This is a genomic window from Methylophilus sp. E2MeOHC9, assembly GCF_058744375.1.
Genome location: NZ_CP196024.1, coordinates 631,497 through 689,167 on the forward strand (window position 1 = coordinate 631,497; position 57,671 = coordinate 689,167).

Below are 57,671 nucleotides of genomic sequence, written 5' to 3' on the forward strand. Positions count from 1 at the left end.
ATGGCTCAGGTTTGACGCCAGGCACTTTTTGTTGCCTGACTGGTTTGCCGGGCGCTTTCAATACCGGCTTGCCAGACGCAGCTTCTAACTGCGCGTTTAATAAGGTGGGTGGCGGTTCATCTTCTACAAACCAACTGCGCCAGGCGACTTCTTTCAGTACAAACACATGCACCAGCAAGGAGATGAACAGCGCCAACCCTAATGACCAGGAAACGTGTTGCCGTATCCACTTGTACAGGCCTTGTATGTTAATCACGTGTTTTCCCGATGTGGAGAATACCCGTTACTGACCAGTGATACTGGTGATCACTTGCTCCATGCGTTTGCCGTCGTCCATGACTACCAGCTTCACCGGAAGATACCCTTTGTCTTTGGCGAGATACAGCGTTTTCTCACCGTCGCTATCTGCCAGTTTGATCACATTAAACGTACCCGCTTCCGTTTGTAACGGCGTACTTTCTTCAGTGACCACAAAGGTATGCGGTGCAAGTTTTTTACCGTTAGTCACCGCTAGTTTTACCTGTTTGCCTTTGGGTGGTTGCCACATCCAGCAATACATCACACTCAACAGGTCTTGCGTGCCTTTAGCCAGCTTCTCGCTTTGTTGCTCGCCTTTCACCTGCATTTTCAGTACTTTTTTTCCCCAGTCAAAGTCATTGATCAAAGCTTTGTCTGCATGCTTGGATTGACGGGATTCAAAGTGCGCAGGACGTAAAGCATTCTCAGCCACATCGCCTTGACTTGAAAGTGTGCGCTCACCCATCAACTTGTAAATCCCTTTGCCTTCGGCCAGTGAATCAATCTGGTATTTATTGCCAGTCACTGTCAGTTGGTCTTTCACGCTGGCGATAGGCACACCCTGTTGCAGCAAATCATATTTCAAGATGAGCTGCTTGGGTGCTGCCGACAATCCGGTGGCAGCCAGTAACAGGGCTACCGCCAGACCATGGACGACCATACGATGAAAGGAAAATGGATGCATTACACCACCACAGTCGGCGCTTCACCGGCTTGTTGCGCACGGATCTGGCCAATGCGGTAAACGGTTTCGCCAGCAGAGGCCAATACACTCTCGGCCTGCTCCGCATGTTCGGCGGCCACAATAATCGCCATACCGATACCGCAGTTAAAGGTGCGGTACATTTCCTGCGGCGCGATATTGCCTTGTGCTTGCAACCATTGGAACAACGGTGGCAATGTCCAGCTGGATTTTTGTACTTCGGCAGTCAGGCCTGCCGGCAATACACGCGGAATATTCTCGGTGATGCCGCCGCCGGTAATATGTGCCATGCCTTTTACTGGCAGTGTTTCCAGCAGTTTGAGTACGGACTTCACATATAACTTGGTTGGTGCCATCACCACATCTTTAAATTTACGGCCATGGAAGTCAGATTCCATATCGATGCCTGAAGTTTCAATCAGCTTGCGGATCAATGAATAACCATTGGAATGCGCGCCACTGGAGGCCAGCCCCAGCACCACATCGCCCGCCTGGATGGTCGTGCCATCAATGATATTGGCTTTATCCACACAGCCGACCGCAAAACCGGCCAGGTCATATTCACCGGCTGGGTACATGCCAGGCATCTCAGCGGTTTCACCGCCCACCAGCGCACAGCCGGATTCTTCACAGCCTTGTGCAATACCCTTGATCACAGCAGCCGCAGTGCCTACTTCAAGTTTGCCACAGGCAAAATAATCCAGGAAAAACAGCGGCTCGGCGCCTTGCACCAGGATATCGTTCACGCTCATGGCGACCAGGTCAATGCCTACGGTATCGTGCTTGTTGAGCTGGAAAGCCAGTTTGAGCTTGGTGCCTACGCCATCGGTGCCCGAAACCAGCACGGGTTCCTTGAATTTTTTCGGCATGGCGAACAATGAACCAAAACCGCCAATGCCGCCCATGACCTCAGGACGCATGGTGCGTTTTGCAAATGGCTTGATCTGTTCGACCAGCGCATCACCAGCTTCCATATCTACACCGGCGTCGCGATAGGTGACAGAAGTTTTATCAGAAGAAGTCGTCAAAGTGCTCTCGTTTCTTTCTATGCTATGAATATTTAATTCAATATAAATTCATGGATATTGCAACAAAGCGCGTGACATCCACGAAATTCAGTATAATTTTAGGAATAACCATTATTTTAACGCATCTTGCCAGTTCGACCTATGCCGGATTGAAGGGATACATTACAGGCGCCCATGTCAGATCACGAGTATCAAAAGTCCAGTGTGACTCAGTTTGTCAGCGACAATCGCTGGTGGATCGTGGCAGCGCTTTTCATCTACCTGTTTTACTTGCTGGAGCCTGTGCTAACGCCTTTTCTGGCAGCCATGGTCATTGCTTACATGCTGGATCCGCTGGTAGACCGGCTGAGTGAAGCCGGATACCGCCACTGGAAAATCGGCCGCACTCTGGCGACGTTGTTAGTGATGGCTGGCGTGATCCTGGCGCTGATAGGTTTGATGTTGATCATCATCCCGCTACTGCAACAACAATCCATGCTCATCGTGCAACGCTTGCCCGCCCTGGTGGATCATTTTCACCAGCAGGTGGAGCCCTGGTTGCAACAGCGTTTTGGCATCCGTTTCAATGTAAACCCTGCCTATATACAAAAACTGGTGACTGAGCACTGGCAAACAGCGAGCAGCTTTGTTGGCAGCGTATTACTGAGTGCAGGTCAAAAAGGCCTGAACCTGATAGGCATGCTCGCCAACATTCTCTTGTTACCCGTGGTGCTGTTTTATTTTTTGCGCGACTGGGACGATATGATGACCGAAATCGGTGAATTGATTCCACGTGACCTGATAGGCCGTGTTAAAAAAATCGCCAAAGATATCGACAGTGTCGTCGCCGAATTCCTGCGCGGGCAGCTATCCGTCATGCTGTCACTGTGTGTGTTTTATAGTGTGGGTTTATGGCTGGTGGGCCTGGATATGGCACTCTCTATCGGCATGATCGCCGGTTTGCTTAGCTTTGTACCTTATCTTGGTTTTGCCCTGGCATTTATTTTAGCCATCATGCTGGCTTTATTACAATTTGCATCATTGCCAGAAGTGGTGCCAGTGTTGCTGGTGTTTGGTGTCGGCCAGTTTGTGGAAAGTTTTTTCCTGACGCCTATCCTTGTAGGTGACCGTATTGGCCTGCATCCTGTATTGGTGATTTTAGCCTTGATGGCAGGCGGGCAGCTATTTGGGTTTACCGGCGTGTTGCTGGCCTTGCCGGTCAGCGCTGCCATTGCCGTAGGTTTGCGTTATGTGAAAAAAAGTTATATGCGTAGCGAGACCTACTTGCACAGCCAGACATCAGTGATCCAACTAACGGATGACTGATCCCCAAACAAACTAAAGTCTTTGCTGTGAAACAATTACTGCTTAATATCCAGCCACCTGCTGCACCAGGGTTTGACAATTTCATCATCGGTCAAAACGACGAAGCCTTGAACAGCTTGAAGACTGTCCTGGCAGGGCAGGCGCCCACACAATTCATGTTTTTGTGGGGTGCGCCAGGCAGTGGCAAAACCCATCTGCTACTGGCAGCCCAAGCCATGGGCGCGCATATTGCCGACGATGTACACACCCTGGATGCAGAGTCGCAAATCATCCTGTTTGATACCTTTAACCATATTAAAGCCGAAGGCGGTGTGCTGGTCACTGCCGGCAATCATGCACCCACCCAAATGGGATTACGCGATGATCTGGCTACCCGCCTGGCCTGGGGCCTGGTCTACCAACTGCAGCCGCTGAGTGACAGCGAAAAAGCCGATGCCTTACGCGCCCATGCGCAAGACCGTGGCATGAAGCTGCCCGATGAAGTGATCGCTTACTGCCTGAAATATTTACGCCGCGATTTACCTACGCTGGTTTCGGTGCTGGATGCACTGGATGAATGGTCGCTCATCACCAAGAAGCCGGTCACTGTGCCACTGCTGAAAAAAATGCTGCAACTGGAGCTGGCAAACTGATCTGAATCAACCCTTATTCGCCATCAAAGCTGAACGAGTTTTTTCCATTTTTCTTGGATACATACATCGCCTTATCCGCTGCGTGTAATAGTTGTTTCACCTGCTTGCCGTGCCGCGGATATTCGGCAATGCCGATACTGACACCGATATTCAGCGCCATGGTCCTGACGATCACGGGCCGTGAAAATAACTTGATGAGGCGTTGCGCCAATTGCACCAGCTCCATACGGTGCAAATAACTACCCACCACCAGCACAAATTCATCGCCGCCTTGCCGGGCCAGGAAATCCGTTTGCCTGAGTACTTTTTGAAACATTTCAGCCACTTCTACCAACAGGGCATCGCCAATTTCATGACCATATTCATCATTGATCTGTTTGAAACCATCCAGGTCCATAAAGAAGATAGCGAATGGTTTTGAGACATGCTTGGCTCGCTGATACACCGTTTCCAGATGCTCATCTACACTGCGCCGGTTGGGTAATCCGGTGAGCAAATCATGATCGACCTCATGGCTCAACTGCTCTGTCACAGCCTGGGTTTTCAGCACCTCATCTAGCAAGTCAGTGGTACTGCGATATGAAAATAGCAGCACGCCAATAATCAGCATGCATAACAAAATGGCGCCGATGACAGCCTCAACCACACGCTGCCTGATCTCCTGCTCATAGCCGCCCCTGAGATGTTCCAGCTTGCCATCCATCTCGCCTAAACGGTCGTTGATCAGTTTCATCAACTCACGGCCCTTATCTTTGCTTAAGGTCAGATGTGAGGCGTAAGAGCCGGCACGCATTTGTACCTGGATACTTTTATCGATGGCATCGAATTTTTGATGGATTAACTGTTTGACCCTTTCCAGCTCCGGACGAATTTCGCCTACCTTGGCTGCTCGTTTTTCCAGGCTGGCAAGTACTCTGTGCGTATCTGCCCGTCCCTGTTCCATGGTGTCGAGAAATAGCGTATGCCCGGTGAGTAAATAACCGCGCTGGCCGCTTTCAGCATTGGTGATGGCTTTACCCAGGGCGGCGACATCATAACGCTGGCGGTCTACCGAGTCTTTTTGCTCCGAAAAAGACACAAGCTGATACATGGCGATAAACAGCCATATCATTGATCCGCACAAAATGGTTGCGGCAATGATTAACGGAATAAGTACTCGTCGCCTGTAATTAAACATACACTGTATAACGACCAACTCCGATACTAATTAAATAGAACCGATGTGAAAATCTACCATAGGTTAAGGCCGAATGTAATAAAATACGCTTTTGATAGATAACCACTATCCGCGAGCCCGCTATGCTACGAATCACAGAAATCAAACTCCCCCTTATAGAAGCCGAGTCGCTGATCCATCAGGATGACCAGATCAAGGCGGCCCTGCTTAAACGCCTTGAAATCCCGGAAGTTGACCTGATACGGTTTGAGATTTTCAAACGCGGCGTAGATGCGCGTAAAACCCATGCGATCTTGTTTGTGTATAACATTGATGTCGAAGTCAGGAACGAAGCGAAAATCCTTGCCCGCTTTAAAAAAGACCCGCATATCAAACCGGCGCCGGACACCAGTTATAAATTTGTCGCCACCAATACAGAGGATTTAAATCACAGGCCCATCGTGGTCGGCTTTGGCCCGGCAGGCATCTTTGCGGCATTGATACTGGCGCAAGCCGGGTTTAAACCTATCGTACTTGAGCGCGGTAAAGAAGTCCGCCAGCGCACACAGGATACCTGGGGCTTGTGGCGTAAACGTAAACTGGACCCGGAATCCAACGTACAGTTTGGTGAAGGCGGCGCAGGTACCTTCTCTGACGGCAAACTTTACAGCCAGATCAAAGACCCGAAACACTACGGTCGTAAGGTGCTACAGGAGTTTGTCAAAGCCGGGGCGCCCGAAGAAATCTTATACGTCAGCCATCCGCACATAGGCACCTTCAAACTGGTCAGCATGGTAGAAGAAATGCGTAGCACCATTACCAGCCTGGGCGGTGAAATCCGCTTTGGCCACCGTGTCACCGAGATCGATATCCAGGACCAACAAGTACAAGGCGTGACCTTGCAAACAGGCGAATACCTGCCTACCCGCCACCTGGTGCTGGCAGTAGGCCACAGTGCGCGTGATACCTTCGAGATGGTGTACAACAAAGGCATTTATGTCGAAGCGAAACCGTTTTCGATAGGCTTCCGTATCGAGCATCCGCAGAGCCTGGTTGACCGTGCGCGTTACGGCAAAAGCTATAGCGATGACATTCTGCAAAAGCTGGGCGCAGCCGATTACAAACTGGTGCATCACGCGCAAAATGGCCGCAGTGTGTACAGTTTTTGCATGTGCCCGGGCGGCACGGTGGTGGCGGCGACCTCCGAACCTAACCGCGTGGTCACCAATGGCATGAGCCAGTACAGCCGCAACGAGCGCAACGCCAATGCGGGCATCGTGGTCGGCATTACGCCTGAGGTGGATTACCCGGACCACCCATTGGCTGGCATTGAATTACAACGTCAGCTGGAAAGCCATGCCTTTGTGCTGGGCGGCAGCGATTACTCGGCACCAGGTCAACTGATAGGCGATTTTTTAGCTAATCGCCCTTCGACTGAGTTTGGTGAAGTCACGCCTTCTTACACGCCTGGCTTGCATTTAACCAACCTAGCGTCTGCCTTGCCAGAATTTGCGATTAACGCTATCCGCGAAGCGATTCCGGCGTTTGCTAAACAGATCCCTAATTTTGATTTAGCCGATGGCATTTTAACCGGCGTGGAAACCCGCACCTCCAGCCCGATACGCATCAAGCGTGATGATGATACTTTGCAAAGCATCAATACCAAGGGTTTATTCCCTTGCGGCGAAGGCGCCGGCTATGCGGGCGGCATTCTGTCAGCCGCTGTTGATGGTATTAAAGTGGCGGAAGCGGTTTCATTGTCACTGATCAAGCAATAGTGGATACCCGGATATAAAAAAACCTGCCGAGGCAGGTTTTTTTATTGCTACAACATCTTACTGACGGATCAGGTAATCAAACGCACCCAGTGCAGCATTCGACCCTTCGCCCATGGCAATCACGATCTGCTTGTAAGGGATAGTGGTCACATCCCCCGCGGCAAATACGCCAGGCAGCGAAGTCGCATTATGGTTGTTGATTTCAATTTCACCATATTTGCTCAGGTCTACCGTGCCTTTCAGCCAATCCGTGTTCGGCACCAGGCCAATCTGGATAAATACACCTTCCAGCGCCACATGCTTGCTTTCACCACTCACGCGGTCGGTATAAGTCAGGCCATTGACACGTGTGCCGTCACCGGTGATTTCACTGGTTTGTGCACTGGTTAAAATCGTGACGTTTTGCAGCGTGCGTAATTTACGTTGCAAAACGGCATCGGCTTTCAGCTCGGTATCAAATTGCAGCAATGTGACATGCCCAACCACACCGGCCAGGTCAATCGCCGCTTCGACGCCTGAGTTACCACCACCGACCACCGCCACGTGCTTGCCTTTGAACAACGGGCCATCACAGTGCGGGCAGTAGGCCACACCTTTGTTTTTGTACTCGGCTTCACCAGGCACATTCAGGTTTTTCCAGCGTGCGCCGGTTGCCAAGATCACTGACTTGCTGCGCAAAATAGCACCACTCTCGAGTTTCACTTCTATCAGGCCGCCGTGTTTATGGCCGGCTTGTTTCGGCTCACTCAACCCTACCGCACGTTGCAGAGGCATAATATCGACGTCATACGTTTTCACATGCTCTTCCAGCGCTGCCACCAGTTTTGGCCCTTCCGTTTCTTTGACAGAAATAAAGTTTTCAATCGCCAGTGTGTCATTGACCTGGCCACCAAAACGGTCCGCGACAATCCCAGTGCGTATGCCTTTACGTGCTGCATAAATCGCAGCTGAAGCACCGGCCGGGCCACCGCCAACCACCAGCACATCAAATGACTCTTTGGCGTTGAGTTTTTCAGCTTCTTTCGCTACCGCACCGGTATCAACTTTAGCCAGGAACTCTTCCACCAGCATACGGCCAGAAGCAAACATCTCGCCATTGAGGAAAGTCGCAGGCACGGCCATGACGTTACGTTCATTGACTTCGTCCTGATACAGGCCACCATCAATCACCGTCACATTGATGCGCGGGTTGAATACCGTCATCAGCGTAGTCGCTTGCACCACGTCAGGGCAGTTATGGCAAGAAAGGCTCATATAGACTTCAAAATTCAAGTCGCTATCCAGCGCCTTGATCTGGTCGAGCACATCCTGCTCCACTTTTGGTGGATGACCGCCAGTCCATAGCAAAGCCAGTACTAGTGAAGTAAATTCATGGCCGAGTGGAATCGCCGCAAAGCGTACACCATGCGTTTCACCTTCTTTGGCAATCACGAATGAAGGTTTACGTGCATCATCGCCGGTTTCATCCAGGCTGACTTTGTCTGACAACGCGGCGATCTCTTGCAGCAATTCGCGCATTTTTGCAGCATTGTCACTGTTATCCAGGGATGCGATCAGACGGATAGGCTGACGCAGCATACCGAGGTAGGTTTGCAGTTGTGTCTTAAGGGTATCGTCTAACATTTTTTATTCTCCAAAATGACAACTTGTCTGTATTTTGCGGCGACAAGAAGCCGTGGCCATTTGCATGGCGATCAAAAGTTGGTTGGGGAGGCTCAGGTAAAACCACTGCCAGGCAAATAACCTCTTAGTGACTTTACCTGAGCGCCCTGCTTGCGCAGGGCTTTACTCAAGCTAATCTCAGAGAGATTAAATCTTACCTACCAAGTCCAGTGATGGTGTCAATGTTGCTGCACCGTCGTTCCACTTGGCCGGGCAAACCTGGCCTGGGTTTGCAGCTGTGTATTGAGCAGCTTTCAACTTGCGCAAGGTTTCTTTTACATCACGGGCGATTTCGTTGCTGTGTACTTCAGCAGTTTTGATCACACCTTCGTTGTTGATCACGAACGTACCGCGCAATGCCAGACCTTCTTCATCGATATGCACGTCAAAAGCGCGTGTCAATTGGTGCGTAGGGTCACCCACCAATGGGAATTTTGCTTTGCCCACTGCTGGTGAAGTCTCGTGCCAAACCTTGTGGGAGAAATGCGTATCGGTGGTCACGATGTACACTTCAGCACCAGCCTTCTGGAATTCTGCGTAGTTGTCAGCCGCATCTTCAACTTCTGTCGGGCAGTTGAAAGTAAACGCTGCCGGCATGAAAATCAGCACAGACCATTTGCCCTTTAATGACTCTTCTGTCACTTCGATAAATTTACCGTTATGAAATGCCTGGGCCTTGAATGGTTGTACTTGTGTATTGATCAATGACATGTAGCTCTCCTTATAAGTGATTCAAATGGACGATTTAAATCATGGTTAATGAAAAAGGTTGCTGTGTTTCCACAGCGAATGGATGCATTTTAGACAACTCTATTATATATGTATAATTGATTGTTTTAATTTTATTGATAAGCAATGCTTATCAATAAACTATTGAGAAACAGTCACCTGGCCCTGCCCTTCAAACCCGCGATTATCCTGCCAGTGCACCGCAATCACGTCGCCTACCTTGGCCTCTTTAATATAAAAAGTAAAGTAAGGGTTACGTGAAATACCGGTGCCGGTCTGCGCATCGACGATGACCTTGCCGTTGAGCACGACTTGCATCAATTGCATGAAATGCGCTGGCATTAAAACACCATCATCATTTTTACTACGGCCTGTACGCATAGGGTGCACAATAATGATCTTGAGCTCGACTATACCCTTGCCCAAAGGCCCATCTTCCAGCGGGCGAGCACGCATTTTCATGCTGCTGGCAAACGGCTCTTCGCGCTCACTCCCGGCGCAACCATCTTCGAGCACAATCACTGCACGCCGTTGCTGCTGAAACTGGCCCCCAGCCTGCTGTATGAGGGCTATTAATTCACCCGATTGCGCCAGTTTGATACGTGTCACCAGTTTCGGCAACACCTGTTGACCCAGCTCAAAACTGGCGATCAGTGGGGTTGGGTTAGCATCGGCCAGCAAACGCAGGGTGCTGATGCTGCCCGCCGGCTGAGTGCTGGAAACTTCCACCTGCACCACTGCACCATTCTCGGCTTTTTGCGGCGCTTCAATTTGAATATTTTGCGACACCGGCACCGCCTTCGCTTGCAAGGCGGCCATCACTTCCGATGTCTGCTTGGCTTCAAACGCCTGCACAAACCAGGTCGCGGCCTGCACCTTTTGGATGACCATCCAGAAAGGTAGCGTTGCCAGTGCCAGCCAGCCTTTTAACACTGTTCGTCTTTGCATCAGACTCTGCCCCTATCAGCTTTTGTCATCATCTTTATCCCGCGCCTGTTGCAGCCTGAGCGCTTTTAAACGTGCCTCGACCTTGGATTGCAGGTAGAAATCACCGTCTTTGGCTTTGCTGGCAATGTCAAACTGGTCTATCGCGCGTGGCAAATCATATTTACGCACATACGACTCACCCAGTGCCTGATGCCGCAACATCTGCTTGCCCTGCCCCTGGTAAGCTGCGGCCAGCCAGTCATACAGTTTGGGATCCTCAGGAAACATGGACAACTGTTTCTGGATAAAAGTCACCGCTTGAGGCCACTGATTACTGCGAATCAGTAGTTCTGATTCACCTTGTGCCAGCATCCGGTGCTGCGGATACTTTTGCAAGCCTTGCACAAACTGTTGCTCCGCCTCGGCTATTTTCCCCAGTTTGGCCAGAGTGAGTGCTTTCAATGTCACCAGGTAAGGATTCACCATGCCATGTTGCTCCAGCCATTGCACTTCCTGCTGGGCATTTTTCGCCTGGTTTGCACGCAGATAGGCATACGCCAGCCCATAGTGCTCGGATTGCTCATTCTGGAAGCGGCCTTCTTCCAGGTTATTTTTAAACTCCTCCACCATTTGCGTCGGAGCCCCTTCAAAGGCACGGATTTTCGCCCGCATCAATGAAAAAGCTGGGTTCTCACTCACCTGTTTATACGGCAGATTTTGCACGCGATTGCCCATATCGGCAATGCGCTCACTGGTCATCGGGTGCGTACGTAAATAGCTGGGCATATTGCCATCAGAAAAGCGTGTGGCTCGCTGCAAGGTATTAAAAAAAGCCGGCATGGCACGTACATCAAAGCCCGCATCCTGCAAGATGGTTAACCCGACCCGGTCAGCTTCACGTTCATGTTCGCGAGTGTAGTCGATCTGGCGCTGAATACCCGCAGCAGACGCCGCCGTCATAGCACCCATACCGGCCTGCGGGTTCGAGCGCATCACCAGCAACGCCAGCGCAGTCGCGGCGATGTTTTTAAACATATCGTATTTTTGTGACGCCAGCATACGCGCCAGGTGATGCTGTGTGACATGGCCGATCTCATGCCCCAAGACGCTGGCCAACTCCGATTCACTATTGGATGAAGTAAACAGCCCCGTATGCACCCCGATCACGCCGCCAGGCATGGCAAACGCGTTAATACTTCTTTCCTGCAACACAAAGAAATAAAATTTCTGCTGCTTGTCCGGGCTGCTGGCACCCAGCCGCATGCCCAAAGCCTGCAAATAATCAGTCACTTCGGCATCATCAAGTACATCTTCACTGGTCGCCACCTGCTTGAGAATCTGGTTAGCGATTTTCTCCTCATCGCGCGCCGATAATACCGTTTGCGATGCATCGCCCAACTCAGGCAACTGGTTGGAAGAATCCGCTGGCAAACTCAAATCCAGCTCTGGCTCATAAGGCTTACCGGAAAACTGACCCACCGCACTTTCTGCCAGCATAGGGAATCCCGATGGCATCATCAAAGCCAACGCCACCACGCATCGCCGTATTGCCAGGCGCGGGTGCTGATCAACATATTTAAATGGATTAAAAACCATATGTCTGTGAGTGAAAAAGAGAGCCCTTAAAACGACATTATTCCTGGATCAATATAAACCGCTGAGCCAAACTTGTTATGATAACGACTTCATCGCCTGAGTTCATCATTTTTCACCATGTCCGAATTAACGCATTTCAACGCCCAGGGCCACGCCCATATGGTCGATATCGGCGACAAAGCGCATAGCAAACGTATCGCCATCGCTGAAGGCCGCATCCACATGCAAGCGGCCACGCTGCAAACCATTTTGCAAGGTAACGCCAAAAAAGGCGATGTGCTGGGAATCGCTAGGATTGCTGCTATACAGGCCAGTAAAAAGACCAGTGACCTGATCCCGCTATGTCACCCGCTTAGCCTGAGCCGCGTGGATGTAAGCTTTGTGGCAGACGAAGGAGATCACAGCGTGATTTGCCGGGCCCAATGTGAAACGACAGGGCAAACAGGCGTGGAAATGGAAGCGTTGACCGCCGTTCAGGTGGGCCTGTTGACCATTTATGATATGTGCAAAGCGATTGATCGCGGCATGGTTATGCAGGGGATACGGTTACTGGAGAAACATGGCGGGAAGAGTGGCGATTGGATAGCTACTGAGGGAAATGGCAATTAAGCATTTTTATGATTGCAGTAGCATTATCTACTCTGTGCTTTGTTGGAAATGATCTAGCAAAGAAATTCTCTTTTTTGTTTGATCAGGTTTAGTCAATCAGTGTCAAATCTGTCGGGAGGTTTAAATCGGTATTTCTTTGGTTGGCTGATTAATCGATTTTTCTGCTTTATTACACTCTTCCTTTTCGCCCTTAGGCGAGTGACTTTTCTTTGCTTGCCCAAAGAATAAGTAACCAAAAGAAAAGGCACCCTAGCTTCCGCTTATCTCCTGCGTTGCTCGCCAAAATAAGCGGTCACGAAACTCAACCTAGCGGCTTGCACAACCCGCAAGCCACCGCGGGATTCGTACAGTCGCTCCCTTCCTCCTTATTTTGACTGCGCTACTCGGCGCGTCAGATAGGGGCCCGGTTAAAACTACCACGATGAAGTCTTTGGTTAAACATGCCGCACTCAGGGCGCTAAGTGACTCTGTCAGAGTTTTAAAGCAAACGACCAACAAACTATTTTGTTGGTCATTTTGTCCGTTTACTTTGTTTTATTTCAGTGTGTCGGCGGGATGCAATGTGCGTATTCTCACTTCAGTAACCGCGTGGTGCTTTTCATGGGACCCTATCTGACGCGCCGAGTAGCGCAGTCAGCGGGGGAGCTGTCGGCCAGCGCCTGTTTGAGCTCCGCGGTGGCTTGCGTCTTTTGCAAGCCGCTAGGGCGAGTTTCGTTGGCCGCCCACGTTGAGGAGCAACGCAGGGTACAAGCGGAAGCTAGGGTGCCCTTTCTTTTGGTGACTTATTCTTTGGGCAAGCAAAGAAAAGTCACTCGCCTAGGGGCGAAAAGCAACGGTGCAATAAAGCAGCAACATCGAATGCTTAACCATCCAAAGAAATACCTATTTAAGCATCTAGCAAGTGAAACATTTGCTCTTTAACTTCTAGCTGAGCTGAATTTCAACTCTGCCTGGATTCTGGCCTACGCCAGAATGACGATCTTTTACACACAGCAGCGCCCACAAAAGCCAGCCGTTACAGAGGCCAGAGGAACTAGTCACGCTCGCTGGATTAAAGCGTTAAACAATCAACGCCGCAATCCTGCGTGCGCACTCCGGCGCCATCGTCACCCCATACCGAAAATGCCCTGTATTCAGATACAAATTCTCTATCTGCGGATGTCGCCCTATCATGGGGATATTATGCGGCGTGCCTGGCCGCAATCCGCTCCAGTGCTTGATAATCGCTTGCCCACGTAACGCTGGCAATATGGCTTCCGCCTTCGCCTGCATTTCCTCGCGCATGCTCTCCGTCACCCCAGTATCAAACCCGACATCTTCCAGACTACTGCCTGCCAGCAAATGGCCATCCGCACGTTGCAGCATGTAAAAACCATTCCGATAAACAATATGCGGCAACAGGCCAGGTTGCAGTTGATATAGCAACATCTGCCCGCGCATGGGTTTGATATCCAGCGTGAGAGCCGTTTGTTTAAGCAGCTCGAAACTCCAGGCGCCTGAGGTGACGACGAAGGTATCCGCATGCAGGGTTTCGCCTTCGGTGGTTTGCCAGCCATTGATGGGCGCTTGCCCTTCTTGCAATGGCATTAAGCGGGTTTGCTCGCGTAGTGTTACACCGTGTTTGATTAACCAGGCTTTCAGGGATTGCAACAGGCGGGGATTACGGATTTGCACCACTTCGGGGATCAGCAGGTTTTCGCCTTGTGCCTCTACTGCCAGGCCAAATTTTGCACACCAGGCCAATGCCTGTGCACGCTCAAAGGGCGGCTGGATCAGCATGCCGCTCTGGATACATTCGGGGTCAATGCCGGTTTCTGCAAACAGCTCGGCACTGATGGCCGGGTAAGCCCTGGCGCCGGCCAGTGCTAGCTCGTTGACCACATCCTGATAAAACCATGGCAACAGCGGAAATGCGATGCCAGCGCCGGCCCAGGAAGATTCGCCCGAGGTTTGCGCAGCGATAATGTTGCGCTCGACCACGGTGACCTGATGGCCTTGTTTGCGCAATTGCATGGCGGTTAAACAGCCGACGATGCCACCACCGACGATTAAGACCGAAGTGTTTGCCATAAAGATTTTTTCACGAAAAAACGCGGGTGTCTAACAAATAACCTCAAACAAGCTGCCAACTGTACACGGTTAGCAGCCTGTTTGAAATCAGGGGGATAGCTTAAGGCTTGCGGCCGGAAATCAAATAGACTTCCATGGCGATCAGGGCGGCATTGCTGCCTAGCAGAACCAGCACATCGCGTTCGCCCAATACGATATCGCCGCGCGGGACGATGGGCTCTGGCATGTTAGGCCTGCGCAATTGTTTGACTTCAACAGCAAAATCTTCAAACGGAATATGATCCAGCCGCAAACCATGCGCATAAAAGTTTTTATACATTTCAACTGAATGCAACTGCGGTAAAGAGGCGGTTGAAGCATCTGCGTCACTGACACCGCGGAAGTAACCCTTAAACATTTTATAGCGCTCTTCACGGAACTGGCGGATACGTTTAACCACGCGGTTCAACGGCACGCCCAGGGTGACCAGCGCATGCGAGGCCAGCATCAGGCTACCTTCAAGGATTTCTGGCACTACTTCAGCCGCACCGGCGGCGCGCAACTCATCCATCTCACTGTCATCATGGGTGCGCACGATCACCGGCAGGTTAGGATGGCGCTCCTTGATCACATCCAGCACTTTCATGGAGGCTCGCGTCTCGGCATAACTGATGATCACGGCTTTGGCACGTGCCAGGCCGGCCGCTTCCATCACTGAGCGTCTGCTGGCGTCACCATAAATCACATTTTCACCCGCAGAGGCGGCTTCCTGAACGCGGCTGGCATCCATATCCAACGCCACATAGGGGATATTTTCTTCGCGCAGGAAACGGCCCAGATACTGGCCACTGCGGCCGTAGCCACAAATAATGACGTGGCCCGATAGCTCCTGGCTATGCTCCTGGATGGTATCGACGCCTTTAATACTATTGCGGGTATAGCTTTTTACCAGATAGCGCGCAATGCGGCCGTTGTACTGAATAATAAACGGCGCCACCAGCATGGAAAGCACGGCAACCGATAACACCAGTTGCAAGGCGTCGCCATCAATCAAATGCGTTTGTAAGCCCAGCGCCAGAATCACGAAAGTAAACTCACCTGCCTGCCCCAGAATAATGCCAGTACGCACGCCGACGCCCATTTCAAAACCGTAGAACTTGGTCAGGAAGGCAATCAGCCCGATCTTGAACAATAGGTATAGCCCAAGCAGCAACACGATCAGGCCTGCATGTTGCACGATGACAGTGACATCAAGCAGCATGCCGACACTGATAAAGAACAGGCCAAGCAAAATATCGCGGAAAGGCGCGATATCGGATTCCACCTGGTAGCGGTATTTGGTTTCTGAAATCAGCATGCCTGCGACAAACGCACCCAGCGCGTAGGACAAACCAGCAAAATTGGTGGCTGCAGACATCAATAAAGTGACCATCAGCACGTTTAATACAAACAGTTCACGCGAGCGCTGCTTGGCCACCAGTTCAAACCAGAAGTTGAGGATGTTTTTGCCGAATTTGAATAGCAGGAATAACAGGATTGAGGATTTCAGCAGCGTCAGGCCCAGCACATCCAGCCAGTTATTGCTGTGCGCACCCAATGTCTGGATCAATACCAGGATAGGGATCACCGCCAGATCCTGGAACAGCAATACGCCTATGCTCAGGCGGCCATGGCGGGAGTTAAGGTCGACGCGCTCCATCAGGATTTTGGAAACGATGGCGGTCGAGGACATGGTCAGTGCCGCGCCGATAATGAACGCGGTGGTCAGGCTTAATCCAGCGACTTTGCCTAACAGCAGGCTCACTACCAGCGTCAGGATGACTTGCCCGCCGCCAAGGCCGAACAGGGTTTTGCGCATGGCATATAACTTGGGCAGGCTGAACTCTAGGCCTATGCTAAACATCAGGAACACAATGCCGAATTCAGCCACCTGGCGACCGGTTTCTTCATCCTCGAGCAAGCCAAGTGCGTGGGGCCCCAGGACAATGCCGATGGCGAAGTAAGCCAGTATCGCGGGCAGGCCCAATATGCGGAACAAACCGACGGCGAATACCGAACTGGTGAGTAATAAAAGTAAATGGATTAGGGAGTCAAACATGCAAAAGTTCTAAAGCAATTAATTCAGACCACGTTGCTACACTGTTAGCAAAACACTGCGCGTGGTCAAATATTTATTATGAATCTGGATTGTGTCAGGTTAAATATGCTGCCACAAATCTTTATTTAATGCAAAAAATGTGCCTGATATTAAAAAATCATTAAAAAAGCCGTGTTTTGCTTTCTTGCCGGGGCGGTCACTTGCTATACTTACTGCCCATGAGTATAGCAAAATCAGGTGTCAAACTTGCTGAAAGTTCTGACATCGTGGAAAAAGCGCGCAATGTGTTATTGCACGAAGCAGATGAAATCCGCCAGCTGGCAGGACGCTTAGGCGCTGCGTTTGAGGCTGCAGTGCATATGATTTTAGATTGCCGTGGCCGTGTAGTGGTCACTGGCGTGGGGAAATCCGGCCATATCGGCGGCAAAATCGCCGCCACCTTTGCCAGCACCGGCACCCCGGCATTTTTTATGCATGCGGCTGAAGCCAGCCACGGTGACCTGGGCATGATTACAGCAGAAGATGTGGTGATTGCGCTTTCCAACTCGGGTGAAAGCGATGAAATCATCAATATTTTGCCTGCGATCCGCCGCCTGGGTGCGCGGATATTAAGTATCACTGGCACCGAAGACTCGACTTTATCGCGTGAATCGCAAGTGCATCTGAGTGCAGCCGTCAGCCATGAGGCCTGCCCGTTTGGCCTGGCGCCAACCGCAAGCACCACTGCCGCACTGGCCTTGGGCGATGCACTGGCTTTATGCGTGCTGGAACTGCGTGACTTTACCGCAGAAGACTTTGCCCACTCCCACCCTGGCGGTAGCCTGGGGCGGCGTTTGCTGATCAGGATTAAAGATGTGATGCGCACCGGCGATGCGATTCCGAGCGTGAAAGAAAATGCAACGGTGCAACAGGCCATCCAGGAAATAACGGCCAAAGGCATGGGGTTCACCGCCATTGTCAATGCCGGACAAAACCCGGTCGGCGTGTTTACTGACGGTGATGTACGCCGTTTGTTTGTGCAAGGCCTGACCGACCATCAGGCGCCTATCACCAGCGTCATGAGCCACCAACCCAAATTGCTGGGTATACAGCAAATGGCTGTTGAAGCAGTGAGCCTGATGGAACACCATAGAATCAATGGTTTTCTGGCAGTCAATGAACTGCAACAATTGGCAGGGGCATTTAACATGCATGACTTGCTGAAAGCGAAAGTGGTCTAGGCTAGCCGGAATGAATATTCATGCTTAAATATCCGATTTTGCTACCGATAGGCCTGATGCTGTTTTTGGCACTGCTTACCTTCTGGATCAACCAGACAGTGCAGGAGGGAGCTTCGCGCATGACTAGTATCAATCGCAATGCGCCGGATTACATGCTTTACAACTTTGTCAGCACGCGTACCGACGCCAGTGGCCATACCAAATATGTGCTGGCTGCGGCGCAAATGCGCCATTACCCGGACAGCGACTACACCGAACTGGACCGCCCGCGATTTACCCAGTTTGGCGAAAACATGCCTTATACCCAGATTTACGGGCAGCGCGGCAAAATATCCGGCAATGGTAAACTGGTGGAGTTTGTAAAACAGGTCAAAGTGATACGCCAGGCCACTGCTGAAAAAGGTGAAATGCAATTGAAGACGGAACAATTATTTGTTGAACCGGATACGGATATTGCCTATACCGATTTACCGGTGACCATCCACCAGCAACCGGGTAGCGTGGTCACAGGCACAGGCATGCGCTTTGATAAAAAATCCGAAACCATGCAATTATTTAACCGGGTGCATGTACATTATGAGCGCGCACCGGAGCCAGTGAATGCAGTGCCTGCCACCAAGCCGGCCAAAACAAAAAATAAAACCACGCCTGACAAAGGTTAATGATCAAGGATCGATGATTCTGGAGAGATGAGTTGAAAACGCACAAGCAATTATTTTATGTGACCTGCCTGGTATTGGGTACGCTGTTGCATTGGTCTAACACTGTCAGGGCTGAAGAGTCTGACCGTGAGCAACCCATCGAGCTGGAAGCCGACACAGTGAGTGTCAACGATGCAAAAAAAATCAGCACTTATACCGGCAATGTGATCCTCAATCAGGGCTCCCTGCAAATCAAGGCAGACAAAATGATAGTCCGCGAAGACCAGGATGGATTTCAGCATAGCACCTGTATCGGCAGCCCAAGCACACCGACCACCTTCAAGCAGAAGCGCACTGGTAAAAACGAGTGGATGCAAGGCAGCGGCCAGCGCATTGAATACAATGGCCGCATGGATAAAGTGCAACTGTATACCAATGCTTGGGTCAAACGTGGCGAAGACATAGTCACCGGTGATTACATCAGCTACGACGCCAATGCGGAATATGCGGAAGTGATTGGTGGCACCAAAGCCAACCCGAATGGCACGGCCAACAGCCGGGTCAAGGCTATCATCCAGCCCAAGAGCAAAACAACGCCTCCTGTGATCGATAACAAAGCCAATGCACAGCAAGGCCTGCGCATGAACCGCTCATTGCAGTTCAAGAGTGAACCGGCTGCTAACGGCACCGCAAATGAACCCAAGAAAGAACCACAGTAAAGACTGGCAATATGCAAACAACTGCTTCACCAGACAATAGCCATTTACGCGTCAGCCATTTAAAAAAAGCTTACCAGGGTCGCACAGTCGTCAGAAATACGACGCTGGAGTTGCATAGCGGCGAAGTCATTGGCTTACTGGGCCCGAATGGGGCAGGCAAAACTACCAGTTTTTATATGATCGTCGGCCTGGTCGCACTCGATGACGGCCACATTACTTTGAATGGCACCGATGTCAGCCACGCGCCTATGCATGAACGTGCACGCATGGGCCTGGCTTACCTGCCGCAGGAAGCCTCGATTTTCCGAAAAATGACAGTGACCGATAATATCCTGTCTATTCTGGAAACCCGCCCTTATACGGCCGAAGAACGCGAAGCCAAGCTGGAGTCACTGCTCGATCAGTTGCATATCCAGCACATCCGCAACAGCCAGGCAGTCAGCTTGTCCGGTGGTGAGCGTCGCCGGGTAGAAATCGCCCGTTGCCTGGCCACTGACCCTAAATTTATTTTGCTGGATGAACCGTTTGCCGGGATCGACCCGATTGCAGTGATCGAGATCCAGAAAATTATCCGTTATTTGAGCAGCCAGAATATCGGCATCCTGATTACAGACCACAACGTTCGCGAAACGCTGGATATCTGTGACCGCGCCTACATCGTGAATGAAGGCGCAGTATTTGCAGCCGGCACTCCCGATGAAATCATTCAGAATGAAGGTGTGCGTGAAGTATATCTGGGCAAAAACTTTAGGCTGTAATTCGTTATGAAGCAAAACCTGCAATTACGCATGTCGCAAAACCTGGCACTGACGCCGCAGTTGCAGCAGTCTATCCGCCTGTTGCAACTGTCGACGCTGGAGCTTAGCCAGGAGCTGGAAGCCATTTTGCAGGAAAACCCCTTGCTCGAGATGGCCGACAATAATGAAGAAGGCGAGTTTGAAGACAATACGCCCGACGCCCCGTTAGCAGCGCAGGCTGAAGTCGAAGATGCTAGTTCTTTTGATGTCGCCATGCAGCAGCAGGATATCCCTTCGCCAGCCGACACTTTGCGTGAAGAGTTGCGCGAAGACCTGAGCGGCAATGAAGGCGAGTTGCCCAACCTGAATGAAGAATTCACCCCGCCGGAATTTGAAGACGACTACGGCGAATTTGGCAGTACCAGCAACTGGGATGAAGCAGGTCGCAATAACAATGATGATGAAGATGGTGATTTTTCGCGCCAGGATGCCAGCAACATCAGCCTGCGTGACCACCTGATAGACCAGATACAACTGGCGCACCTGTCGCACCGCGATATGAGCCTGGTCAAACTGCTGCTAGACAGTATTAATGACGACGGCTACCTGGAGCAGGATTTGCAGGAAGTGGTGGAGAACCTGCCGCTGGAACTGGAAGTCGATTTGCTGGAACTGGAAACGGCACTCAAGCTGATCCAGAATCTTGACCCGATAGGCATAGGCGCCCGCGATTTGCGTGAATGCCTGCTGCTGCAACTGTATGCCCTACCAGCCAGCACGCCCTACCTGAAAATCGCCATCGCCCTGGTCAAAGACCATCTGGCACTACTGGCCAATAAAGATTTTATCAAACTGCGCAAACAACTCAGTTGCGATGAAGCCTCACTCAAAGGCGCGCAGCAACTGATACGCCAGCAAAACCCCAGACCAGGCAGCGAGTTTTCCAACTTTAGCCATGATCATTTTATCCAGCATGATGTGGTGGTGAAAAAGATCAAAGGGATCTGGGTCGCTACCCTGAATGATGGTGTGATCCCGAAATTGCGCATCAACCAGATGTACGCAGATATCCTCAAGCGCAACCGTGAAAGCTCAGGCCAATACCTGCAAAGCCAGATGCAGGAAGCCAAGTGGATGATCAAGAACATCCAGCAACGTTTCTCGACCATTTTGCGTGTGTCACAGGCGATTGTAGACAGGCAGCGTAACTTCTTTGAGCACGGCGACATCGCGATGCGCCCACTGGTATTACGTGAAATCGCTGAAGAGCTGGATTTGCATGAAAGTACCGTTTCCCGCGTCACTACGCACAAGTATATGCTCACTCCAAGAGGTGTTTATGAACTCAAATACTTCTTTGGCAGCTCAGTCGCGACTGATGCGGGTGGTTCCTGCTCGGCAACAGCCATTCGTGCACTGATCAAGCAAATGGTGGCGGAAGAGAATGAGAAAAAACCGCTTTCTGATAACCAGATCACAGACACACTGGCACAACAAGGCATTGTGGTGGCGCGGCGGACGATTGCCAAATACCGTGAATCATTGAGTATTCCGCCAGCGAATTTGCGCAAATCACTTTAGCTTTTCAAGCTTGTCTGATTTTTGAAAATTAAAAAGGCCGCTATGCAAGCGGCCTTTTTTTTACAATGACGACGATTATTGAATCGTGATCCTGGCAAATTTTCGCTTACCCACCTGGGCAACAACCACGCTTTTTGCCAATTGCAGGTTCTTGTCCTCGACCTTGACGCTATCAAGTTTCACGCCACCCTGCTGGATGGCACGCATCGCTTCACTGGTGCTTTCTACCAGGCCAGCCTGTTTTAATAACTGGCTGATACCAATACTGTCACCTGCTATCGTCACTTCAATTTCAGGCACATCATCCGGTATACCGCCTTTGGCACGCGTCTGGAAATCCTGCAACGCTTTTTCAGCCGCTGCCTGACCATGAAAACGGGCCACGATCTCCTGCGCAAAGCCTACTTTGATATTGCGTGGGTTTTCACCATTGGCGATGCTGGCTTTCCATTCAGCAATGATTTCCAGCGAGGCGAAAGACAGCAAATCGATATAGCGCCACATGAGCGCATCTGAGATCGACATAATCTTGGCAAAAATGCTCTCAGGCGCTTCGCTGATACCGATATAGTTGCCCAGCGATTTGGACATTTTATTAACGCCGTCCAGGCCTTCCAGCAATGGCATCATCAGCACGCACTGCTGTGCCTGGCCAGCCTGTTTCTGTAGCTCGCGCCCCATCAGCAGGTTAAATTTCTGGTCGGTGCCGCCGAGTTCAATGTCTGATTGCAAGGCAACAGAGTCGTAGCCCTGCAACAGCGGATACAGGAATTCATGGATGGCAATCGGTTGGTTGCCTTTAAAACGTTTTGAAAAATCATCGCGTTCCAGCATGCGTGCCACCGTGTGGCTGGCCGCCAGCTTGATCATGCCTGCCGCACCCAGTTCGCTTAACCATTTGGAGTTAAATACGATTTCTGTCTTGGCCGGATCCAGTATCTTGAATACCTGCTCGGCATAGGTATCGGCATTGATCTTCACCTGCTCAACCGTCAAAGGCGGGCGGGTGGTACTTTTACCGGTCGGGTCACCTATCATGCCGGTGAAGTCGCCGATCAGGAACAGTATCTGGTGGCCCAGGTCCTGCAACTGGCGCAATTTGTTGATCAGCACGGTATGCCCCAGATGTAAATCGGGTGCGGTAGGGTCAAATCCGGCCTTGATGCGTAATGGCTTGCCGGCTTTGAGTTTCTCTATCAGCTCCTGCTCAATCAGCAACTCATCTGCACCGCGCTTGATAATGGCAAGTGCTTTGGCAATCTCCGGGCTGATGGCTTCAGGAGTGGGTTTTGCGTCTGTCATAAATACAATTCTGTCTGCTGCATGGCCGAGTTGGTATGGCATAGCAACGGTTAAAATGAAAGCGACTATTTTAACGTAATCTGCTGCTTAACTGTAGGCATATCCCGGCACAGTGTTACCATGTTGGCCTATGATCCCGCTGTCAACCGCCCCCGCTACCCGTTATTTTATTGGCATTATGTCAGGCACCAGCCTGGATGGTGTGGATGCGGCACTGGTTGCGCACACGGGCGATGATTTTCAACAGATCAACCAGGCATTTGTGCCGTATCCAGCCGCGGTCAAACAAACACTGCTGGATTTGCATCATCCAGCGACGAATGAGTTGCATGCAGCCGCTGTCATGGCCAATACATTGGCACAGCTTTATGCAGAGGCGGTGCAGAAGATCCTGCAGCAAAGCGGATTACCAGCATCGGCGATCACCGCCATTGGCTGCCACGGACAAACCATACGCCACTGCCCTGACCTGCCAGACGGTCAAGCCTATACCTTGCAAATCGGCAACCATGCCCGGCTGGCTGAACTGACGCAGATTGCTGTGATTGGGGATTTCCGTAGCCGCGATATTGCCGCAGGCGGCCAAGGTGCGCCTTTGGTACCCGCCTTTCACCAGGCTGTGTTTGCCAGCGCAACCAAAAACCGCGCCATTATCAATATCGGCGGCATCGCTAATATCTCCTGGCTACCGGTGAATGGGCAGGTGACCGGCTTCGATTCGGGCCCCGGCAATATGCTGCTGGATCAATGGACGCAACAGCATACAGGCCAGACTTATGATGCCAATGGCGACTGGTCTGCCAGTGGCCAGGTGAATGACTCCTTGCTAAAAGCCATGCTCGCTGAACCCTATCTGGCGCAAGCTGCACCCAAAAGCACAGGACGGGATCTGTTTAACCAACACTGGCTGGCACAACATTTGCAGGCGCTGGATGACCGGCCGGAGAATATTGCCCGTACTTTGCTGGAACTGACGGCGCTCAGTATCGCAGACGCGATCACGCGCTTTTGCCCCGAGATAGATGAAGCTTATGTTTGCGGTGGTGGCGCGCGCAATGGCTTGTTAATGCATCGCTTGTCCGCATTGACTGGCTATGCCATTGAACCCACCGACAAACTTGGCGTTGAGGTAGATTGGGTGGAAGCTGTCGCATTTGCCTGGCTGGCGCAACGCTGCATCGATGGCCTGAGTGGTAACCTGCCAGCGGTCACTGGCGCACAAGGTCCGCGTATCCTCGGTGCCATTTATCCCGCATAAGGCAGTTCTCTTTTAGCCTGTTTTTCACTTATGCAGTGCAACTGCACCACGCCCAGGGTTGATACTGGTGCATGTTTTTGTGGCATTTTCTGTGTTTTCACTTTCAATCACCCGGCAAGTGCGCTTTTTAAGAGTTCATTGCGTATAATTTAGCCTTAACCCCGTCTACTTATTTTGAGCATGTCATGGCAACCAAAGCGACCATTTCTTTTGACAACGACACCCCAGCGATTGAACTCCCTATCCTGAAAGGCTCATTAGGCACAGATGTTATAGACATCCGCAGCCTGGGCAAACATGGGATTTTCACTTATGACCCCGGGTTTATGTCCACGGCGGCGTGTGATTCAGGCATTACCTTCATCGATGGCGAAGAAGGCCTGCTGTACTACCGCGGCTATCCGATTGAAACGCTGGCTGAAAACTGTGACTTTTTGGAAGTCTCCCATTTGCTGTTACATGGTGAGTTACCGAATGCCAGCCAAAGTGAAGAATTTGGCCGTGCCATCCGCAAAAATAGCATGCTGCATGATCAAATGAGCAATGTATTCCGCGGTTTCAGGCGCGACGCGCACCCGATGGCGGTCATGATCGCCGTGGTGGGCGCGATGGCCGCGTTTTACCCGGACAACAATGATGTCACCAACCCGGAATCCCGCAAACGCGCCGCGATGCGCCTGCTGGCCAAGGTGCCGACCATTGCTGCCTGGAGCTATAAATACAATATGGGCCAGCCGTTCATGTACCCAAAGAACGATTTGGGTTATGCCGAAAACTTCATGCACATGATGTTTGCCACACCGTGTGAAGAGTATGTGCCCAACCCTATCCTGGCGCGCGCGTTTGAACGCATCCTCATCCTGCATGCAGACCATGAGCAGAATGCTTCAACCTCTACGGTACGCCTGGTAGGCTCAAGCGGTGCCAACCCATTTGCCTGTATTGCTGCGGGTATTGCATCGCTGTGGGGGCCTTCACACGGCGGCGCTAACGAAGCCACGCTGAACATGCTGGAAGAAATGGGTGACATCAGTCGCATCGGCGAATTTATCAACCGCGCCAAAGATAAAACCGACAGCTTCCGCCTGATGGGCTTCGGACACCGGATCTACCGCAATATGGATCCACGCGCCTCTATCATGCGCAAGACTTGCCATGAAGTATTGAATGAATTGGGGCTGCAGGACGACCCCATGTTCAAACTGGCGATGGAACTGGAGAAAATTGCACTGGAAGACGAATATTTCGTTTCACGTAAACTGTATCCTAACGTCGATTTTTACAGTGGCATCGTCATGCGCGCGATGGGCATCCCCAACTCCATGTTCACGGCTATTTTTGCGCTGGCACGGACTGCAGGCTGGATTTCACAATGGTGTGAGATGAATGCAGACCCGGAACAGAAAATCGGCCGTCCGCGTCAACTGTATGTCGGCGAAACGCGCCGGGAGTTTGTGCCGCTGCATCAACGCTAGCCATTAGCTAGTTTTATAAAATAAAAAACGCCGGAAATCTCCGGCGTTTTTTTTGTTTGGTACTTGTCTCTTGAGTTTAAACCGAGAATGAGCTACCGCAACCACATGTTGTCGTCGCATTCGGGTTACGAATCACAAACTGTGACCCTTGCAGGCTATCGGTGTAATCGATTTCTGCACCCGCCAGATATTGCAGGCTCATCGGGTCAATCAACAAGATGACGCCATCTTTGTCGACTTGTGTATCATCTTCATTCACCTCTTCTTCAAAGGTGAAGCCATACTGAAAGCCTGAGCATCCGCCACCGCTCACAAATACGCGCAATTTCAGATCTGGGCTGCCTTCCTCATCAATCAGTTCTTTCACTTTTTTGGCGGCATTATCGGTAAAAACCAACGGGGTTGGCATTTCAATATCAATCATAGCTTCTGCGGTCATCATAGACTCCTGTCAAACTCTCAAAACCAATATGGCGGCGAAATAATATATTTCAAGTCAATTCGGGAACAGTCACTTCTGGCGGCTGCTCTCCCAGATAAATCAACTTGCCTTCAATCACCGCGCCGGTATGCATTTCCAGTGATTTGTAATACAAATCACCCACAATACGTGCCTTACTTTGCAATTCAATAAAGACCGAAGCTTTTACCGGTCCGCGTATCAATCCATTCAAGACTACTTTCGAGGCTTCAACCGCACCGGTAATGGTGCCATTCTCGCTGATAATCAGGGTGCTCGGGTGTTCACGTTTTTCAATCACGTTGCCCGCAATCAGGCCATCCACGCGCAGCCCACCAGCAAATTGCATATTGCCATGTATCTGGGTCTCATGACCCACTAAAGTATCTATATGGCTGTCGATATGAACGCTTTTCTTGAAAAACATGGCACTTCCTAACTTTTATCGCTGCTAACGCTTGCACAAGCTCACATCATGCATGCATTTAGCGCTTGGTTATTTTCTTGTAAAACACCAATTCTTCTTTCAGTTTGATGTTTTCATCCTGCTGCGCGGTCAGCGTTTTTGCAAGATTATTGCTTGTTGCTAGTTCTACCTGCAATTCACGCTGCGATGCAATTAACTTTTTCTGCAACTCAATGTTTTCGGAAGTGACCTGGCTCAAACGCTGGCGCACATAGTCACTATTATCATCGTGCAGCGCCCAGTACGCCAATGCAAAGCCAAGCAATAAGTTAATAACAGCCAGTATGCCCTGAAAATACCAGGGCCGGTGTGAACGCACTGCAACTTGCTTGGCGGTTAATCCAAAATGGTTTCTTAGTCTTCTGCGTATGGGTCGTATCATTATGGCAATAATGGCAACACTTGCAAACCTGTATCTGACGCCAGGCCAAACATCAGGTTCATATTCTGGACCGCCTGGCCTGAAGCACCTTTCACCAGGTTGTCTTGCACTACAACGATTGTGACATAATCATTTGCCTGTGGATACAAAGCCATCCGTAAAACATTGGAGCCGCGTACCGAACGCGTTTCTGGCAAAGCGCCAGCTGGCATCACATCGACAAAGTAATCATGCTGGTAACGTTGCTCATATACCTGCTGCAGTGCCTGTTTGCTACCCTCAGCGTTCAGTTTTACATGCAAGGTAGTCAACATACCGCGAATCATGGGAATCAGATGAGGCACAAAGATTAGATTGACCGCATCACTACCAGAAAGTTTTTTCAATTGCGCCAGAATTTCAGGATGATGCCTATGCCCGGCGACGCCATAAGCTTTGAGGTTATCGCTGGCTTCGGAGAACAAGGTGCTGACTTCGGCTTTTCTGCCCGCGCCTGACACGCCGGATTTCGCATCTGCAATAATCGGCACTGCGTAATCAATCCAGCCATTCTCAAGCAGTGGCGCCAGCCCAAGCAGCACGGTGGTTGGGTAACAGCCTGGATTACCAATCACCTGCGCATGCGATACCTGGTCACCATATAACTCCGTCAGGCCATACACGGCCTGCTGCAGAATATCGGTACAGCTATGTGGCAGCTTGTACCATTTTTCAAATTCGGCAGCGTCTTGCAGACGGAAGTCTGCCGCCAGATCAATGACTTTCACGCCCGCCGCTACCAATGCAGGTGCCTGGCTCATGGCGACACCATGCGGCGTGGCAAAAAATACCACATCGCACTGGGTCAAATCGATGGTTGCCGGGTCGCTGAATGCCAGGTCGACCACGCCACGTAGGCTGGGAAACATGTCAGCGACTGGTAACCCAGCCTCACCACGCGAGGTAATGACTTGCAATTGCACCTGCGGATGCCGTGCCAGTAACCGCAACAATTCAACACCGGTATATCCGGTACCACCCACAATGCCGACTTTAATTTTTGCCATAGACTTCAACCAGACTCGCTCATTATCCAGAAACTTGCGGTTTATTGAGAAAAGGTAAAACAATAAATGAAAAAGGCCGCCAATGCGACCTTTTTGCACAACTCTCTTTGTAACAAACGTGAAATTAACGTTTGGAGAATTGCTTCCGGCGACGCGCTTTGCGCAGGCCAACTTTTTTACGTTCAACTTCACGGGCATCACGTGTCACGAAACCAGCGTGAGACAAGGCGCTCTTCAACGCGGTATCGTAGTCGATCAATGCGCGGGTAATACCGTGACGCACTGCACCAGCCTGACCGGATTCACCACCACCATGCACGTTGACCAAGATGTCAAAAGTACCGGTGTTGTTAGTTAATTCCAGTGGTTGACGCAAGATCATGCGAGAAGTCTCGCGTGAGAAATAAACGTCAACTGGCTTGTCGTTTACTACGATGTTGCCACTACCGGACTTCAGGAACACACGTGCCACGGAGCTTTTGCGGCGGCCTGTGCCATAGTTGTATTTACCGATCATGCTTTATCCTAATCGTCTAATATTAGATGGTTAATGTTTGCGGTTGCTGAGCAATGTGCTCATGCTTGTCACCAGCATACACTTTCATTTTCTTGATCATGGCATAGCCCAAAGGACCTTTTGGTAACATGCCTTTAACCGCTTTCTCCAACGCGCGACCTGGGAAACGGTCCTGCATTTTGGAGAATGTCGTGGTTGTGATACCACCTGGGTAACCGGAGTGACGGTGATACAACTTGCCACCAGCCTTGTTACCAGTTACTTTAATTTTGTCCGCATTCACGACAACGATGTAGTCACCAGTGTCTACGTGTGGTGTGTAAATGGCTTTATGCTTACCGCGCAGGCGATGGGCAATAGCACTGGCCAGACGACCCAAGACCAAATCTGTGGCGTCGATCACGAACCAATCACGTTGAACTTCATGCGATTTTGCTGAAAATGTTTTCATTTTATAACTACCGAGTTATAGCGTGTAAATTAAGAGGGCGGATTATAAGCCAGCTTGAGAAAGCTTGTCAACGAATTAATCCGAAAAAGAATCGATCGCAGCCAGTAAAATGCAATCTTGAGGCCAGGTATTTTACCAACGTTGTTTTTTCTCGTATTAATTATGCAAATTAACCGAAATAAAACATGCTTTCAGGCCAATTCCCCTTGATATCTAGGGGTTTTATGCAGCTAAGTGTTATATTAGGCCATTCATTAAGTTTCTACGCAAGCTTCAATTTAAAAAACAATTATTTGTATCATGCTTTTTAGCAACCGCAGGCGCAAACAGAGTGGACGCTTCGCAGCCATTTCCCGGTTGCGATCAACTGCTTTGTTGCTGGCTTTATTTATTTTCGGTTTGGCCCCTGCATTACAGGCTGCCGAGCTTGAGGCATTCAGCATAGAATCCGAGCCCGGGCAGCCTTTCCTAGCGCAACTATCGATCAATCATACTCACCCTAATACCGATATCAGCTGCTTCACCCTGCAGCAACCTGCAGCTGCTGACCCTATCCAGCTTGAATACACCACACTAGGCAGCCAGCAAGGCGTGCTGATGTTATGGTCGAATAGTGCTATTTCAGGGCCGCTAACGCTGACCCTGACTGACAACTGCCTGCATCACAGCCAAACCTTTAACATCCGGGCGGACAATACCGTTTCCACCCCAGCGCCAGCAGTCACGGCGCGCACTGCACCTGAAACAACCCCCAAAGAAGCGCCTGTCCTGACGCCTTCACCGGCTCAGCCAGCCACATTGCCTGAACCTGCCGCAGCAAACCCGAACATTTCAGCGGAGGCATACGATGCCTTGCAGCAACAAATTGATGCATTGCAAACAGACTTCAAACAATTACAAAAAAAATCAGACATTCTTTACGCCAGCAATCTTGCCCAGGTAAGTATTTTGACGTCATTGAAACAGCAACTGACCCAACTGCAAAATGAAAACCATCTATTGCGTACATTGGTGCTGACGTTAAGCCTGGCACTCATCATCACCGGTTATTTCTTTGCCGACTGGCTACGCAGGCATGCGGCCGTGCCCAAAACGCCTAAAGTACGCGAAAAAGCGAAAGCACCTGGCAGCCATACGCAAACTGGTAATGACCAGCAGCCACATCAACATACACAGACACAACATCCGTCAGCAATACTTGGGGCTGCCGGCACTCATCAGGCACCTCACACGCAATCCCCTTACCAGCCGGCGCCTGGCAGGCTGCAACCTGTCCCCGTGCATGCCAATGACGATGCGGTTTCGCTGGCCAGCGCACCACAAAAAGTCAGTTCACAGCAAAGCACCAATGCTGTCATGCAAGATGCCTCGCGTTTGTTTACACATGGCCGCATCAACCAGGCCATTGAGCACTTGCAGCAACATTTGTACAGGCACCCTAAATCTTCGCCGTGGATGTGGCTTTATTTACTGGATCTGTTATCCAAAGAAGGCAAGCAGCAGGAATTTGACATCGTCGCCGGGGATTGCAGGAAGCATTTCAACCTCAGCGTTGAGCGCAATCCCGACTTTAAACAGCAGGGCATTGAATCTTACCCGCGCATTATGAAAGCCTTGCAACAGACCTGGGGCACTCCACAGGTGATTTCGCTGATTGATGACCTGGTATACAACACGCGCCTGGTGCCACGCATGGGGTTTGAACGCAGTATCTTTGAAGAATTGATGATGCTGAAAGAAATTGCCTGCCACACGCAAAACCTGCCCACCTCTCAACCCGCGGCGAAGCCGTCAGCAGATGCAGATTCCATGCAGGATAATTTGCGCGAGTTGCAAAAATTATCCGGGGATATTTATGTGCTGGCGCCGGTAGACCAGACACCTTTCCAGTACTGGACGGATTTCACGTTTGAACTGGACGCCCCTGCGACTGTGCGCAAATCAGCCTAGCCAGTAAGCAAACGCCAGGCCGGCTGTTAAAGCTGCCCCAATCCAGACGTTTTCCAGGAACGCTTTAAAACATTGCTCGGGATGACGTGTGCGAACCAGCTGGTATTGGCGGAGAATCAACACTACGGCCACACTCCAGCCTAACCAGAATGGCCACCCCAACCTCAAGGAGCACGTTGCCTTGGCCAGGATGACCATCATCATCACAAAGCAGGCCATGATCGCCAGCACATCAAAGCGCCCAAAAGTAATGGCTGAAGAGCGAATCCCGATCTTGAGATCATCGTCACGATCAACCATGGCATAGGCGGTATCATAGGCGACAGACCAGCTCACATTCGCCAGCAGCAACCACCAGGCCAGTACAGGTACTTGCCCTTGCAAGGCGACAAATGTCATCGGTATGCCAAACCCAAATGCCACGCCCAGATAGGCTTGCGGGATGGCTAAAAAACGCTTGGTGTAAGGGTAGCTGATGGCTAAAAACAATGCGGGCACCGACCAGGCAACCACCTGCCAGCCCAGTGTACACACCAGCATAAAGGCAATGAGCGCCAGACCGAGGGCCACCAGGTAAGCCTCTTTCACGGAGATCTCTCCGGTTGCCAGTGGACGCAGGCGTGTACGTGCCACCGCGCCATCCCAGTGGCGGTCAGCAATATCGTTCAATGCGCAACCGGCGGAACGCATCAGGATAGTCCCCAGCACGAACACAACGACGACATGCAGGTCTGGCTTGCCTTGCCCGGCGACCAGCAGCCCCCACAAAGTCGGCCACATCAATAGCCAGATACCGATAGGCTTATCCAGCCGGGTCAAGCGGTAGTAAGCATTCCATTTGGCCAGCGATAGCATCCTTTTAATCCACCCTCTTGATCAAAGCATCTGGTAAAAATACTTCGGTCACCAGCAAATGGTGGTGTTGCAGGCAGAATAATGAGCGCCGTGCCCACAAAGGCTGGCGCGGCATCAGTGGCAAATGCTTTGAGACCGTTTTATATAAAGGATGCGCGGGAGATAGCTTGCGGAAATGCAGTGCACCCCGCTCGACGGTCGGGTTGGCAAATAAAGCAGCGCCCAAAGGCAATCGCCCCATTTTTCGCAGCCCATACCAGGGCCCGCGCAAATCCTTGCGCGCAATCACGCTGTGCGCAAATACACGCGCTTGCCCATCGCCCATCAGCCACACCTCACGTACCCAGGCCTGGGTCGTCATCGGCAATTGCAGCAGTTGCCTTTCGTCTATGTGCGGCTTGCACCACGCCTCACGTAACAACTGCACAGAAAAGTCAGCATAATGGCGTTTCAAGCGCGCAGTGAGTGAGCCACGCTCCTGCAACCAGGGGCGTAAAACATGCTTGGAAGTCGGTGTTGCCTGCCAGCCTGCATCATCGCAATAGTGCACGCGGTGCATGGCAGTCACTGCTGAGGAAGTTTAAAGGTTTTAGGTAGCCAGACCCACAATTGCCCCTGCTGACGCATGGCGCCCGCCAGTTTGCCGGCAGGCTCACCTTCACCCCAATAGATATCAGCGCGCACGCCACCCTTGATTGCGCCGCCGGTATCCTGCGCTAGCATCAGTTGCTGCAAGGGCGTTTCGGTGTTGGGGTATGGCTGCGTGGTCGCCATAAACACAGGCGCCCCTAACGGGATATAAAACGGATCGACGGCGATACTGCGGGCTGCAGTCAAAGGCACACCGAGTGCGCCTAATGGGCCGGATAAGCCTGTGGGTAATAATTTAAAAAAAACATAACTGGGGTTGGTATTAAGCAAACCCTGTAACTGCTCCGGATGTTGCTGGCCCCAGGTCTTGATGCCTTGCATGGAAGCTTCACTGGCAGTCAGTTCCCCACGCTCGACCAGCACCTTGCCAATCGACTGGTAGGGATGGCCATTCTGGTCTGCATAGCCGACCGGCACGCGCTCGCCACTTTCCAGCTCAACAATGCCTGAGCCTTGCACCTGCAAGAAGAATGCTTCAACTGCGTCATTCACCCACAGCAACTCATTACCCAGCAATGGCGATTGCAACTGCTCGATTTCGGTACGTGTGTAATAAGGCACCAATGCCTGTCCTTGCACACGTCCGCGCACACGCTTGTATTTCAGGTCAGGAAACAGGTTTGACAGGTTGACCGTGATCAGGTCCGCAGGCACTTTATAAAGAGGTACCGGGAAACGCTCGCTGGCGGCCCTCGCCCCTTTTAATACCGGCTGGTAATAGCCGGTGATCAAACCTTGCGGCGCGCCATCCACTTGCTGTGTAGCATAAACATTGAAGTACTGCTGCCAATAAGCCTGGATAGCCGGGGCATCATCGACTTTCACCGCCTGGGCCGAAGTACACACGGTTTGCCAGTCAGGTTTTTTCTTCAAGCCCTGACAGCTTTGCAACCAGGCCGTCCAGCTGGCAAGCCAATTTTCATTTTCCAGGCCTGGTATTTCTGTCCAACTGACTGGCTTCAGCAATCCATATGGCTGGGTGGGTGGCTTTAGATCGACTGAAGATGCGTCTGGTTTCTGCGGCACAACCGGCACACTTGTCGGGGCTTTGGGGGGAGATTTTCCTTGTGGGACTGGTGCAGCAGATTGGCAGCCAGCCAGTAACAACACACAGGCCAGCAGCCCTAACTGACGCATGCTGAAGGTTTGTTTTGTCACTGAACCATCAACCAATGTCGCATCCATTGACTTCGTTTTAACTAATTTCACTTTAATTCTTTTCAGCCCTGATTTTTTCAGACCTAATGCAAGCCTGCAGCCTGGTGCAGCCAAAAAATAGGAATGTCGACTTCAAACCAATGCCCATCGACCGCCACCATTTGATAAGTGCCGTACATCTCGCCGCTGGGCGTATTAAACATCACGCTGCTGGTATATTTGTATTCGGCATCCGGTGCCAATAAGGGCTGCTCACCGATCACGCCCAGGCCTTTGACTTCACGCACCTGCTGCATGGCATCGGTGATCACCCAGTGCCGGCTGATCAGTTGCGCCGCAGTAGTGCCGGTATTGCGGATAGTCACGGTATAGGCATAGACATACTGTCCTGCTTCCGGAGAGGATTGGTCCTGAAGATACTCGGTGATCACCGACACTTCGCATGCATATAAGCCGTTATCCGTCACATTTACCCTATCATGCCTGTCGTGGGAGAACTGGGGCTGGCAGAATAGAGTTTTTTCGCCATCCGCCCCGCTAAAAATGATTCACGCCCTGCTTCGACCGCTTTTTTCATGGCACTGGCCATGAGTACCGGGTCACGTGCAGCTGCAATCGCAGTATTCATCAACACTCCGGCACAGCCTAATTCCATGGCGATGGCGGCATCTGAAGCACAGCCGACACCAGCATCCACCAGCACAGGGATCTTGGCGCTCTCGATAATGATTTGCAGGTTCCACGGATTCAGAATCCCCATGCCGGAACCTATCAGTGAAGCCAGCGGCATCACTGCCACACAGCCAATGTCTTCCAGCTGCCTGGCGATAATCGGATCATCAGAGGTATACACCATGACGTCGAATCCTTCTTTCACCAGTGTTTTGGCAGCAGCCAGGGTTTCTGTCACATTTGGATATAAGGTATTCGGGTCACCGAGCACTTCAAGTTTGACCAGTCTATGGTCATCCAGCAGTTCGCGCGCCAGGCGCAAGGTTCGCACCGCGTCCTCTGCACTATAACACCCGGCTGTGTTCGGTAAATAAGTAAATTCCGAAGGCGGCAAATAATCCAATAGCGAAGGCTCATTGGCATTCTGGCCAATATTGGTACGCCGGATGGCGACCGTAATAATCTCGGCACCACTGGCATCAATCGCCGCGCGCGTTTCCGCAAAATCTTTATATTTACCAGTCCCTACCAGCAGGCGGGATTGGTAACTGTTACCGGCAATTACCAGTGCATCACTCATGTCATGTATTCTCTAAATTGATAGGATTCGCAAAGCAGGGCTTTGGTTGCAGCAGATGGACGTTTTGGCTCAACCGCCACCGACGGCGCCGACGATTTCCAGCTTGTCATCCCCTTGCAGATGTACCGCCGGAAACTGGCTGCGTGGCACGATATCACCGTTAAGCTCAACTGCGATACGCTTTCCGGTCAACTGCATATGTTCAACCAGTGCCAGCACCGTCATCGCCTCCGAAGGCAGCTGCATGGCATTACCATTCACAAAAATTTGCATCCCACTCTTCATTTTTCATCGATCCAGCCGTTATTTTACGAAATATTGACGCATTTGGCTTTTAGTTTTTAAGTGCTGCGGCTGTTGTCATCCATTGGTCATCGTTGCGCGTTAAAGTAAACGAACATGGCATCATGTTTGCTTAGATGTTGTAGCGGCGCAAATACAGCATCAGAAAAGGACCAAATTGGGCACTTTGCTATTTAACCCTTTGCTCAATCAGGAACTTTTTGTTAATTTTGTCGCCACAGACACGACGAACACAATTCGTCATGTTGTACTGGAAATATTGAATCCCAAAAGGAAAATTGAAATGCAAATTGTAGAGTCGTATCAACCAGCTTCGTCTATCCATATTTTAACTGACGAAATTTACTCCCCAGGCTTGAACACTGCGGCTGATGTGAGTGCTTCAAAAGCTTCACAAAAAGCGCAGGAGCATAAAAAAGCCATTCTTGAGTTACATCGTTTTCTGGAATCCAGTTGCGATTGCGTTTAACGCTTTAACCCAGGCAAGACCCTGACCCAGATTGGGTCAACGTTTATAGTGGCTACACCGGAATGAAAGCATTGAATAGTGCATGACGCACTGTTTCCGCTTTTTTTGCAGGCAGGCCTCCATAAAACAAAAAAGATGGCAACTAGCCATCTTTTTATTTTTACAGCACGCCATTGTGCAGATGCCGGTATGGCATCCACACCTCAGGCATTCAATTACTCAATCACCAACTCAGGACGACCTTTTTCTGGCCAGTCCAGGTGGAAGAATTGACCACGTGGCTGATCCTTGCGCTCATAAGTATGCGCACCGAAGAAATCTCGCTGACCTTGTAACAGGTTAGCCGGCAGATCTGCACTTCTGTAGCCATCGTAATAAGCCAGCGCCGCAGCAAAGCCCTGTGCAGGAATACCATTGGTCACCGCCAGTGCGATCACTTTACGCCAGCCAGCCTGGCCTTCATTCATGGCATTGGTGAAGTAAGGGTCCAGCATCAGGTTTTTCAGGCGGGAATTCAATGCATAAGCATCGGTGATTTTTTGCAGGAAGCGCGCACGGATAATACAACCACCACGCCAGATCTGGGCAAGTTCACCGAAGTTGAGTTTCCAGTTATAAGCCACTTGTGCTTTATCGATCAGCTGGAAGCCTTGTGCATAAGCGCAAATCTTGGAGCAATACAGCGCATTCTTAATCGCTTCAATAATCGCAGGCTTGTCAGTTTCTTTGACAATCTCCGGCCCTTTCAGAATGCGGCTGGCTTCCACACGCTCCTCTTTCAGGCTGGACAATGCGCGCGCATACACTGCAGCGGCAATCGCGTTGGCAGGTGCACCCAATTCCAGGGCATTGGCAGCTGTCCATTGACCGGTGCCTTTCTGGCCTGCGGTATCAAGGATCTGGTCGACCAGGAAGCCTTTGCCGCCCGGGTCTCTTTGTTGCAGGATATCTGCGGTGATTTCAATCAGGAAGCTGGACAGCTCGCCTTTGTTCCATTCAGCGAATACTTTGCCGATCTCGTCCGCTGGCATGCCCAACAGGTTTTTCATCAGCCAGTAGGCTTCGCAGATCAACTGCATATCGATGTATTCAATCCCGTTATGCACCATTTTCACATAATGGCCGGCACCATCCGGGCCAATGTATTCCGCGCATGAGAAACCGCCTACTATCGGCTTGCCTGGTTCTCCACCTTCCAGCGGCGTGCCGGTCACCGGGTCTACCTTGGCGGCAATATCACGCCAGATAGGCTCGAGGCTGGACCATGCTTTACGTGTGCCGGAGGGCATCAGTGAAGGACCAAAACGGGCGCCGGTTTCACCACCGGAAACGCCGGAACCAATAAACTCAATGCCTTTGGCAGCAAGTTCTTTTTCACGACGAATGGTATCTGTCCACAGCGCATTACCGCCATCAATAATAATGTCGCCCTGCTCGAGGAAAGGCAGCAAGGCATTAATAGTCACATCGGTCGCGCTACCAGCTTTTACCAGCAATACGATTTTACGGGGACGTTTGATGCTCAATACGAAAGAAGCCAGATCGGCATGGCCGACTACACGCTCGTGTGAAGGCTCTTTAGCTTTGCACTCCTCAATAAAGTTCAGCATTTTTTTCGGGTCACGGTTATAGACCGCGATGGTGTAGCCGTGATCAGCAATGTTTAACGCCAGGTTTTGGCCCATCACTGCCAATCCTACCAATCCAATATCCGCATTCTTTGTAGTCATAATTATTGTCTCTAAATAAATGGTTAATTTAGTTGAAAAAAAAGCACAGGCTTTTGGCCTATGCTTGGACTAGATGATATATCGAACGTTCAACGATTGTTTTAACAGCAGACCGTTCAACATATTCATTCTAAGTTTTCGGTTTTAAATTATTTCAGTGCGTTACCGAGCAATTGCAGCGCCAGCTGATAACCAATACCAGCGACCTGCGCATCATATCTTTCACCCTCATCGCGCATAAAGGCATGTTGCCCATTCACTTCATGCCAGGTGTAATTCAAACCGGGGATGTTGGCGAAGCGGTTATACAACTCAGCGCGCTTATCGCCAGGGATATGCGGGTCTTGCTTACCCCAGATCATCAGCAACTCACCTTTGATCTCGCTCACACGCTCCATGCTGTGCTGTCCTGGCTTATTAGGGATAAGGTTGGTATGCAAATCGGTTGCGTAGAAACAAGCGGTCGCTTTTACTTCTGGCTGTAAAGCAGCACGGAACGCCAAATGACCACCGATACAGAAACCGGCCGCGCCCAACTTGCCGCTATACCATGGCTGCGCATTGAGAAACTCAATCATGGCACGGTTATCAGTGTCGTAAGCCTGCACGTCTTTAGCAAACTTATCCGCGTTACCCTTATCGCGACCGGCATCGTCGTAACCCAGCACGGTGCCTATCGGGTTCAGCTCATGAAATACTTCAGGCACTAACACCGCAAAACCATGGCTGGCCAAAAAGCGTGCTGCACGCTCAATCGGGCCAGTTTGCTGGAAGATTTCCGAATAAAACAAAACCGCAGGCACTTTACCATCCTGCTTGGGACGGTGCACATAAGTGCGCATCACCCCGGTCGGCGTGTCCAGATCAACGATTTCGCTTGTAATCAGCATAACTATCCTTCAGCAATCAAAAATATCGGCTATTCTAGCGCTGTTTTGCTGCCTTTTCACTGTTATTCATCGCCTGCGGCAGAATTTTTTGCATTTCATTGATTTAAATGCACCCAGTTATTCCTTAGTAAAATGTCACAAGGAGTCAGCATGCGCACACTGTTTCAGAGCTTTATCGCACTCACATTGATGTTGTCTACGCTTACGTTGCTTGCGGAGCCTGACCGTGAACTGGTTTACAAGTTAAAAGCATCGGTCGTCAAAGTGCATGTCATGACGCAAACAGGCGGCCATGGCGTGGGCACCGGCGTAGTGGTTGCCAAAGATATGATCGCCACCAATTGCCATGTACTGACCAACAGCAATGGCATCAGCATTTCAAAATTCGGCGAAAGCATCAGCCCTGTCGGCATGGCGGCAGATTGGGCACACGACACCTGTATCCTCAAATTCCAGTACCTGGAACTCGCGCCAGTAAAACTCGCCTCGGCGGCCTCACTACATTATGGCGACGAGGTCTTTTCGATAGGCTTTCCCGGCGGGCCACCCAAACCACAAACCATCGCCGGCAAAGTGCGCGCACTTTACCCCTTTGATGGCAGCACCGTTGTGCGTTCAGACGCAGCGTTCATCATGGGCTCCAGTGGCAGCCCGACTTTTAACCAGGCGGGGGAGCTGGTGTCGCTGAGTACATTTAAAAGCCCGGGCAAGCATGCTTATTTTTACAGCATCCCGGTCGAGTGGGTAGAAGCGCTTATGCAACAGGAAAAAATCTCAACCCCTGTGCCCGATGCGACGCCGTTTTGGGACTTGCCATTAGTGGAGCGGCCATTCTGGATGCAAGTGGTGCAGCCCTACCAGAACAGCGACTGGCCAGCGCTGGAAGCGATTGCACGCGGCTGGGTGAATCAGCAAGCAACTTCCGCTGAAGCTTATTTCTATCTGGCGAGTGCCTTACATGGCCAGGGAAAACTGGACGCTGCACAACAGGCTTACCAGCAATCTGTCGCGCTGCAACCTGCCCATATCGATGCCTGGACAGGGCTGGCGATTGTTGCCCAACAGAATAAACAGCCAGCCCTGCTCACTGATGCCAAAGACCACATCAGGCAGCTGGACACACAGGCATATGCTGACCTGGAGCAGCGCCTGCAATAAGCGCGTGAAATCGCAGCGGTATTGCCAGCATGCATGTCCGCACACGCCTCTGTTAGAATAGCGTTTTTGATGTGTTGACTATCAAGGCTTATGACTTCTCGCAATCAGCAACTGTTTGAACAATCCCAAAAACTGATCCCAGGTGGCGTTAACTCACCTGTCCGCGCTTTCCGCAGTGTAGGCGGCACGCCGATTTTCTTTAAAAAAGGCGTCGGCTCCAGATTATGGGATGCAGATGGCAAAGAGTATATCGACTACATCAACTCCTGGGGGCCGATGATTCTGGGTCACGCCCATCCGGAAGTCGTCGCCGCCGTACAGCAAGCCGCGGCTAACAGCCTGAGCTTTGGCGCGCCAACCGGCTTAGAACTGGAAATGGCCGAGTTGCTCAATAAACTGGTGCCTAGCATGGAGCAAGTGCGCCTGGTCAGCAGCGGCACCGAAGCGACCATGAGCGCCATTCGCGTGGCACGGGGATTCACCAAGCGCAACAAAATCATTAAGTTTGAAGGCTGTTATCACGGCCATGCCGATGCTTTGCTGGTGAAAGCCGGCTCAGGATTGCTGACTTTTGGCGAACCAAGCTCGGCTGGTGTGCCCGCTGAAGTGGCGGCCCACACCCTGACGTTAGACTACAACAACTCACAAATGCTGAAAGACACTTTTGCCAGCATCGGTGATGAGATCGCCTGCGTGATTCTGGAACCGGTGGTCGGCAATATGAATTTAATCGTGCCGCACCAGGAATTTTTGCAGACCCTGCGTAGCCTGTGTACCCAGCATGGCACGGTATTGATCTTTGATGAAGTGATGACCGGCTTCCGCGTGGCGCTGGGTGGCGCACAAGCCTTGTACGGCATTACACCTGACATGACCACACTGGGCAAAGTGATTGGCGGTGGTTTGCCAGTGGGCGCATTTGGCGGACGCAAAGACATTATGAGCGTACTGGCACCGCTGGGCGCGGTGTACCAGGCAGGTACCTTATCCGGCAACCCGGTCGCCGTCAGCGCTGGTTTAACTACATTAAAACTGGTGCAAGCTCCAGGCTTTTACGACAAACTGGCAGCACAAACCACCAAATTAATAGATGGCTTAAAAGCCGCTGCGCAAAAAAGCGGCATTGCCTTTAATGCACAAAGTGTAGGTGGCATGTTTGGCTTGTATTTCAGCCAAAATAATCCGACTAGCTATGCTGAAATGATGCAAACCGATAAAACCGCTTTCAACAGCTTCTTCCATAGCATGCTAGATAGCGGCATTTACCTGGGCCCCTCTGCATTTGAAGCGGGCTTTGTTTCGGCTGCCCATACCGATGCAGATATTGCAGAAACGGTTGCAGCGGCAGAAAAAGCGTTTGCTGCGTTGTAATTGCATCACAGTTTTTAGCACTGAAGTCAGTTGTTTAAAGTTGCACCTAAACGGCCTCGCCTGGTTAACCCGGCGGGGCTGGTTACTTTTGATCACCCCGCTAAACATCTCTGAGCGGCTATCTATGGATTTGCGTTAGTTAATCGCATGAATGCGCTACAAAGGTCTTCCGCAACAAACTTCTTCAACTCAGACATATAGCGGTGCTATGCACGTGATGAAAATGACCTAATAAATGGCACGCAACACCTCATTGAAGTCACACAACCCCCCTGCAATAGAAGACTTGGCTTTGTTTGAATTTCGCATGATGTTCACACACGACAATCAACAAATGAAAATGATTCTCAATTATGCAATTAAAATGTGAGGCTGAGTTATTTAACGCAGGCTAAACGATTGAAATTGCTAAACTTTAACGGTATCATTGAAGGTTCCTCCAAATGTTTTGTAAGTGAAGAATCTGGCAATGGATATGCAGTCCGACAACAACCTGATGAGTGCTTCTCAAGATACCGCAACCGCTCTGGGAAACCAGCTCGGTTTAGCCCCGCAATCGCAGGGTTTATACGACAGACGCCACGAAAAAGATAGCTGTGGCGTGGGCTTTGTTGCCCATATTAAAGGCCAGAAAAGCCACGACATTGTTGCAAAAGGCCTGCAACTGCTCGACAACCTGACCCACCGCGGTGCTACCGGCTACGACCCGAAACTGGGTGACGGTGCTGGCTTGCTGATGCAAATGCCTGACACCTTTATGCGTGAAGAAGCCGCATCATTAGGCATGACATTGCCTGCTGCTGGCCAATACGCTGTTGGCCAGGCGTTTCTGCCGCAACAAGCGGCTAACCGTGCCAAATGCGAAGCCATTTTTGCGCAAATCATCGCTGAAGAAAACCAGACCTTGCTGGGCTGGCGCGATGTGCCGGTAGACAACAGTAATATTGCCGATGCTGCCCGCGCAGTTGAGCCAGTGATGCGCCAGGTATTTATTGCCAGCACCACTGCTGACAGCAATACTTTTGAGCGTAAATGTTTTGTTATCCGCAAACGCATAGAGCATGCCATCCGCAAACTCAATTTGCAGGATAACGCGCAGTTTTATATGCCTTCATTCTCCTCACGCACCATCGTCTACAAAGGCATGCTGCTGGCGAATGAAGTGGGTGTTTATTATAAAGACCTGAAAGACGCACGTGTGGTGTCTGCATTGGCTTTGGTACACCAGCGCTTTTCTACCAATACCTTCCCGGCCTGGGACCTGGCCCATCCATTCCGCATGATTGCACACAACGGTGAAATCAATACCGTACAAGGCAACGTCAACTGGATGACGGCCCGTCACGAGACGATTAAATCTGCCGTGCTGGGTGAAGACCTGGAAAAATTGTGGCCACTGATCGTAGAAGGCCAGTCTGATTCCGCCTGTTTCGATAACTGCCTGGAATTACTGGTAGCCGGTGGTTACAGCCTGCCACACGCCATGATGATGCTGATTCCGGAAGCCTGGAACAACAACCCATTGATGGACGAAGACCGTCGCGCTTTCTACGAATATCACGCCGCCATCATGGAGCCATGGGATGGCCCGGCTGCGGTTGCATTTACTGACGGCAAAATGATAGGCGCGACACTGGACCGTAACGGTTTGCGTCCTGCGCGTTACCTGGTGACCGAAGATGACATCGTCATGATGGCGTCTGAAATGGGTGTGATCACCTTCCCACAAGAAAAAATCGTTAAAAAATGGCGCTTGCAGCCAGGCAAAATGTTGCTGATCGACATGGAGCAAGGCCGCATCATCGATGACGAAGAAGTCAAACAAGAGCTGGCGCAGGCCAAACCTTACCGCCAGTGGATTGAGCAGACGCGTTTCCACCTGACTGAACTGCCTGATGCAGGCACCGGTGAAGTCACCTTGCAAGCTAACCTGCTGGATACCCAACAAGCTTTTGGCTACTCACAGGAAGACCTCAAATTCGTCCTGCAACCTATGCTGGATAATGGTGAAGAGGGCGCGGGCTCTATGGGTAACGACGCGGCATTGCCGGTGTTGTCCAACAAAGCCAAAACCCTGTACAACTACTTCAAGCAGTTGTTTGCCCAGGTCACCAACCCGCCAATTGACCCGATTCGTGAAGAATTGGTGATGTCATTGGTCACGTTCATCGGCCCCAAGCCTAACCTGCTTGGCATAGATGAAACCGATCCGCCACTGCGCCTGGAAAGCAGCCAGCCAGTGATCAGCCTGGAAGGCCTGGAAAAACTTAAAAAAATCGACACCTTAACCCAAGGCCAGTTCAAGTCCATCGTTCTGGACCTGACCTACGATGCCGCTTTAGGCAAAGCCGGCATGAAACAGGCACTGGACATCTTGCATGACCAGGCTGAAAAAGCCGTGCATGACGGTTATAACGTACTGATTCTGTCTGACCGCACCGTATCTGCAGCACGCGTGGCAATCCCTGCCTTGCTGGCCTGTTCGGCGACGCACGAGTTCCTGGTGAAAGCCGGGTTGCGCACCAGCACCGGCCTGGTGATTGATACCGGTTCAGCACGTGAAGTGCACCACTTTGCCTTATTGGCAGGTTACGGTGCAGAAGCGGTGTGCCCATGGCTGGTATATGAAACCATGAAGACTTTGACCAGCGATGTGGAAAAAGCCGGCAAAAACTTCGTGAAAGCGATTGGTAAAGGCTTGTATAAAGTCATGTCCAAAATGGGCATTTCTACTTACCAGTCTTATTGTGGCGCGCAGATTTTTGAAGCGATCGGCCTGAACAGCCAGTTCGTGAACGACTATTTCACCGGCACTGTCAGCCAGATCGAAGGCATAGGCCTGGAACAAGTGGCTGAAGAAACCATGCGCATGCATGACCAGGCATTCGGCAACGACCCTACCTTGTTAAACGCGCTGGAAGCCGGCGGCGAATACGCGTTCCGTGTGCGTGGTGAAGAGCACTTGTGGACACCGCAATCGATCAGCAAATTGCAAAGTGCGACCCGTACTGGCCAATATGATACCTACAAAGAATATGCTGCGCTGATCAACGATCAAAGCCGTCGCCATATGACTTTGCGCGGCCTGTTTGAGATCAAACCAGCCGCAGCGGCGATCCCGCTGGACCAGGTTGAGCCAGCCAAAGAGATTGTCAAACGCTTTGCGTCCGGTGCGATGTCACTGGGTTCCATTTCTACCGAAGCACATGCGACGCTGGCGGTGGCCATGAACCGTATTGGCGGCAAATCAAATACTGGCGAAGGCGGTGAAGACGTTAAACGCTTTATCCCGGTAAAAGTAGATTCCAGCATTGCCGAAGTGTTAGGCAGCGAACTGATTGAAGCCGACGTGCCACTCAAGGCAGGCGATTCCATGCGTTCACGCATCAAACAAGTGGCTTCCGGCCGCTTTGGTGTGACCGCTGAATACCTCAGCAGCGCTGACCAGATCCAGATCAAGATGGCGCAAGGCGCCAAGCCGGGTGAAGGCGGTCAATTGCCAGGGCATAAAGTCTCGCCATACATTGCGAAACTGCGTTTCTCAGTGCCGGGCGTAGGCTTGATTTCGCCACCCCCTCACCACGATATTTACTCGATTGAAGATCTGGCACAGCTGATTCACGACCTGAAAAACGCTAATCCAAAAGCGTCTATTTCAGTAAAACTAGTGTCAGAAACCGGCATAGGCACAGTGGCCGCAGGCGTGGCTAAAGCCAAATCTGACCACATCGTTGTGGCAGGCCATGACGGTGGTACCGGTGCTTCGCCGTTATCTTCAGTCAAACACGCAGGTACGCCGTGGGAACTTGGTTTGGCTGAAACCCAGCAAACGCTGGTCCTTAACCAATTACGCGGACGTATCGTGTTACAAGTCGATGGCCAGATGAAAACCGGCCGTGACGTGCTGATCGGCGCCTTGCTGGGTGCAGATGAGTTTGGTTTTGCAACCGCACCGCTAGTGGTTGAAGGCTGTATCATGATGCGCAAGTGTCATTTGAACACCTGCCCGGTAGGCGTTGCGACGCAAGACCCGGAATTGCGCAAGAAATTTACCGGCCAGCCAGAACACGTAGTGAACTACTTCTTCTTTGTTGCTGAAGAGTTACGCGAGTTGATGGCCAGCATAGGTATTGCCAAGGTAGATGACCTGATTGGCCGAGCTGACCTGCTGGATATGAAAGCCGGTATCGAACACTGGAAAATCAATGGCCTGGATTTCAGCAAGATTTTCCACCTGCCAGATATGCCAGCCAGCGTTTCCCGCAAAAACAATGACATTCAGGATCATGGCATTGCCAAAGCACTGGATAACAAGCTGATTGAATTGTCACAAGCAGCGCTGGAAAAAGGTGAGAAAGTCACCTTGAACCTGCCTATCATGAACACCAACCGTACTGCGGGCACCATGTTGTCGCATGAAGTAGCACGTCGTTACGGTAATGATGGCCTGCCAAACGGCACCATACACGTCAACTTTACCGGCACCTCAGGCCAAAGCTTTGCGGCTTTCCTGGCCAAAGGCATCACCTTTGAGCTGACTGGTGAAGGCAATGACTATGTAGGTAAAGGCTTGTGTGGCGGTCGCATCATCATCAAACCGCCAACCACTTTCCGTGGCTTGTCTTATGAGAACATCATCGTTGGCAACACCGTCATGTATGGCGCGACCACCGGCGAAAGTTTCCTGAGTGGTGTGGCGGGCGAGCGTTTCTGTGTACGCAACTCTGGCGCGACTGCGATTGTTGAAGGCGTGGGCAACCATGGTTGCGAATACATGACAGGCGGCACCGTGTTGGTACTAGGCCCAACCGGCCAGAACTTTGCAGCCGGCATGAGTGGTGGCATTGCTTATATTTATGATATCGATGGCCAGTTCGCCAAACGCTGCAACATGAGCATGGTGTCATTGGAAAAGGTCGAAACCGCTGAAGCTGACGTCGGCAAAGTACAGCACATGGGCCAGCCTGACGAAGTACTGCTGAAAGGCTTGATCGAGCAGCACGCAGCGCTGACCGGTAGTCCACGTGCCAAAGATATCCTGGCTGACTGGCCAGCCGCACGCGCGAAATTCGTCAAGGTGTTCCCGAACGAATATAAACGCGTACTGACTGAAATGGCTGCAGCCTCTGCCAAACAAGCCGCTTAATCGTTTTTGTTCATTGAATACCCCGCGTACGCGCGGGGCCTAGTTAAGGTTGCGCCTGAGTGGCGTGATAGGGAAGAGATAATTTAACATGGGTAAAGTCACAGGTTTTATGGAGTTTGATCGCCTGGCAGAAGAAAATCTGCCGGTAAAGGATCGCGTCAAAAACTACAAAGAGTTTGTTCTGCATTTGACAGACGACCAGGCCAAACAGCAAGGTGCCCGTTGCATGGACTGCGGCATTCCATTCTGTACCACCGGCTGTCCTATCAATAACATTATCCCTGACTGGAATGACCTGGTGTACCACCAGGATTGGCGCAATGCGATTGACGTGCTGCATTCAACCAACAACTTCCCAGACTTTACCGGCCGTATCTGCCCGGCACCTTGTGAAGCTGCCTGTACGCTCAATATCAACAACGACCCGGTCGGCATCAAATCCATAGAGCACGCCATTATCGATAAAGCCTGGGAAAATGGCTGGGTCATCCCGCAAATCAACCCTAACAAAACCGGCAAGAAGATTGCTGTTGTTGGCTCCGGCCCTGCGGGCCTGGCGGCTGCACAACAACTGGCGCGCGCCGGTCACAGCGTGACTGTGTATGAGAAAAATGACCGTATCGGTGGCTTGCTGCGTTACGGCATCCCTGATTTCAAACTGGACAAATCCGGTATCGACCGTCGCGTCGCGCAGATGGAAGCCGAAGGCGTGACCTTCAAGGTTAACCAGTATGTAGGCGAAAATGTCAGCGCAGCTGATCTTGAACGCGACTATGATGCAGTAATCCTTGCAGGTGGTGCCGAGTTGCCACGTGACTTGCCAGTGACTGGCCGTGAACTGGATGGCGTGCATTTCGCCATGGATTTCCTGACTCCGAACAACAAAATGGTCGCAGGTGACGACGTACCTGACCAGATCAAAGCCACGGGTAAACATGTGGTCGTGATCGGCGGCGGTGACACCGGTTCTGACTGTGTCGGTACGTCTAACCGTCACGGCGCGGCAAGCATCACCCAATTCGAGTTGATGCCGCAACCGCCAGAAAAAGAAAACAAAGCCATGGTATGGCCGAACTGGCCGCTGAAAATGCGTACTTCCAGCTCGCATGAAGAAGGCGCAGCCCGTGACTGGTCTATCACTACCAAAGAGCTGATAGGCGAAAATGGCAAACTGACCGCACTGAAAGGTGCGCGCGTGGAGTGGAAAGACGGCAAGATGACTGAAGTGCCGGGTTCTGAATTCACCATTAAAGCCGATCTGGTATTTTTAGCGATGGGCTTTGTATCGCCTATCCAGAAAGTACTGGATGCCTTTGGCGTGGAAAAAGATAACCGCGGCAATGCCAAAGCCACCACTGATGGTGCAGGCTGCTACAAGACTAGCAAAGCCAAGGTATTTGCTGCCGGTGATATCCGCCGCGGACAATCACTGGTGGTATGGGCGATCCGCGAAGGCCGTCAATGCGCACGCGAAGTCGATGTATTCCTGATGGGAGACTCTACCCTGCCACGTTAATACGCCACTGGGTTAGTCACAAACGCCGATGAGTCATATCATCGGCGTTTTTGTTTGCGCTGACGCAAAAAAACACCATTCTTTCAGGTGAAAGCAGGCGGCGCACTTTATAATGCTATTTTGATTTTTGACTGGTCAGACCGAGTATCGACACATAACTGCTTCGATGCGAATCAAGACCCTGCCACCCATGAGCCAACTGCAAAACGATACCTTCTTACGTGCATTACTGCGCCAGCCTACCGACTACACACCGGTATGGATGATGCGTCAGGCCGGGCGTTATCTGCCTGAGTATAGAGAAAGCCGTAAAACGGCAGGCAGCTTTATGCAGCTATGCCAGAGCCCCTCATTTGCCACTGAAGTGACTTTACAGCCGCTGGATCGCTATCCGCAACTAGATGCAGCGATTCTGTTCAGTGACATCCTGACCGTGCCGGATGCCATGGGTTTGGGTCTGTATTTTGAAGAAGGTGAAGGCCCGAAATTTGAGCGCACTTTGCAGGACGAAGCCGATATCCTCAAACTGGAAATTCCGGATATGTCCAAGCTACAATATGTGTTTGACGCTGTCAGCAGCATCCGCAAAGCGCTCAATGGCCGTGTCCCCCTGATCGGCTTTTCCGGCAGCCCGTGGACACTGGCGACCTATATGGTGGAAGGCAAAGGCGGTACGGATTTCCTGAATACCAAGAAAATGGGCTATGCCAGGCCAGAGCTGCTACACCACATCCTGGAAATCACCGCGCAGACGGTGATCCAGTACCTGAATGCACAGATTGCTGCAGGTGCGCAGGCAGTGATGATTTTTGATTCCTGGGGTGGCGCGTTGTCACACAATGCTTATACCGAGTTCTCACTCAACTATATGCAGAAAATCGTCGCAGGCCTGACGAAAACCGCTGAAGGCCGCCAGGTGCCTTGTATCGTCTTTACCAAAGGCGGGGGGTTATGGCTGGAAGCGCAGGCCGCGATTGGTGCAGATGCACTTGGCCTGGACTGGAGCATGGACGTAGGCAATGCCCGCAAGCGTGTAGGTGATAAAGTCGCATTGCAAGGCAATATGGACCCGGCAATTTTACTGAGTTCACCAGCGGCGATCGAAAAAGAAGTCGCCAGCATTCTGGCAAGCTACGGCCATGGTCACGGCCATGTATTCAACCTGGGCCACGGCATCACGCAGTGGACGCCGCCAGAACATGCGGCCTGTATGCTGGAAACGGTACGCAAACTCAGCCCGCAATATCACCAGTAACAGGCTGCATAAAAAAATCCCGCTCTTAATCAGGCGGGATTTTTTTATTATGCAACGCTTACTTGAGCGTCATGCGCGACAAGGTTTTATCCTTATCAATAAAGTAATGCTTGAGCGCACCGACGATATGCAAGACAATGACAACAAGCAAAATAGTTGCAAACAACTCGTGCGAATCTTTGAAGATATCGCGCAACTCCGAATTGTCTAGGCCACCGAACACCTCCAGCCCAAACCACTTCAAGCCATATTTGCTATACAGCGTCATTAATACGCCAGTCAGCGGCATCGCCACCATCAGCACATACAGGAAATGATGGGCGGCAGTCGCCAGTTTACGTTCAAAGGTGGAGTTGCTCAGCATGGCAGGCGGCGTATGGCTAACGCGCCAGAACACACGGAACAGCACCAGCCACAACAAGGTGAAGCCTAGTGATTTGTGCAAATTGAAATACAGGGTACGTGCACTGCCCGGCTCGTCCATATGCCAGCTATAAATGCCCCAGCCAAATAAATCAAACTCGGTTTGTTTGGGGCCGTCTTTCGGCAACCCGCCCATATACCACCCCAATGCAAACATTCCGGCAATCGCCAATGCAATCAGCCAATGCAAAATAACGGCAACTTTGGTATATCGTTGCGTAGAACTCATGTCTTCTCCTTGAAATCCCCGGTGACAACTGTCACTTTGTACTCATGAATATATTGATTATGATGTATGAAACATTCATGGGTGAGTCAGCATGTTATCAAAAATCACGCGACTGTGTGTCGGTGTTACATTCGGGTTTGTAACGTTTTGTAGTCATGTGTGGGCAGACAGCTTTGAGTTGAAGAAAGTTGCCGAGGGCGTGTATGTGCACCACGGCCAGCACCAGGATATTGACGATGGTTACCAGGGTGATATTTGCAACCTGGGCGTGGTGATCGGCCGCGACGCGATTGCCGTGATCGACAGCGGCGGCAGTAAACATACCGGAGAGCAATTACTGCAAGCTATCCGCACCATCAGCAAGCTGCCGGTGAAATATGTGATCAATACCCATGTGCATCCTGATCACACCTACGGCAATGCCGCTTTCCAGGGCGAGCCTGTGCACTTTGTCGGCCATGAAAAACTGGCGAACACCATGTTGCTGCGCAAAGAGCAATACGAGAAACTCAATGCCAGCCTGCTAGGTGATGCCGGCAAAGCCAGTACCACTATCCCGCCAGACACTGCGGTGCACCAGCAGTTATCACTGGATTTAGGTGACCGCGTATTGCAATTGCAATCACAAACCGTAGCACACACGCATACCGACCTGACCGTGCTGGATAGCAAAACCAATACCCTATTCACCGGCGACCTGGTTTTTGCGCAGCGCACACCGGTGATAGAAGGCGATATCAAAGGGCTGATCTCGGTGCTGGAGAAACTCAACCAGAGCCAATATGCCCTGATCGTTCCTGGCCACGGACAAGAAAGCGCAGACCAGAAAATCATCATAGGTGATGAGTTGCGTTACCTGAACCTGCTGCTGGCCGACATACGCACCAGCATAAAAAAAGGCATCAGCATGGAGCAGACCATGGACACTGCCGCCGAGTCAGAACGAAAAAAATGGCTGCTGTTTGAGATCGCCAACCGCCGCAATGTGAATGTGATTTACCCGCAACTGGAGTGGGAGTAAGCAAGCGCGCCATGCGCATGTCATGTGAATCAGTGTATGGCCCCTGATGACAAAGACTGGGCGCCTGAAGCTAAGCACTGGTTCTGCCTGAGCATTCTGCTCTAGAATAACAGCATGCCATTACATATCCTGATCGTTGAGGATGAACCCTCAATCGCTGAGACACTCATTTACGCCTGCCAGTCTGAGCAAATGCTAGCCACTCATGTCACATTAGGCCAGCAGGCGCTGGATCTTGTGAAACAGCAATCCTTTGACATGATCATCCTCGACATAGGCTTGCCGGATATGACGGGGTTTGAGGTGTGCAAGCAGCTACGCCGTTTTTGCGCGACGCCGGTGATTTTCCTGACTGCGCGTGATCATGAGATAGACCGCATACTCGGGCTGGAGATCGGTGCAGATGACTATGTGCCCAAACCATTCAGCCCCCGCGAGATCATTGCAAGAATCAAAGCCATACACCGCCGCTTACATCCAGAAAACTCACACCTGGTGGCAGGATTCCAATTAGATGAGATCGCTAGCCGGATTTATTATCACCAGCATATGCTGCAACTGACACGTTATGAGTTCCTGCTACTCAAAACACTGATACAGCAACCTCACCGTGTATTTTCTCGCACTGCGCTCATGGATACTGTCTGGCAATCCGCTGAAGAAACCATGGAGCGTACGGTGGATACCCATATTAAAACCCTGCGTAACAAGCTACGCGAGCTATCGCTTACCCATGCTTTAGTCCCTCAGGAGATGATAGTGACGCACAGGGGCATGGGCTATAGCCTGCTGCCATAATCGCCCCCATGAAAATCAGCCTGAAGATTTTTCTTGGTTATTTTTTGCTGGTAGGCCTGGCAGCATGGTTTGTCCTGGTGGTATTCGTCGATGAGGTCAAGCCCGGTGTGCGGCAAGCGATGGAAGATACATTGGTGGATACCGCCAATGTGCTTGCTGAACTGGCAAAGTATGACTTAAAGCAAGGCAATATCCAGCATGGCCAATTTGCAGAAAGCTTGCAGAACTACCAGGCTAAATCAGGCATCGCCAGCATCTGGGGCATTCCAAAATCCACAGCAGATTATCGTGTTTACATCACAGACCGCCAGGGCATCGTCGTGTTTGATTCCCAGGCACTGGCCATCGGCCAGGATTACTCCCACTGGAACGATGTTTACCTGACGCTCAAAGGCCAGTATGGCGCCCGTTCCACGCCCACCAACCCTGCCAACCCCGATGGCGATACCATCATGTATGTGGCTGCACCTATTTTGGATATGGGCCAAACCATAGGCGTGCTGACCGTGGCGAAACCCAACAGCACCATGCAGCCATTTATCCGGCGCGCGCAACAGAAAATCATGGGTTGGGGCGCCTTATTGTTTATATTATCCCTGGGCCTGGGCGTTGCGTTTACCTGGCGCTTTACCCGCGCCATTCACCGCTTGCGAGACTATGCCATGGCCGTGGCACAAGGCAAAAAAGCAGTCGCGCCGGATTCCAGCAATGATGAGCTGGCGGAACTGGCAAAAGCGATGAAAACCATGCGCGACGAGCTTGATGGGCACCAGCATCTGCAGCACGCCATCCAGCAGTTGACACATGAGCTGAAAAGCCCGATCACAGCGATACAGGCAGCCGTTGAATTGATAGAGCCAGAGATGCCGGTGCAAGACCGCACTCACTTTCTCAATAGCATCAAAACGCAAAGCCACCGGCTGCAACAGATGGTGAAAAACATATTGGGGCTGGCTGCGCTTGAACAACAACAAATGCTGGCGCTTCCGGTAAACATCGCGCTTGCAACCTTAGTGACGCAACAGATACAGCTCGTCAAAGACCGTGCCGATCAACGTGGCATCGCACTGATCACCAGCCTTGACACTACACTGTCCATCCATGGCGATGCTTTTTTATGCGGGCAGGCAATCAGCAATCTGCTGGAAAATGCCCTGGATTTTAGCCCGGACAACAGCAACATATGGATTCGGTTAACCCATACTGCCGAAGGCGTCTGTTTACAGATCCAGGATGAGGGAAGTGGCATTCCCGATTATGCGCTCAATAGGGTCAGTGATAAATTCTATTCCCTGCCCAGGCCTGCCAACACCCCTAATGCCGGACAAAAAAGCACTGGGCTTGGCCTTAACTTCGTCCTCCAGATCATGGCATTGCACCGCGGAAAATTCGCTATTGCCAATGTAGAAAACGGCGGCGTGATTGCCAGCCTGCTGTGGCCTGGCTAATACCGGATACAGCCACTTCACACTCGCTTCACATTCACCACAACATCACTTCACGCACGCCTTTTAAGCTGCAAACTCTTTCATCAAGGAGTTTGCTATGCAAAAACCACTGTTATACAAATCGCTGGGGATACTAGGGCTGATACTGCTCATGTCGTTCGCGATTGGCTACGTCAATGATTTGATTATCGAACGCCAGGCCAGGCAAGTATCAGTAGAAAGCGATATCGCGCAATCTTCCACTGCCGCACAAACACTGACTGGCCCTATCCTGATCATCCCTTACGCAGAACATTACACAGAAACGCGAGGCACAGGCGAATCACAAACCCTTATTGAATATAAAGATGAGAAACGTCTTTATTTGCTGCCAAGCACACTGGATATTGCCGGCGGGTTCACCCACAACGTGAAACAAAGAGGTATTTTCAAAGCCTTGATGTATCGCTTCAATGGTGATGTTTCCGGTTCGTTCAGTCTTGATCAGATCAAACTGGAGCCACAGCATAAAAATGGCAGACTCACCATGGGTAGACCTTTGTTAGCGATAGGCCTCAGTGACACCCGCGGCATTGATGGACAACCGGTGTTAAATTGGGACGGCCAAAAAATCGCCTTGAAACAAGGCAGCCAGTTGCCTTTATCGTTGCCCGGCATTCATGCTGACCTTGGCAGTTTAAGACCTGACCAGCACACAGTTGCTTTTACATTGAACCTGCATATCCGTGGCATGCAGCACTTCCAGGTGATCCCTGTGGCTGATAAAAACACAGTCCAGTTACATTCCAGCTGGCAGCACCCGCATTTTGCTGGCAATTTCTTACCAGATGCTGCCAGCCAGAAAATCGACCAGCATGGCTTCCGGGCAACATGGGAAGTTTCCTCTCTCTCCAGCAGTGTGCAGGCGACCCTGCTCAATACACTGGCTCAGAAATCTGACATGCCAGGCTTAGCTGCCATCAGTGTCGGTTTTGTCGAACCCATCAATATCTACAGCTTATCAGACCGTGCCACCAAATATGGCCTGTTGTTTATCGGGCTTACTTTTGCTGGTTTCTTTATTTTTGAAGTCATGAAGCAGTTACGCATCCATCCGGCGCAATACACCCTGGTCGGGCTGGCGATGGCGGTTTTTTATCTTTTACTGATTTCACTTGCCGAGCATATCGGCTTTGCCTATGCCTATTGCATTGCCAGTGTGGGCTGCGTCAGCCTCATTGGTTATTACCTCGCAAACATCATGAAAAACGTGCGCTTCGGCATCGTATTCTCACTCAAGCTTGGGCTGTTATATGCCACTTTATATGGCATTCTCATCTCGGAAGACAATGCGCTACTCATGGGTTCGATACTGATATTCAGTTTGCTGGCTTTCACTATGGTGGTGACGCGTAAAGTTGACTGGTATGCGCTGAGCCAGCATCAATAGCACTATGTACGGAGCAAGCGCACATGTGCACTCAGTGTATTCAGGCTGATTTGCGCTTGGAAACAAAAGAATAGTTAAACAGGTTTCACCCCACATCAAACCCTGCATCTTTTGCAGGGTTTGATGTCATTCGCCAATCCGTTTTTCTGCAATCTTTGCAGCATTTTCCACACACCAAATTTCACCAATCAATAAAACAATTAAAAACTTCTATTAAATCATGGCGTTAAGAATAATTTAACATTACTTAGCCACATGGCATACCGCTTGCAAAGAGATATCCATATTGATTCAAAATAATAAGGGAAGTCTTTGTGAAGCATCCATTTTTACGCGCCTATGGTCTGTTTTTGCTACTGGGCGGATTAACGCAATTCCTGCTTTGGTTATTTGGCGCTTCATCCCTCGAAGGATTTAAAGACGCAGTGATTGTTTCCACCTTGTGGTTGATCCCACTCTGGTGGCAACCACAACGGTTACGCGCATGGAGTGCGGGTATCGCGGCATTTATCGGTGCCTCTGCCTTGCCCGGCCTCGCTTATTTCCTGGTGTATCGCCAGGAGCTGACCCAAAGCCTGATGATGATTCTGTTTGAATCAAATAAAAGCGAATCCCAGGAGTACCTGCATAACTATTTCGCCTGGTGGATTTTGCTGGTGTTGCTGGCATTTATCCTGATTCCCGCAGTGTACTGGCGCACATTGAAACCCGCCCTGCTCTCAAAATCGCGGGCAGCAGTTTATACCCTGATCACCGTGTTGATAGCGTTTTCATCGCCCATAAAACCGGCCCTGCAAAATGAATGGGGCTACGCCTATAAAAGCTTTAACAAACACTTTAGCGGCGTGCCGCCTTACCAACTGGCGCTGGGTTACCTGAACTACCAGCAGCAACTGGAGGAGGTGAACCGGACCTTGCTGACCATGAACAGCATTCCACCGCTGGCGCATTTCACGGAACAGGCCAAACCTGGCCCGACCACTGTGGTGCTGGTGATTGGTGAATCGACTTCGCGCCTGCACATGGGCTTGTATGGCTATGGTCGCGATACCAATCCCGAGCTAAGCAAAATCAAGCATGAGCTGACGGTGTTTGAAAATGTGTATTCGCCACGGCCGAATACCATTGAAAGCCTGCAACAGGTGCTGACTTTTGCCGACCAGCAACACCCGGATGATTACAAAACCAAACCATCGCTGGTGGCGATGATGAAACAGGCGGGGTATCACACGACCTGGATCACCAACCAGCAAACGTTGACCGGCCGCAACACCATGCTGACCACCTTTGCCAAGCAGGCGGATAAACAATACTTCCTCAATAATGAGCGTCGCCAGAATGCCTACAGCTTTGATGAAAAAGTATTGGCACCGTTTGCCGAAAGCCTGAAAGACCCGCACCCGAAAAAGCTGATCATCGTGCACCTGCTGGGCACGCATATGAAGTACAGCTATCGCTACCCGGAAAATTTTAATGTGTTTAAGACGGCACAAGGCTTACCCACCGCCGGGCTGGATGAAGAAAAAACCGCATTGATCAACAGTTATGACAATGCCATCCGCTACAACGACTGGATCATGGCACAGCTGATTTCCACGCTGAAAGCCAAACAGCAACATAGTTTGCTGATGTATTTCTCTGACCATGGTGAGGATGTGTATGACACGGCACCACACGATTTTCAGGGTCGTAATGAAGCCGCGCCTACATTACCGATGTACAGCATCCCGCTGATGATCTGGCACTCCGAGAACTGGTTTAACGCCAAAACACTGCTCGCCAATGTGGATACGCATGCGCAGTATGACAATGCCGATTTGATCTATACCCTGGCCGACCTGGTGGGACTGTCGTTTGATGGCTTCCGCCCGGATGAAAGCATTGTGAATGCGAAGTTCATGCCTGACAGCATCCTGGTCGGTGACCCCTACTTAGGCAAATTGCAAACCTTGCCTGGCACCATCAACTTTCCTGAGAATGAGGTCGCGACATGGAACGCTGGTTTGCCAACACGCAACTAGGCTGGTTGTGGGGTTTGCTAGGCGCGAGTGCCTTGGGCATTTTCGTCCTGGCCAATTACACGGCCCTGGACTTGACGCTGGCGGACCGCATGTTTGATGCCAGCCGCGGACAATTCACTTATCAACACGTGTTTTTCTTCGACACAGTGATGCATGACTATGCCAGGCAGCTGCTCACCGTTGTATGGCTGGTGCTACTGGTTTTAGCATGGCTACCGCAACAATTGCGCCCTACCTGGCTGTTGCCTACACATCAATACCGTTTGCGCTGGGTGACGCTGCTGGCTGTCACCCATAGCGGTCTAGTGTCGTGGCTCAAGCACCAGATGCCACATGCCTGCCCGTGGGATGTCACCCGCTACGGCGGCAGCTTACCGTGGTTTCCCGCATTTTCTGCACATACCCTGAACATGGCCGGACACTGTTTTCCGGCCGGGCATGCCAGCAGCGGGTTATGGCTCTCCGCCTTGTGCCTGTGCTGGTTGCCGCATGCGCCACGTAAAGCTCTGGCAATGGCCGTTGCCGGGCTGGCAATCGGCCTGGTGCTCGGCTGGTGCCAGCAAATGCGCGGCGCGCATTTCCTTTCCCACACCTTGACATCGGCATGGCTGATGTGCGCTTTGCTGTTGTGCGTTTTGTCATTCTCGCGCAGTGGCTACGCCAATCACACTCATTTAAAAGACAGTTACGCATGAAAAAACTTTCCTTCCCGGCAGTATTTCGCCAGCTATTCACACCGCAGATTTTATTGATCTGGGGCGTGACACTGTGGCTGATGTTTTTTGATAACTATGCACTGGTGTCTCACCTGACTCAGCTCTACCCTCTGCTGGGCGGGCAAAGCGGTTTGCTACTGAGCCTGCTATTGTTTTTTACGCTAGTCACGGCCTTATGGCTATTGCTGATCAGCCATGGGCGCAGTGCGCGCTGGCTATTGGCACTGGTGCTTTTCAGCAGTGCGTTCGCCGGGTTTTATATGCAGGAATTCGGCATCATCATCGATACGGTGATGCTGGATAATCTGTTCCAGACCGACCGCAAAGAAGCTTTTGGCCTGCTGTCATGGCAAATGATTGCCTTTGTTACGGTGCTCGGCGTGTTTCCGGCGTTATGGCTGCTGTTTAAAGCCCCCACCAGCTGGTTTGGCCGCGACAGTTTGCGCATCCGTGCCTTGCACCTAGGCTTGGTACTGGTGCTGATGGTCACCTGCGTCTGGCCTTACTCTGCCGGCTATGCCAGTTTTATTCGCGAGCATAAACTGGCGCGCATGTATTTAAACCCGGGGTTTATGCATTATTCGCTGATCAAATGGGCTAACCAGCAACTGAGCATTCCCGAGAGCCAGGCACTTGAACAGGTAGCAACAGACACTCAAAAAATAGGCGCCAGCCCCAAACATGAATTGGTGATCATGGTGGTGGGTGAAACCGCGCGCTATGATCGTTTTTCGCTGAACGGCTACCATAAACTGACTAACCCACGCTTGCAACAAGAGAACGTGGTGAGCTTTAAACAAGTCTCTTCATGCGGCACATCCACTGGCGTATCGGTGCCTTGCATGTTCTCTGTTCTCGGCAGACAGCAGTATTCCGCTAAAAAAGCCAAGCATATGGAAAATGCGCTCGATGTATTGAAAGAACACGGTATCAGCGTGTTATGGCGCGACAACAACTCCGATTCGAAAGGAGTAGCCACACGCATGGCGTATGAGGATTTTCAGTCACCGGCCATGAACAAGGTGTGTGATACAGAGTGCCGGGATGTCGGCATGTTG

General features: G+C 51.2%; 51 protein-coding genes (2 of these 51 cut by a window edge). 25 read left to right on the forward strand and 26 right to left on the reverse strand.

What is annotated here, in order from left to right:
- The 3 genes in view from ACSSVF_RS03105 to purM are tightly spaced (at most 27 nt apart) and all read right to left on the reverse strand, a layout consistent with a single transcriptional unit that may run on beyond the window.
- On the reverse strand, window positions 1-256 hold the 5' portion of the coding sequence (locus ACSSVF_RS03105; RefSeq protein WP_492405418.1) for a DUF3108 domain-containing protein. It extends 812 nt beyond the left edge of the window; the window shows 256 of its 1,068 coding nt (coding positions 1-256); the start codon lies at window positions 254-256; its stop codon lies off the left edge, out of view.
- Between the two features lie 27 nt (window positions 257-283).
- The gene (locus ACSSVF_RS03110; protein WP_492405420.1) at window positions 284-982 is read right to left on the reverse strand and encodes a DUF3108 domain-containing protein; all 699 of its coding nucleotides are present in this window, start codon (window positions 980-982) and stop codon (window positions 284-286) included.
- Window positions 982-1,974, reverse strand: coding sequence for a phosphoribosylformylglycinamidine cyclo-ligase (gene purM, locus ACSSVF_RS03115; protein WP_492406297.1), 993 nt, complete (start codon window positions 1,972-1,974; stop codon window positions 982-984). The genes ACSSVF_RS03110 and purM overlap by 1 nt, the downstream gene beginning before the upstream one ends.
- A gap of 228 nt (window positions 1,975-2,202) precedes the next feature.
- On the opposite strand from purM, the gene ACSSVF_RS03120 reads away from it, so the two are divergent.
- Complete coding sequence (locus ACSSVF_RS03120) at window positions 2,203-3,333, forward strand: AI-2E family transporter (RefSeq protein ID WP_492405422.1); 1,131 nt, start codon at window positions 2,203-2,205, stop codon at window positions 3,331-3,333.
- Between the two features lie 26 nt (window positions 3,334-3,359).
- Window positions 3,360-3,965, forward strand: coding sequence for an HdaA/DnaA family protein (locus ACSSVF_RS03125; RefSeq protein WP_492405424.1), 606 nt, complete (start codon window positions 3,360-3,362; stop codon window positions 3,963-3,965).
- A 13-nt stretch (window positions 3,966-3,978) separates the two neighbouring features.
- Here ACSSVF_RS03125 and ACSSVF_RS03130 read toward each other — a convergent pair whose 3' ends face one another.
- Window positions 3,979-5,076 carry a diguanylate cyclase domain-containing protein gene (locus ACSSVF_RS03130; RefSeq protein ID WP_492405426.1) on the reverse strand — a complete coding sequence of 366 codons (1,098 nt, stop codon included), beginning with the start codon at window positions 5,074-5,076 and terminating at the stop codon, window positions 3,979-3,981.
- A 188-nt stretch (window positions 5,077-5,264) separates the two neighbouring features.
- Here ACSSVF_RS03130 and ACSSVF_RS03135 point away from each other — a divergent pair, with 188 nt between their 5' ends.
- Window positions 5,265-6,899 carry an NAD(P)/FAD-dependent oxidoreductase gene (locus ACSSVF_RS03135; protein WP_492405427.1) on the forward strand — a complete coding sequence of 545 codons (1,635 nt, stop codon included), beginning with the start codon at window positions 5,265-5,267 and terminating at the stop codon, window positions 6,897-6,899.
- 57 nt (window positions 6,900-6,956) lie between these two features.
- On the opposite strand, the gene ahpF is transcribed toward ACSSVF_RS03135, so the two are convergent.
- The 4 genes from ahpF to ACSSVF_RS03155 all read right to left on the reverse strand — a co-directional run bounded on the left by ahpF (window position 6,957) and on the right by ACSSVF_RS03155 (window position 11,714).
- Complete coding sequence (gene ahpF / locus ACSSVF_RS03140) at window positions 6,957-8,522, reverse strand: alkyl hydroperoxide reductase subunit F (RefSeq protein ID WP_492405429.1); 1,566 nt, start codon at window positions 8,520-8,522, stop codon at window positions 6,957-6,959.
- A gap of 186 nt (window positions 8,523-8,708) precedes the next feature.
- Window positions 8,709-9,272, reverse strand: a complete 564-nt coding sequence (gene ahpC / locus ACSSVF_RS03145; RefSeq protein ID WP_055828833.1) for an alkyl hydroperoxide reductase subunit C — start codon at window positions 9,270-9,272, stop codon at window positions 8,709-8,711.
- 159 nt (window positions 9,273-9,431) lie between these two features.
- Complete coding sequence (gene soxZ, locus ACSSVF_RS03150; RefSeq protein ID WP_492405430.1) at window positions 9,432-10,238, reverse strand: thiosulfate oxidation carrier complex protein SoxZ; 807 nt, start codon at window positions 10,236-10,238, stop codon at window positions 9,432-9,434.
- 15 nt (window positions 10,239-10,253) lie between these two features.
- On the reverse strand, window positions 10,254-11,714 hold the full coding sequence (locus tag ACSSVF_RS03155; protein ID WP_492405432.1) for a beta-barrel assembly-enhancing protease: 1,461 nt from the start codon (window positions 11,712-11,714) through the stop codon (window positions 10,254-10,256).
- Between the two features lie 216 nt (window positions 11,715-11,930).
- Between ACSSVF_RS03155 and moaC the strand changes: the two genes are divergently transcribed.
- Entirely contained in the window at window positions 11,931-12,422 is a 492-nt protein-coding gene (gene moaC / locus ACSSVF_RS03160; RefSeq protein ID WP_492405434.1) for a cyclic pyranopterin monophosphate synthase MoaC, read from the forward strand.
- Between the two features lie 1,059 nt (window positions 12,423-13,481).
- On the opposite strand, the gene ACSSVF_RS03165 is transcribed toward moaC, so the two are convergent.
- Together ACSSVF_RS03165 and ACSSVF_RS03170 are read right to left on the reverse strand one after the other, a co-directional pair.
- Window positions 13,482-14,492, reverse strand: a complete 1,011-nt coding sequence (locus ACSSVF_RS03165; RefSeq protein ID WP_492405436.1) for an NAD(P)/FAD-dependent oxidoreductase — start codon at window positions 14,490-14,492, stop codon at window positions 13,482-13,484.
- Window positions 14,493-14,592: 100 nt separating this feature from the next.
- On the reverse strand, window positions 14,593-16,569 hold the full coding sequence (locus ACSSVF_RS03170; protein ID WP_492405438.1) for a cation:proton antiporter: 1,977 nt from the start codon (window positions 16,567-16,569) through the stop codon (window positions 14,593-14,595).
- 218 nt (window positions 16,570-16,787) lie between these two features.
- Here ACSSVF_RS03170 and ACSSVF_RS03175 point away from each other — a divergent pair, with 218 nt between their 5' ends.
- Genes ACSSVF_RS03175 through ACSSVF_RS03195 form a run of 5 tightly spaced genes read left to right on the forward strand, consistent with a single transcriptional unit; the run spans window position 16,788 to window position 21,467 of the window.
- The gene (locus ACSSVF_RS03175) at window positions 16,788-17,789 is read left to right on the forward strand and encodes a KpsF/GutQ family sugar-phosphate isomerase (RefSeq protein WP_492405440.1); all 1,002 of its coding nucleotides are present in this window, start codon (window positions 16,788-16,790) and stop codon (window positions 17,787-17,789) included.
- Between the two features lie 20 nt (window positions 17,790-17,809).
- Window positions 17,810-18,451 (forward strand): LPS export ABC transporter periplasmic protein LptC, encoded by a 642-nt coding sequence (gene lptC, locus ACSSVF_RS03180; RefSeq protein ID WP_492405441.1) that lies wholly within the window; start codon window positions 17,810-17,812, stop codon window positions 18,449-18,451.
- Window positions 18,452-18,483: 32 nt separating this feature from the next.
- Window positions 18,484-19,149 (forward strand): lipopolysaccharide transport periplasmic protein LptA, encoded by a 666-nt coding sequence (gene lptA / locus ACSSVF_RS03185; RefSeq protein ID WP_492405442.1) that lies wholly within the window; start codon window positions 18,484-18,486, stop codon window positions 19,147-19,149.
- Window positions 19,150-19,160: 11 nt separating this feature from the next.
- Window positions 19,161-19,907 (forward strand): LPS export ABC transporter ATP-binding protein, encoded by a 747-nt coding sequence (lptB, locus tag ACSSVF_RS03190; protein WP_442585283.1) that lies wholly within the window; start codon window positions 19,161-19,163, stop codon window positions 19,905-19,907.
- Between the two features lie 6 nt (window positions 19,908-19,913).
- Window positions 19,914-21,467, forward strand: a complete 1,554-nt coding sequence (locus ACSSVF_RS03195) for an RNA polymerase factor sigma-54 (RefSeq protein WP_492405444.1) — start codon at window positions 19,914-19,916, stop codon at window positions 21,465-21,467.
- A gap of 75 nt (window positions 21,468-21,542) precedes the next feature.
- Here ACSSVF_RS03195 and tyrS read toward each other — a convergent pair whose 3' ends face one another.
- Window positions 21,543-22,769: a tyrosine--tRNA ligase gene (gene tyrS, locus ACSSVF_RS03200; protein WP_492405446.1), complete on the reverse strand. Its 1,227-nt coding sequence runs from the start codon at window positions 22,767-22,769 to the stop codon at window positions 21,543-21,545.
- A 130-nt stretch (window positions 22,770-22,899) separates the two neighbouring features.
- On the opposite strand from tyrS, the gene ACSSVF_RS03205 reads away from it, so the two are divergent.
- Window positions 22,900-24,027, forward strand: a complete 1,128-nt coding sequence (locus ACSSVF_RS03205) for an anhydro-N-acetylmuramic acid kinase (RefSeq protein ID WP_492405447.1) — start codon at window positions 22,900-22,902, stop codon at window positions 24,025-24,027.
- 185 nt (window positions 24,028-24,212) lie between these two features.
- Window positions 24,213-25,502 (forward strand): citrate synthase, encoded by a 1,290-nt coding sequence (gltA, locus tag ACSSVF_RS03210; RefSeq protein WP_492405448.1) that lies wholly within the window; start codon window positions 24,213-24,215, stop codon window positions 25,500-25,502.
- A gap of 76 nt (window positions 25,503-25,578) precedes the next feature.
- On the opposite strand, the gene erpA is transcribed toward gltA, so the two are convergent.
- The 6 genes from erpA to rplM all read right to left on the reverse strand — a co-directional run bounded on the left by erpA (window position 25,579) and on the right by rplM (window position 28,824).
- Window positions 25,579-25,941, reverse strand: a complete 363-nt coding sequence (gene erpA, locus ACSSVF_RS03215; protein ID WP_442585279.1) for an iron-sulfur cluster insertion protein ErpA — start codon at window positions 25,939-25,941, stop codon at window positions 25,579-25,581.
- Window positions 25,942-25,993: 52 nt separating this feature from the next.
- Entirely contained in the window at window positions 25,994-26,389 is a 396-nt protein-coding gene (locus tag ACSSVF_RS03220; protein ID WP_492405449.1) for a bactofilin family protein, read from the reverse strand.
- A 58-nt stretch (window positions 26,390-26,447) separates the two neighbouring features.
- A complete protein-coding gene (locus ACSSVF_RS03225) occupies window positions 26,448-26,747 on the reverse strand; it encodes a hypothetical protein (RefSeq protein WP_442585277.1) in 300 nt (99 codons plus the stop codon).
- Window positions 26,748-26,809: 62 nt separating this feature from the next.
- Entirely contained in the window at window positions 26,810-27,856 is a 1,047-nt protein-coding gene (gene argC / locus ACSSVF_RS03230) for an N-acetyl-gamma-glutamyl-phosphate reductase (RefSeq protein WP_492405451.1), read from the reverse strand.
- 124 nt (window positions 27,857-27,980) lie between these two features.
- Window positions 27,981-28,373 (reverse strand): 30S ribosomal protein S9, encoded by a 393-nt coding sequence (rpsI, locus tag ACSSVF_RS03235; protein ID WP_379034087.1) that lies wholly within the window; start codon window positions 28,371-28,373, stop codon window positions 27,981-27,983.
- A 22-nt stretch (window positions 28,374-28,395) separates the two neighbouring features.
- Window positions 28,396-28,824 carry a 50S ribosomal protein L13 gene (gene rplM / locus ACSSVF_RS03240; protein ID WP_055828872.1) on the reverse strand — a complete coding sequence of 143 codons (429 nt, stop codon included), beginning with the start codon at window positions 28,822-28,824 and terminating at the stop codon, window positions 28,396-28,398.
- 300 nt (window positions 28,825-29,124) lie between these two features.
- Between rplM and ACSSVF_RS03245 the strand changes: the two genes are divergently transcribed.
- Window positions 29,125-30,774 (forward strand): type IV pilus assembly protein FimV, encoded by a 1,650-nt coding sequence (locus ACSSVF_RS03245; RefSeq protein WP_492405455.1) that lies wholly within the window; start codon window positions 29,125-29,127, stop codon window positions 30,772-30,774.
- Here ACSSVF_RS03245 and ubiA read toward each other — a convergent pair.
- From ubiA to thiS, 6 genes are all read right to left on the reverse strand, one after another.
- The gene (gene ubiA, locus ACSSVF_RS03250) at window positions 30,766-31,629 is read right to left on the reverse strand and encodes a 4-hydroxybenzoate octaprenyltransferase (RefSeq protein WP_492405457.1); all 864 of its coding nucleotides are present in this window, start codon (window positions 31,627-31,629) and stop codon (window positions 30,766-30,768) included. The genes ACSSVF_RS03245 and ubiA overlap by 9 nt on opposite strands.
- 4 nt (window positions 31,630-31,633) lie before the next feature.
- Entirely contained in the window at window positions 31,634-32,188 is a 555-nt protein-coding gene (locus ACSSVF_RS03255; RefSeq protein WP_492405458.1) for a chorismate--pyruvate lyase family protein, read from the reverse strand.
- 5 nt (window positions 32,189-32,193) lie between these two features.
- The gene (gene mltA / locus ACSSVF_RS03260; RefSeq protein WP_492406298.1) at window positions 32,194-33,417 is read right to left on the reverse strand and encodes a murein transglycosylase A; all 1,224 of its coding nucleotides are present in this window, start codon (window positions 33,415-33,417) and stop codon (window positions 32,194-32,196) included.
- A gap of 104 nt (window positions 33,418-33,521) precedes the next feature.
- The gene (gene apaG, locus ACSSVF_RS03265; protein WP_492405460.1) at window positions 33,522-33,905 is read right to left on the reverse strand and encodes a Co2+/Mg2+ efflux protein ApaG; all 384 of its coding nucleotides are present in this window, start codon (window positions 33,903-33,905) and stop codon (window positions 33,522-33,524) included.
- A gap of 2 nt (window positions 33,906-33,907) precedes the next feature.
- Complete coding sequence (locus tag ACSSVF_RS03270) at window positions 33,908-34,690, reverse strand: thiazole synthase (protein ID WP_492405462.1); 783 nt, start codon at window positions 34,688-34,690, stop codon at window positions 33,908-33,910.
- A 69-nt stretch (window positions 34,691-34,759) separates the two neighbouring features.
- On the reverse strand, window positions 34,760-34,963 hold the full coding sequence (gene thiS / locus ACSSVF_RS03275) for a sulfur carrier protein ThiS (RefSeq protein ID WP_492405464.1): 204 nt from the start codon (window positions 34,961-34,963) through the stop codon (window positions 34,760-34,762).
- Between the two features lie 313 nt (window positions 34,964-35,276).
- Between thiS and ACSSVF_RS03280 the strand changes: the two genes are divergently transcribed.
- Window positions 35,277-35,462: a hypothetical protein gene (locus tag ACSSVF_RS03280; protein WP_492405465.1), complete on the forward strand. Its 186-nt coding sequence runs from the start codon at window positions 35,277-35,279 to the stop codon at window positions 35,460-35,462.
- Between the two features lie 215 nt (window positions 35,463-35,677).
- Here the strand turns inward: ACSSVF_RS03280 and gnd are convergent, their stop codons facing one another.
- Window positions 35,678-37,192 carry an NADP-dependent phosphogluconate dehydrogenase gene (gene gnd, locus ACSSVF_RS03285; RefSeq protein ID WP_442585267.1) on the reverse strand — a complete coding sequence of 505 codons (1,515 nt, stop codon included), beginning with the start codon at window positions 37,190-37,192 and terminating at the stop codon, window positions 35,678-35,680.
- A 149-nt stretch (window positions 37,193-37,341) separates the two neighbouring features.
- Window positions 37,342-38,082, reverse strand: a complete 741-nt coding sequence (locus ACSSVF_RS03290; protein WP_492405467.1) for a dienelactone hydrolase family protein — start codon at window positions 38,080-38,082, stop codon at window positions 37,342-37,344.
- A gap of 150 nt (window positions 38,083-38,232) precedes the next feature.
- Here ACSSVF_RS03290 and ACSSVF_RS03295 point away from each other — a divergent pair, with 150 nt between their 5' ends.
- From ACSSVF_RS03295 to hemE, 5 genes are all read left to right on the forward strand, one after another.
- Window positions 38,233-39,240 carry a S1 family peptidase gene (locus ACSSVF_RS03295; RefSeq protein WP_492405469.1) on the forward strand — a complete coding sequence of 336 codons (1,008 nt, stop codon included), beginning with the start codon at window positions 38,233-38,235 and terminating at the stop codon, window positions 39,238-39,240.
- 90 nt (window positions 39,241-39,330) lie between these two features.
- The gene (hemL, locus tag ACSSVF_RS03300) at window positions 39,331-40,611 is read left to right on the forward strand and encodes a glutamate-1-semialdehyde 2,1-aminomutase (RefSeq protein WP_492405470.1); all 1,281 of its coding nucleotides are present in this window, start codon (window positions 39,331-39,333) and stop codon (window positions 40,609-40,611) included.
- Between the two features lie 475 nt (window positions 40,612-41,086).
- Window positions 41,087-45,757, forward strand: coding sequence for a glutamate synthase-related protein (locus ACSSVF_RS03305; RefSeq protein WP_492406299.1), 4,671 nt, complete (start codon window positions 41,087-41,089; stop codon window positions 45,755-45,757).
- Window positions 45,758-45,845: 88 nt separating this feature from the next.
- Entirely contained in the window at window positions 45,846-47,273 is a 1,428-nt protein-coding gene (locus tag ACSSVF_RS03310; RefSeq protein ID WP_492405471.1) for a glutamate synthase subunit beta, read from the forward strand.
- 190 nt (window positions 47,274-47,463) lie between these two features.
- Window positions 47,464-48,528 (forward strand): uroporphyrinogen decarboxylase, encoded by a 1,065-nt coding sequence (gene hemE / locus ACSSVF_RS03315; protein WP_492405473.1) that lies wholly within the window; start codon window positions 47,464-47,466, stop codon window positions 48,526-48,528.
- A gap of 58 nt (window positions 48,529-48,586) precedes the next feature.
- Here hemE and ACSSVF_RS03320 read toward each other — a convergent pair whose 3' ends face one another.
- The gene (locus tag ACSSVF_RS03320; RefSeq protein ID WP_492405475.1) at window positions 48,587-49,180 is read right to left on the reverse strand and encodes a cytochrome b; all 594 of its coding nucleotides are present in this window, start codon (window positions 49,178-49,180) and stop codon (window positions 48,587-48,589) included.
- 91 nt (window positions 49,181-49,271) lie between these two features.
- Between ACSSVF_RS03320 and ACSSVF_RS03325 the strand changes: the two genes are divergently transcribed.
- From ACSSVF_RS03325 to ACSSVF_RS03355, 7 genes are all read left to right on the forward strand, one after another.
- Window positions 49,272-50,201, forward strand: a complete 930-nt coding sequence (locus ACSSVF_RS03325) for a quinoprotein relay system zinc metallohydrolase 2 (protein ID WP_492405477.1) — start codon at window positions 49,272-49,274, stop codon at window positions 50,199-50,201.
- A 114-nt stretch (window positions 50,202-50,315) separates the two neighbouring features.
- The gene (gene creB / locus ACSSVF_RS03330; protein WP_492405479.1) at window positions 50,316-50,999 is read left to right on the forward strand and encodes a two-component system response regulator CreB; all 684 of its coding nucleotides are present in this window, start codon (window positions 50,316-50,318) and stop codon (window positions 50,997-50,999) included.
- Between the two features lie 8 nt (window positions 51,000-51,007).
- Window positions 51,008-52,447: a two-component system sensor histidine kinase CreC gene (gene creC / locus ACSSVF_RS03335; RefSeq protein WP_492405480.1), complete on the forward strand. Its 1,440-nt coding sequence runs from the start codon at window positions 51,008-51,010 to the stop codon at window positions 52,445-52,447.
- Window positions 52,448-52,544: 97 nt separating this feature from the next.
- Window positions 52,545-53,876 carry a cell envelope integrity protein CreD gene (creD, locus tag ACSSVF_RS03340; RefSeq protein WP_492405481.1) on the forward strand — a complete coding sequence of 444 codons (1,332 nt, stop codon included), beginning with the start codon at window positions 52,545-52,547 and terminating at the stop codon, window positions 53,874-53,876.
- A 314-nt stretch (window positions 53,877-54,190) separates the two neighbouring features.
- Window positions 54,191-55,897, forward strand: a complete 1,707-nt coding sequence (cptA, locus tag ACSSVF_RS03345; RefSeq protein ID WP_492405483.1) for a phosphoethanolamine transferase CptA — start codon at window positions 54,191-54,193, stop codon at window positions 55,895-55,897.
- Entirely contained in the window at window positions 55,867-56,592 is a 726-nt protein-coding gene (locus ACSSVF_RS03350; protein WP_492405485.1) for a phosphatase PAP2 family protein, read from the forward strand. Before cptA ends, ACSSVF_RS03350 begins: the two co-directional genes overlap by 31 nt.
- Window positions 56,589-57,671, forward strand: the 5' portion of a protein-coding gene (locus ACSSVF_RS03355) for a phosphoethanolamine transferase (protein WP_492405486.1). It continues 684 nt past the right edge of the window; only the first 1,083 of its 1,767 coding nucleotides appear in the window; its start codon is at window positions 56,589-56,591; its stop codon lies beyond the right edge, outside the window. Before ACSSVF_RS03350 ends, ACSSVF_RS03355 begins: the two co-directional genes overlap by 4 nt.

What these genes read in the sequence shown, in the direction of transcription:
- ACSSVF_RS03110 (WP_492405420.1), bottom strand. Translation starts at nt 982, where the DNA reads ATGCATCCATTTTCCTTTCATCGTATGGTCGTCCATGGTCTGGCGGTA.
- purM (WP_492406297.1), bottom strand. Translation starts at nt 1,974, where the DNA reads ATGGAAGCTGGTGATGCGCTGGTCGAACAGATCAAGCCATTTGCAAAA.
- ACSSVF_RS03120 (WP_492405422.1), top strand. Translation starts at nt 2,203, where the DNA reads ATGTCAGATCACGAGTATCAAAAGTCCAGTGTGACTCAGTTTGTCAGC.
- ACSSVF_RS03130 (WP_492405426.1), bottom strand. Translation starts at nt 5,076, where the DNA reads ATGATATGGCTGTTTATCGCCATGTATCAGCTTGTGTCTTTTTCGGAG.
- ACSSVF_RS03135 (WP_492405427.1), top strand. Translation starts at nt 5,265, where the DNA reads ATGCTACGAATCACAGAAATCAAACTCCCCCTTATAGAAGCCGAGTCG.
- ahpF (WP_492405429.1), bottom strand. Translation starts at nt 8,522, where the DNA reads ATGTTAGACGATACCCTTAAGACACAACTGCAAACCTACCTCGGTATG.
- ahpC (WP_055828833.1), bottom strand. Translation starts at nt 9,272, where the DNA reads ATGTCATTGATCAATACACAAGTACAACCATTCAAGGCCCAGGCATTT.
- soxZ (WP_492405430.1), bottom strand. Translation starts at nt 10,238, where the DNA reads ATGCAAAGACGAACAGTGTTAAAAGGCTGGCTGGCACTGGCAACGCTA.
- ACSSVF_RS03155 (WP_492405432.1), bottom strand. Translation starts at nt 11,714, where the DNA reads ATGCTGGCAGAAAGTGCGGTGGGTCAGTTTTCCGGTAAGCCTTATGAG.
- moaC (WP_492405434.1), top strand. Translation starts at nt 11,931, where the DNA reads ATGTCCGAATTAACGCATTTCAACGCCCAGGGCCACGCCCATATGGTC.
- ACSSVF_RS03165 (WP_492405436.1), bottom strand. Translation starts at nt 14,492, where the DNA reads ATGGCAAACACTTCGGTCTTAATCGTCGGTGGTGGCATCGTCGGCTGT.
- ACSSVF_RS03170 (WP_492405438.1), bottom strand. Translation starts at nt 16,569, where the DNA reads ATGTTTGACTCCCTAATCCATTTACTTTTATTACTCACCAGTTCGGTA.
- ACSSVF_RS03175 (WP_492405440.1), top strand. Translation starts at nt 16,788, where the DNA reads ATGAGTATAGCAAAATCAGGTGTCAAACTTGCTGAAAGTTCTGACATC.
- lptC (WP_492405441.1), top strand. Translation starts at nt 17,810, where the DNA reads ATGCTTAAATATCCGATTTTGCTACCGATAGGCCTGATGCTGTTTTTG.
- lptB (WP_442585283.1), top strand. Translation starts at nt 19,161, where the DNA reads ATGCAAACAACTGCTTCACCAGACAATAGCCATTTACGCGTCAGCCAT.
- ACSSVF_RS03195 (WP_492405444.1), top strand. Translation starts at nt 19,914, where the DNA reads ATGAAGCAAAACCTGCAATTACGCATGTCGCAAAACCTGGCACTGACG.
- tyrS (WP_492405446.1), bottom strand. Translation starts at nt 22,769, where the DNA reads ATGACAGACGCAAAACCCACTCCTGAAGCCATCAGCCCGGAGATTGCC.
- ACSSVF_RS03205 (WP_492405447.1), top strand. Translation starts at nt 22,900, where the DNA reads ATGATCCCGCTGTCAACCGCCCCCGCTACCCGTTATTTTATTGGCATT.
- gltA (WP_492405448.1), top strand. Translation starts at nt 24,213, where the DNA reads ATGGCAACCAAAGCGACCATTTCTTTTGACAACGACACCCCAGCGATT.
- erpA (WP_442585279.1), bottom strand. Translation starts at nt 25,941, where the DNA reads ATGACCGCAGAAGCTATGATTGATATTGAAATGCCAACCCCGTTGGTT.
- ACSSVF_RS03220 (WP_492405449.1), bottom strand. Translation starts at nt 26,389, where the DNA reads ATGTTTTTCAAGAAAAGCGTTCATATCGACAGCCATATAGATACTTTA.
- argC (WP_492405451.1), bottom strand. Translation starts at nt 27,856, where the DNA reads ATGGCAAAAATTAAAGTCGGCATTGTGGGTGGTACCGGATATACCGGT.
- rpsI (WP_379034087.1), bottom strand. Translation starts at nt 28,373, where the DNA reads ATGATCGGTAAATACAACTATGGCACAGGCCGCCGCAAAAGCTCCGTG.
- rplM (WP_055828872.1), bottom strand. Translation starts at nt 28,824, where the DNA reads ATGAAAACATTTTCAGCAAAATCGCATGAAGTTCAACGTGATTGGTTC.
- ACSSVF_RS03245 (WP_492405455.1), top strand. Translation starts at nt 29,125, where the DNA reads ATGCTTTTTAGCAACCGCAGGCGCAAACAGAGTGGACGCTTCGCAGCC.
- ubiA (WP_492405457.1), bottom strand. Translation starts at nt 31,629, where the DNA reads ATGCTATCGCTGGCCAAATGGAATGCTTACTACCGCTTGACCCGGCTG.
- ACSSVF_RS03255 (WP_492405458.1), bottom strand. Translation starts at nt 32,188, where the DNA reads ATGCACCGCGTGCACTATTGCGATGATGCAGGCTGGCAGGCAACACCG.
- mltA (WP_492406298.1), bottom strand. Translation starts at nt 33,417, where the DNA reads ATGCGTCAGTTAGGGCTGCTGGCCTGTGTGTTGTTACTGGCTGGCTGC.
- ACSSVF_RS03270 (WP_492405462.1), bottom strand. Translation starts at nt 34,690, where the DNA reads ATGAGTGATGCACTGGTAATTGCCGGTAACAGTTACCAATCCCGCCTG.
- thiS (WP_492405464.1), bottom strand. Translation starts at nt 34,963, where the DNA reads ATGCAAATTTTTGTGAATGGTAATGCCATGCAGCTGCCTTCGGAGGCG.
- ACSSVF_RS03280 (WP_492405465.1), top strand. Translation starts at nt 35,277, where the DNA reads ATGCAAATTGTAGAGTCGTATCAACCAGCTTCGTCTATCCATATTTTA.
- gnd (WP_442585267.1), bottom strand. Translation starts at nt 37,192, where the DNA reads ATGACTACAAAGAATGCGGATATTGGATTGGTAGGATTGGCAGTGATG.
- ACSSVF_RS03290 (WP_492405467.1), bottom strand. Translation starts at nt 38,082, where the DNA reads ATGCTGATTACAAGCGAAATCGTTGATCTGGACACGCCGACCGGGGTG.
- ACSSVF_RS03295 (WP_492405469.1), top strand. Translation starts at nt 38,233, where the DNA reads ATGCGCACACTGTTTCAGAGCTTTATCGCACTCACATTGATGTTGTCT.
- hemL (WP_492405470.1), top strand. Translation starts at nt 39,331, where the DNA reads ATGACTTCTCGCAATCAGCAACTGTTTGAACAATCCCAAAAACTGATC.
- ACSSVF_RS03305 (WP_492406299.1), top strand. Translation starts at nt 41,087, where the DNA reads ATGCAGTCCGACAACAACCTGATGAGTGCTTCTCAAGATACCGCAACC.
- ACSSVF_RS03310 (WP_492405471.1), top strand. Translation starts at nt 45,846, where the DNA reads ATGGGTAAAGTCACAGGTTTTATGGAGTTTGATCGCCTGGCAGAAGAA.
- hemE (WP_492405473.1), top strand. Translation starts at nt 47,464, where the DNA reads ATGAGCCAACTGCAAAACGATACCTTCTTACGTGCATTACTGCGCCAG.
- ACSSVF_RS03320 (WP_492405475.1), bottom strand. Translation starts at nt 49,180, where the DNA reads ATGAGTTCTACGCAACGATATACCAAAGTTGCCGTTATTTTGCATTGG.
- ACSSVF_RS03325 (WP_492405477.1), top strand. Translation starts at nt 49,272, where the DNA reads ATGTTATCAAAAATCACGCGACTGTGTGTCGGTGTTACATTCGGGTTT.
- creB (WP_492405479.1), top strand. Translation starts at nt 50,316, where the DNA reads ATGCCATTACATATCCTGATCGTTGAGGATGAACCCTCAATCGCTGAG.
- creC (WP_492405480.1), top strand. Translation starts at nt 51,008, where the DNA reads ATGAAAATCAGCCTGAAGATTTTTCTTGGTTATTTTTTGCTGGTAGGC.
- creD (WP_492405481.1), top strand. Translation starts at nt 52,545, where the DNA reads ATGCAAAAACCACTGTTATACAAATCGCTGGGGATACTAGGGCTGATA.
- ACSSVF_RS03350 (WP_492405485.1), top strand. Translation starts at nt 55,867, where the DNA reads ATGGAACGCTGGTTTGCCAACACGCAACTAGGCTGGTTGTGGGGTTTG.